The organism is Vibrio sp. R10-SF1-ISO8 (genome assembly GCF_059833805.1).
The window spans coordinates 980,418-1,038,088 of record NZ_JCBDHL010000021.1 but is presented as its reverse complement, the minus strand read 5'-3'; the positions used below and the strand labels follow the sequence as shown (position 1 = coordinate 1,038,088).

The window sequence follows — 57,671 nt, the reverse complement described above, 5'->3', positions numbered from 1 at the left end:
AACTTCATTAAAGAAAACATCAACGTCTACAGACTGAGGAGCACCGATACCATCACCTTCTGTCACCGTAACAACAATTTGGTGAGCGTTGGCAAGAGTTTCAAAATCATTCACAAATGAGGCTGCACCCGCATCAGTGAGGCTGATCACTCCCGTATCGGGATCAATCTGGAATATATCTGCACCTTCTCCGTCCTGAAGGTTGGTTGAAATACTATAGATTAAAACGTCATTATCAGGGTCTACGGCCTCAACTTGACCAATCGGACTGCCTGCTGCGGTATTTTCCTGCAAATCAAAGATGTAGGCGCCATCTTCAAATGCAAAAGTTGAAAACTGCTCATCTTCTCCACCGCCACCACCAGGAACAAAGTCGTCTGTCGCCACAAATTGTGGAAGATCATTGGTACCGTTAATTGTGACCGTGACACTTCCGACTGTGCCGTCAGTAGATGCAATAGGGAATACGTCAACGATAGAATCACCGATATTGAGTTCATCAAAAGCGCTGTTCGCTACATAGGTCCAATTACCATCGGCATCAATAGAAAAAGTACCGTTATCACCCGCGACACCGTCTTGAGGCAAGAAGGTTGGGACATCAGTTTCGGTTGCAACCACTGTACCTGTAATTACCCAAGGAACATCTGTCTCAAAGACGGTAACTGCATCATCTCCAACAAAAACCGCCTGAGCGACTAGATCAAGTAGTGCTAAACTTTGTGTTTGTGACAATCCTTGTGACTCTAACCCAGATGTATCAAACGATGTTTCTGCAATGGTCTCCGTCCCGATTCGTTCGATATCACCCGTACCAGTAGGGCTTGATCCGTTTTGTCCACCCGCGGCAGTTGCAAAATCTTCATTTTGAGTCGGGTCGACACCTTCTTCAATCTGCTCGATGATTGAAGCTATCTCATTGTCTAAGTTGAGGTCTAAGTTTTGATCGTCTCCGACAAGCTGCGCTTCTATTTGTGGTTCTGTCGCAGCTGTCGCACCTTGACCTAATACAACAATGACCTCACCTGGTCCGGGTACTTCACCCGGCACTAGCTCTCTTATTTCACCATTAATGTCAATTACTACTGTTGTACTAGCCAACATAAACGGTGTTAGACTTTTCGCATTCATAACCAATTTCCCACTTCAGCGTATAAGCCCCCCCACCCCCAATTTCAGGTGTTAAAACTTTCGCGTACTCCCACACCTTATAAAGCTAGACGCCGCACTATTGACATTCTAGTAAATAACAAAAAAGTCCATGCGAAAGTTTATAAGTTACTAATAAATAAACGGGGTAATTTCGCACAAAGATTCTCACTTTTGGAATACGTCAGCTAAGCTTTTGGTACTTACTGTAGGGGTGTCGTACTCCTACGATAATTGACTATTGACTTAGCGGATATTAAGGAGGCTCCCTTGAACCTGAAAAAGTCACTTATAGCTAGCTGTGTGGTTCTCGCGAGCTTTACTGCTTACTCGCAAACTCTGGAACAAGCAGTCGCCATCACACTCGCCACTAACCCCGAACTAAAAAGTACGTTCAATGAGTTTAAGAGTGCAGTGAAGCAAGCTGATGCATCGACTGGTGCATATCTGCCGAGTTTGGACTTGGATGCAGGTATAGGCTACGAGGGGATTGACCCTGCCAATTCGACAGGGAGAAACGATACAGACCTTACGAGAAAAGAAGCGACACTTAGCCTGACTCAATTGCTTTGGGACGGCAATGCGACGCTAAATGATATGGATAGAACCGCGGCTGATGCCGAATCTGTCCGCTACCAACTACTCGCTGACGCCTCTGATCTCGCACTGCAAGTCACTCAAGTCTATCTAGACGCGGTGAAGGCCACCGAAATTCTTGCTCTCTCGGAAAGCAACTTAGCCGTTCACAAAGAGATTTACCGCGATATTCAGCGACGAGCCCAATCAGGCATTGGTTCGACTGCTGATGTGTCACAAGTAGAGGCAAGGATTGCTAAGGCTCACGGTAATCTACTCGCTGCACAGAATAACTTGGTCGATACCCATACTCAGTTCACGCGTCTAGTCGGACAACAGCCATTGGGATTAATCTACCCAAGAGCGGATGAGACTAAACTGCCTCTCTCTTTGCAAGATGCCCTCGTTGATGCCTTCGAGAAACATCCTGTCATTAAAGTCTCGATGGTTGATGTGGACTCAGCGCGTTTTCAATACAAACAGTCAAAAGGAAACTATTACCCTACCTTCTCAATTGAAGCGAGTCAGACATGGCGAGATGATGCTGGTGGCGACAGAGGTCGCAGTGAAGAAACTCTAGCTATGCTTCGAATGCGCTACAACCTATACAATGGTGGCTCTGACAGTGACCTCTCGGAACGAGCCGCTTACCAACTCAATCAAGCGAAAGACTTACGTGATAACGCTTATCGCCAAGTTGAAGAAAGCCTTCGCTTGTCTTGGAGTGCATTAGACCTCACCTTGCAACAAAAGAACTTCCTCGCTGACCATGTAGATTCTGCCTCTGAAACTGTCATTGCCTACGAAAAACAATATCGAATTGGCCAACGAACCTTACTTGACTTGCTCAATACAGAAAACGAGTTGTTTGAAGCTAGGAAAGACTACTTAGACGCACACTATGCTGAACAATACGCCAAGTATCGCGTGATGAACGCAACTGGCAACCTACTCGATGCGCTGCTAGTAGATACGCCTGAAGAGTGGACTGAGCGAGTGGAGTATTAATATGAAAGTTAAACAGTTTATCCCATTTACCCTTATGGCTTTCATTCCTATTAGTACGGTGATCGCCGATGATGAGTATGACTACATCGAAACACCTGTTGCTAACCAAATCTCTGACCTTACCGATGATGACAGAGATGGTGTGGTCAATGCTCGTGATATCTGCCCTGGTACACCGACGGGCGCGCAGGTAGACAATGAAGGCTGTGGTGCAGCCCTGTTTGAAGAAGAGGAGCGCCAGCTTCGTATCTTATTTGCCAATGACTCTTATGAAATAAATCCTATTTTCTCAGATCAGATTCAAACAATGGCTGAGTTTTTAGAGCGCTATAAGTCGGCCTCAATTCAAATTCAGGGCTACGCGAGTAAAATCGGTACCCCTGAGTACAACTTAGAGCTATCAAAGAAACGCGCGCATGCAGTTGAAGACGAACTACTTTCCTATGGAACCGAACCTAGCAGAGTTACCATCGTTGGATATGGAGAAACAAGGCTTGAATCGGAGGGTGAAGATGAAACTTCACATGCATTAAACCGTCGTGTAACTGCAACGGTAGTAGGTTTGAAAGAAGAGGTGATCGAAGAGTGGACTATTTTTACCGTTATCGAAAAATAACTTATCCACTCGATACAAAAAGCGCCCGTTGTAGGGCGCTTTCTAATTACTGTTGTTTGGTCTTTAGTGCTGAGATTTGACCTGTGCGTTACTCTCAACACTTACGCTCTTCTTTGGCAGCGAGATATGCAGTAAGAAGTAACCTAGCAGGGCGGCTGTCGTCGAGCCCATCAAGATACCCAATCGAGCATAAGTATCAAACTCTGCGTTCACTTGACCGAAAGCCAGTGACGAGATGAAGATAGACATCGTAAAGCCGATACCACACAGGACGGATACTGCAAAGATATGACGGAAAGTAATACCTTCAGGCAGTTTAGCTACACCTGATTTCACAGCAAGCCAACTAAATGAGTAGATACCAAGCGGTTTACCAACCAATAGACCAAGCGCGATACCTAGAGGCAGCATCGAAGTCAAACCGTCCATCGACACGCCTTCTAACGAAATACCTGCGTTAGCGAATGCGAATAATGGAAGAATACCAAACGCTACGTATGGGTGTAGTGCGTGCTCCATATGCTTAAGTGGTGAATGCTCGCCTTTATTACCTTTTAAAGGAATTGCGAAACCAATAACCACGCCTGCTAACGTTGCGTGAACACCCGATTTCAATACTGCAAACCACAAGATCGCACCAACAATTATATACGGCGTGAGCTTAGTCACCTTCTTAGCGTTGAGCATGAACAGTGCCGCGGTCATCGCAAAGCCAACCGCCAATGCAGTAGTAGATAGGTCACCTGTATAGAACAGGGCAATAATAACGACTACACCTAAGTCATCAATAATCGCCAGAGCAAGTAAGAACACTTTCAGGCTCACAGGTACGCGCTTACCAAGAAGCGCCATGATACCCAATGCAAAAGCAATGTCAGTTGCAGCAGGAATTGCCCAACCTTGAACCGCTTGCGCGTCACCATAGTTGAACATCAAGTAAACCAACGCCGGCGCAACCATTCCGCCAACCGCAGCAATCGCTGGGAAGATAGCGGTTTCTTTTGATTTTAGAGCGCCTTCAAGTAGCTCACGCTTAACTTCAAGACCAATCAATAAGAAGAAGACTGCCATCAAACCATCGTTGATCCAGTGTGAAACCGACATACCAAACACATAAGTGTGTAAAAACCCTTGGTACGCATCGTTAAGAGAGGTGTTTGCGATTGTCATAGCGATTGCAGCAGCAATAACTAGTAGAATGCCTCCGGCAGATTCTAGTTTGAAAAAATCGCGAATAATATCACTCATGATATTGTCCTTATATTTATTATGTTAATAAGCGATTAACAATGAATACAGTTGAGTTTATAGAGTTGGCTACATCAGGAAAAATCGATTGTTTAGATTATATCTTTCGGTTTTTCCGATACACACTTTTAAAAGTTCACCTCATTTCTCTGTTTCATTATAGGCAAAGTATCGGAAATTCCACATAAAATACAAAAAGCCACTTCTCATCAGATAAGAAGTGGCTTTTATATCACAGAGCTCAACGCTCCTTTGACTCAATACCCAGTCAGTTGCATAAAACCTTGGGCGTTATGACTGCCTGTGGTAGTTATTGGTCCTTCCCAATATGGCAGCACAAACGGTAACCATAAGTTGTTGTTCATAGCTTGAGTTTCGAGACTGATCGACAAGTGAGGAATATTGATCATCCAACTCATTGGAATGATTTTACCATTTGCTAGTACTTCTTCTTTCAGCGGCAACACTTCGATATCTTCGTTATACAGGGTTACGACTTTCCCATCGTTGGTGGCTAACGTACCAAACACATAAGGCAGTTGGCTGTCGTGACGGTAACGGTTGATTGAAAGTGTGGTTTCATCATCCAAGTGGAACACAAACCAATCCCAGCCCTGTTGGTCTTCAGCAAGTAACCCGCTACCCCACTCTTTGCTCATCCATCCAGTGCCCTTAACATCAATCACATTATGGGGAGCTAGTTCTAACTGGCCTTCAACGGCTAGAAATGGTGCTGTTAAGTTATGTGAGGCAATAGGCAGTAAGTCATGTTTGACCACATACCCACGCTCTCTAGGAATTACAAATGGACCACGTGTTATCGCCTTTAAACGCACTTTAAACGTATCTGTCTGCGCGTCTAATAGTCCTGGAAACGGAGTACGGCCTAGTGAGCGCCAGAACCAATTGTCTATCCAGAGACGGAATGGCTTGGACGTCATTCCTGCCTGTCCAATTCCGCCACGAGCGACACGTTGCTCGCGCCATACTTTATCTTTATTGGAAACGACAACATGAGAAATAAAAAGTTGAGGGCTTAGCCAACCCGACATATTGCTATCGTTGGACGCTATTCTAAAGTAGCTCCACTGAATACCGTATTTTTCTCCATGTTGATCTTCAACATTAGCGAAAAAATGCCACCAGCCATGCTGATACTCATTGTGGAATGCAAAGTCACGTGGAATAACAACAGGATTATCGGGTAGAACAGGCTCAAACACCTGAGTCGGCTTAGAGACCAAAACTGAGCTAACTTCGCTTGTTCGCGCCACATTATTTTTGCTAGTGACGTTGTATTCATGCAGTGCGACTAGCGCAAACGCACCTAAAGCCAACGTGATGAACAACACCACAAGTATTCTTTTACTTCTGCTGCTCATCTATAGCGAATCTCTTAATGATTTCATCGGCGTGTTACGAACCATTCTTAACACTGGAATAGCACCTGCGACCATCAATGAAAGCATGGCTAAAGCGCCAGAATGTAGATATTCCGTCGGAATAAATTGAACCTCTAAGGTCCAACCAAAAGATTGTTTAATGACGATATCAACCACTAAGTTCGCTAGTGCTAATCCTAACGGCATGGCAATGAGCATCGCTATTGCTCCAAACACAAACAGCTGCAAACCGCCCATCAAAATCAACTCTCTTCCAGACATACCTAAGCAGCGCAGCAAAGAAATATGCTTTTGTCGTGAGACCTCACCAGCAACAGTCGCAAAGAAAATGCCAAACACGGCAATCACAAGCGTAATGTTACCTAGGGTATCTGCGATAGAGAAAGTGCGATCAAAAACTCTCATCGCCTGACTATGAATATGACTGTTGTCAAAAATTCGTTCGGCATCGAGCCTGAAGATAGTCTCTAGACGCCGTTTGAGACCAATCGGGTTTACACCGTCATTCAAGACAGCACCGAGGGCAACAGAGCCACTTCCAGCAAAGGCATAAAGCCAATTGCGATGGGACAACAAGACTTGATTGTACGGATTACCATAGTCGTAATAGACGCCTACAACCTGCCAACCGGAACCGAGTTTACCGGTTAAGTCGATGTAATCACCGGGGCGAATACCAAGTTTCAGGGCCATAGATTCACTGATCATCACCCCTTTTGAATGATGCAGATGATACCAATAGTTAGGAATACCCAATTTAACCGTCAGGGCATCAAGCTCCCCTTCTGATGCTCCAGTGCTGACGACTTGTAACGCACCTTTGTCGGTCGATATATCCTTTTCCCAGCGCCACCATACTGAGTCCACTTCCGGCTGTTTGGTTAGCCAAGTGCTCATGCGCGCCGCTGCACTATTATTTGGGTAGATGTATAAGTCCGCCGCTAATCGCTGAGTTAACCATTTATCCGTTGTATCTCGGAAGCTGCCAACCATAGTCTCTACACCAATATTGGCTGCCATTGCTAACATAAACGCCATGGTCGCAACGCCACGGTAACTCATGCTCGCCGCCGCGTCAGCAAAGAACCAACGTACCTTCACCCAACGCAAAGAGTAGGACAAGCTTTCAAACACTTTCCAGATAATATAAGGCGTAAAGAGCGCCACACTCAGCAGCATTAATGCAATAATTGCAAAGCCTGTCTCTTGAGTTTGCGGAGCTTGGTAAAGAGCAATCGCTGCCACGCAACATGCACAAGCAATCAGCGCTTGAATGGTAAACTCAGCGCCAGCAAATCGAACCAGAGATAATCGAGTCGTCAATCGGCTTGGTTGAGATCGTAGCAAGCGAACTAAAGGCCAAGCGCAAGCCACTATCGCTCCTGCTAACGAAAGATAAAAGCTATATAGGCTCGAACGCCAGTCCCAAGCTATCGACAACCCAATATTGGTATCATACAAGTCACCTAAGCTGGCAGATACCGTTGGTATCAGCTGATTAGCCAGTAACATGCCTAAAATATTGCCGCATAACCAACCAACAAAGACTAGTGCAAACAGTTCAAGCAGCAACGCCTGTGCTAACTGCCAACCCGACACTCCCATCTGCCTGAGGTTACCAACTAGAGGCTGACGCTGCGTAAGAGTCATCGACATGGCTTGATAGAAGATAAACAACCCGACTAAGAATGCCAGCATCCCCATTGCACTCAAGTTCAAATGGAACGCTTCTGTTAGTGATTCTAGTTCAGCACGAGAGCTTCGACTCAGCACCATGCCATTGGGCAACACAGACTTCAATCTGGCGATTTTCTCTCGGGGCATATCCGCACAAGCGATCACCGAAATTCCCGAGCTACGTTCGATCATCCTGAGTAAAGACATATCCGCGACAATACGTGTACCGTTCAATCGCCTTTCGGTATCAATACTAATAGGACCAAGAGCACTGCCATCGTTTAATCGGATAAAGTCGCCATTGTTCCATTTCATATGCAGCGCGAGATCAGAGCTGACCAGCACAGGGAATGGCGGCTTCATTAGTGCAAGAGAAGAAATGTCATCGAGCAAAGAGCCAGATTCAAACTCGATCATCGCAACAGGATCGATACCAACCAACATTAAGTCGGTTCCGTTGGCCGTCCTTATGCGTAAACTTTCAAATGGCGCACATTGGTGAAAGCCATCTCGGCGCAATTGAACATAGAAGCCTTGAGGGATCTTGTTTGCTGCGTGCTTGGGACGAATTCGGTAAGGAAGAGGATTAGAGAAGAGCTTTTCGCCATGTTCATAGCTCTGACGGGCATGGCTATTGATTGAGCTAACACCTACAAGAAGAGAAACACCTAAAGTAAGACCAAGCCAAACTAGAATGATTTGAAAAGGATAACGTCTGTAATGACCAAGTAGCGCTTTAACTACGGGCCATAACATGAAGCTGTCCTCCTTGTAGCCTTATTTTCCCTTCCATATGTTCCGCTACACGTTCACTGTGCGTTACTAAAAGTAGGGTACAATCGAGCTGTTTGGTCAACGTGGTTAGAAGGCGCATCACCGCTTCGGCGTTGCGTTCATCTAAGCTACCTGTTGGTTCGTCTGCCAATAGAATCTTTGGTTCCATGTATAGCGCACGTGCAATGGCTGCCCTTTGCTGCTGACCACCAGACACCTCTTCTGGATAGCGACCCAATAGAGGCATCAGATCAAGTGCAGAGAGAATTTGTCGCCAAAGCCCAGAATCTTCAGGAAGACCTTTGAGCTGCCGACAAAAGCGAATGTTGTCGGCAATATTTAGGGTAGGAAGAAGGTTAAACTGCTGAAAGATGAGACCAATATTGTTTCGACGATAGGCAGTACGTTTGGTTTCCGCGACTTCATGCATTGAGAACTTAGGGAACACAACCTCACCAGAGTCTACGGTATCTAAGCCGGCAATCAAGTTAAGCAAAGTACTCTTTCCAGAGCCACTCTCCCCCATTAACGCAATCTGTTCACCTTGCTTTAATGACAACTCAGCACCTTGTAAAACGGGGTGAAACTCACCGCCATCTACATAGCCCTTACATAGGTCTGTTAGTTGTAACATCTATACTCTCGAAAACCTTAAAAATAGGAATGTGAATCTACACTAAATCGGCGAATCAAGAAAGTATTTTGGATACTAGATCACAAGATATGCATCGAAACACTATAAACTTACGTTCAAAGTCTAATTTTCGATCAAATTTCGAATCCATTTACGCGTTTGCATGCGATAGAGAGACGCGAACCACTTAATGACCTCTTCAGTCAAAAACAGCACATAAATCCATTCAGGCTTCCAGCCTAACCCAATCGCAGCAAAAGCGGCTATAGGAATACCAACTAGCCATTGCGCGACAAGGTCTTGATATAAACAGAACTTGACGTCCCCCCCAGCTCGAAGTACGCCAACAATGGTCATCATAGGTACAGATCGAAGGATAATGCCGACACTCAGCACCAGCATGAATTTCTCCGACAGAGCTCGGGTTTCTGCAGTAAGCGCACTAAACGCATCTAAAACCAAACCTTGAACCAGATAAAGCACACCAGCTACGACAACGCCGACAAGGACACTAAGTATCGTTACCCCAATTGCTTGGTAATACACTTCATCGTATTTCTTAGCCCCAATTTGGTTGCCGACTAACACAGCGGCAGCGTTTGACATCCCAATCAACAAAGCCAGCGCGATCGACTCTACCGGCGACATCACTGACAATGCCGCCAAACCTTGTACGCCAGATTGCCCCATAATGGCATGGTAGGCGAATAAGCCACCTGACCAAGCAAGAAAGTTAAATGTGGTTGGGAGCGATAACTTCAAAAACTTGATGACGCGTGTCCACTCCAGCACATTGCGAATATCGTACAGACTAAACGCAAGCAGGTGCTTTTTGGCATACAAGTAGCCAAACAAGGTCACAACTTCTATTGCGCCACTTAACACAGTCGCAATAGCCGCCCCTTTAATACCCATGGCTGGCACACCCAACTTACCAAAAATGAATACCCAGTTAAGAAAGATGTTGGAGAGAATCCCGATGCCGCTGAAGAAGGTACTAAGGCCTGGTTTGTGCATCGCTCTTAGTCCGACCGCCATACTGGCAACGCACGCAACTGCAAACATACTTACTGAGGTGATCACTAAGTATTCAGCACCTAACTGAATCACTTCTGGATCATTGGTTGCTAAGCCCATCACCTGAGTTGGAAACAGAATAAACAGCAAAGCAGTTATTGCGGCAAAAACCATACATACGAGCCAAGTCAGCGCAGTACTTTCCCGTACCCCCTTGCGATCACTCGCTCCCCAATATTGGGCAGTAAGCAGAGCGCCTCCTGTAGTGACCCCAACCAGCATAATCGTAGTAACAAAAGTGGCACGAGCAGCAACACCAACCGCAGCGATTTCAGCTTCACCAAGCTGACCTAGCATCAATACGTCTACCAAGCTTCGGCTAGAAAACATGATACTTTGTAAAGTAATCGGCAGAGCTATCGCAATCAAGCGCCTAATGAAATCACCACGGGTATGGGTTAAGACTTGGGAAAGAGTTATCAATCGCGCACCTCAAAATGCAACAGTATGAAAAGAGAGAAAAAATGAGTCGACTATTATATGATCAGTCGGAATATGAAACCATAAAAACCACAGGGATTAGGGATGAAAAATGTGCTGGTTTTGGGTGCTTCTGGATACGTAGGCTCACAACTCCTATCTCAGCTATGTGATCGAGGCTATCATGTTACTGCGGCCGCTAGGCAGATTGACTACCTTAAAGCCCGTGTTGAGCCTCATCCAAACCTAACGCTACGCTATCTCGACCTTGCTGACGAGGCTGCAACTAAAGAATTGATCCCGCATTTCGACCTTATCTATTTTCTGGTCCACGGCATGGCGCATGGGCACGATTTCTTAAACTACGAAATTTCACTAGCCGAGAATTTTAACAATGCCCTAACCCAGAGCACCGTGAAGCATGTGATTTACCTAAGTGCGATTCAGCCGCAAACTGGTGATTCTAGCCACCTTAAAGCACGCCGAATGACAGGAGATATTATTCGCAAATCAGGCGTACCGATCACTGAGCTTCGAGCTGGGGTGATCATCGGCCCGGGTTCTGCGGCGTTTGAAATCATGCGTGACTTTGTTTACAACATGCCGATTCTCATTACACCAAAGTGGGTCGAATCCAAAGCAAATCCCATTGCGCTAGAAAACCTCAATCACTATTTGTTATCTGTTGCCGAAGAATCGCCAACACAACATCAGCTCTATGAAGTGGGCGGACCGGATACACTCAGCTATCGACAGCAGTTCCAAGTCATCGCGAATACAATCAAAAAGCCTATCTCAATTTGGCCTACTTCCCTGTTAACTCCTAAGATGGCTTCGCAATGGCTTGGCGTGGTGACTTCCGTCCCATCAAGTATCGGGGCCGCGTTATTGTCAGGGCTAGAGCATGATTTCATCGCTGATAACCAAGCCATTGATCGTAAATACCCCCAGCCTCTCATCACGTTCAACCAAATGGTTACAAACAGTATTGAGCAAGAAGGTAAATTTGTTCGAAGTAATGTTTGGGGCTTTGACCCTGCTGCCCTCTCTCGCTGGCAGCCGGGCTATGGGTATTATCCAAAACAGACTGGCGCCGAAATAGAAACCGAACTCTCTTCCGCTCAGCTATGGAAACTCGTCAAGCAAATAGGCAGTAGAAAAGAGGGATACTTCTTTGCTAATACTCTTTGGCGTACCCGAGAGTGGCTCGATATCTTCTTTGGTGGTGGAAAACCCATTAGACGCTCTCCTCCTGGTCCTGAGTTACAGGTTGGAGACCATATCGATTCTTGGAAAGTGATTCGATGTGAACAAAATCACTTCATCTCATTGCTGTTTGGTATGAAGGGCCCCGGTTTAGGCCGCTTAGAGTTTTTGATTGAGGATTTGGGAGAGAAAAGAAAACTAACCGTCACCGCGTGGTGGCACCCGCAAGGCTTTAGAGGTCTTTTGTACTGGTTTGCGATGATGCCAGCTCACCTTTTCATCTTTAAAGGCATGGTCAAAGCCATCGTTAAAAAAGCAAAAGAGCTTCCACAATAGAAGCTCTTGTCGATGCATTTTCTTAGGTATTTTACACCGTTAAACTGAGTGGTATCTCTGCTAATCGGTCGCCTCGGTTGGCTGGAAAGACTAAGTATTCACCGTGATATTTTACGTTGGATTTATAGTCCGTCACCTTATGAACCATAAAGCCGGCCGCAGACGCTTTCTCAACAAAATCAGCATGGTGACCACGCACAAACCAACTCATTGGTTTGATCATATCTTCACCATCAAAGCTGCTTTCACACTGCTCTGTACACATGGCAAGAGAATTTGGTCCCTCAGTAAAGATTTGCACTTTCCCGCAGCCAACCAGTTCTTCCGAGGTTGTTACTTCCCAACCCTGCTCTTCCATCATGTCGATGAAGTTATTGATCTCATAGTCTTTAACAATGCGATCTTCTTGGCCTTGAGGGAAAAACTGAGCATAAAACTTAGAAATACGCTGAAACGTCTGCATTAAGCCCGCATTGTTGCCCTTTGAGCGCCCCGTCTTCTGCCAACGGATTAAATCGTCCGCCACAACACGTGGAAACTGTTGTGACTTAATGGCTTTAGTAATCCAACGAACCAAATAGAGGTTGTTTGCTGTTGGCCCATTAGTGAGTTTGCCAGCTTTATGCTCATTGGTAATCTCTTCTAGAGCCTTATTCACTAATTTTTGTATTTCTACCGTATACTCAGACATTACGCCTTTCTTCCAAATATCCAATAACAAGCCGCAGAGATGACTGAGCATGCACTCATCACTGTAATCATCGGCCATGTTACACCGCCAGGCATCATTGCCACGACAGCACCAATAACTGAACCTGTACCAAAGCGCAGAGTTCCTGCCAACGAAGACGCGGTTCCCGCCATCGTTGGGTAGCCACTTAACAACAGTCCCATTGAGTTACTACCAATTGTCGATAATGTACCAATAAACATCACAACAAAAATAACCGTTCCCCATAGGCCCGCATCTAACAGCCAAGTAACAAACAAACCAATACCCGCAATGAGTTGAACAATCAGTCCAAAACGCAACATAGTATGTGAGCCGACCTTCTTAACCAGTCGCCCGTTGATGCTTGTCATTATGATCATCGCGACAATGTTCAAACCAAACAGATAACCGAACTGCTCTGGCCGCACACCATAAATATCAATGTAGACGAAGGAACCGGCCGTTAAAAAGGCAAACATCCCAGCAAACGAAAATGCTCCTGAAAAAATCAGCCCCATCGCCACAGGGTTTTTCGCCAGTTTGATATAATTACGTAACGTATTACGAATTCGAAATGGCTGCTTGTTCTCAGCGCTTAACGTTTCTGGAATCTTCCACAGCACTAAGCAAATAACGACAACAGAGAATGCTGCCAGAATCCAGAAAATCGCACGCCAACCGAACCACACCGCAACATATCCACCAATCATAGGGGCGATAAGTGGCGCGATGGTAATGACTAATGTGACGAACGACATCGCACGGGCAAAGTCTTCGCGGTCAAACATGTCTCGAACAACGGCTTGAATAATCACCGCAGCAGCAGCGCCTGCAAAGCCTTGCGCCGTTCGGACCCAAGTTAACGCTTCAATACCGGTTGTTGTGGCACTCACTACAGCTGCAAGCCCAAAGAAGAGCACTCCCAGAATTAAAACCGGACGACGACCATAACTATCGGCTAATGGCCCATGAATCAACTGACCTAACGCAAATCCAGCGGTATAAGCAGTTAACGTAATTTGCACCGCCCCTTCAGCAACACCAAGATCTCTGGCGATCGTTGGCATTGCAGGCAGGTACATATCAATAGCTAATGGGGTTAATGCACCAATGGCACCCAAAACAAGGAATAACAGAAAACTGATTTGTGGGGCCTTGGTTTGATCTAAGGTTCTCTCAGACATAAATCTCCTACTCGGTTGCGAATCAGATGCAGCTTCCGTGCTGCAACCAAACAGAATAAATGAGCACTAAAAGTGCTATGGACTGCTGCCTTTATGCAGTTAACAGACCTGAATTGAATCGATCTATATTCAATCAATTCTGTCTAAAAGACTAGTTCCTAGATGGAAATAAAGTATTTCCTCAATAAAGAATTAATTCCAAACAGAGTCAATTTCTTCTTGAGTTAAATAGCGATATTCACCCGGTTCTAAGGTTTCGCATAGCTCGATTTCACCAATGCGCTCACGGTGAAGATGCTCAACTTTATTGCCAAGTGCAGCAAACATACGCTTCACTTGGTGGTACTTACCTTCGGTGATGGTCAGTAACACTTCTTTCTCGTCTTCATCTACCACTTCTAACTTCGCAGGCAGGGTCAAACCTTTTTCATTTCTTAATTGAATACCTTCGGCAAACTTCTCTGCATAATCCGCTTGGAGCGGATCAACCAGCCACACTCGGTAAGTTTTCTCACACTTGTGTTTAGGCGAAGTGATTCGGTGCGACCATTGGCCATCATCAGTAATCAAAACAAGACCCGTAGTATCAACATCAAGGCGACCAGCAAAGTGCAAGTCTTCCATTTTGACTTCATCTAACAACATAAATGCCGTCTGGTTGAAACCATCTTCATGCGAACAAACAAAACCATCTGGCTTAAAAAGCATAATGTAGCGAGGGCCCGGCTTTTGAATCTCTCGGCCTTGCCATTCTACCGTGCACTCTTCAGTCACTTTAGTCGCGCCACTTTTCTGCACCACGTCATTGACGGTAACATCACCACTTTTAATGATTTTTGTTGCTTCTTTACGTGTTGCCCCAAGTGCATCACATAGATATTTATCTAAACGCATGAATACCTCATCTTTGCTAGGTGGGGTATTATAGTGCGACTAGACTAAATAGTTGAGCTATTTCACACATTTTATGTATACACTCCGTCCTTATCAGGCTGACTCCGTCAAAGCGGTCATTCATTATTTTCGAAAACACTCGTCACCCGCTGTGTTGGTACTCCCAACAGGCGCAGGTAAAAGCTTAGTTATCGCTGAGCTGGCTCGCTTGGCCAAAGGGCGTGTATTGGTGCTTGCTCATGTAAAGGAACTCGTCGAGCAAAACCATCAAAAATACGAAGGATACGGACTGAAAGGCTCGATATTTTCAGCGGGGTTAGGTCGTAAAGAAACCGACCAGCAAGTCGTTTTTGCTTCAGTGCAATCTGTCGTGCGCAACCTCGATCAGTTTAAAAACCAATTTTCACTTTTGGTCATCGACGAATGTCATCGAGTGCCCGACGACAAGAACACCAGCTACCAAAAAGTCATCAACCATTTGCGCGAGCAAAATGCAGGCATAAAAGTGCTTGGGCTCACTGCCACACCTTACCGTTTAGGCATGGGCTGGATTTACCAATACCACACACGCGGACTAGTTCGCAGTGAGGAACCACGCTTCTTCCGCGACTGCATATTTGAGCTGCCTATTCGCTACTTACTGGATGAAAAATTTCTTACTCCAGCACGCATGATGGATGCGCCCGTACTGAGCTATGACTTTTCTCAGCTCAAGCCCGCGAATACGGGTCGCTACAAAGAGTCGGAAATGGATATGGTGATTGATAAGGCGAAACGTGCAACACCACAAATCGTCGAGCAAATCATTCTTATGTCTACCGGTAAGCAAGGTATTATGATTTTTGCTGCGACTGTTCGCCATGCTCAAGAAATTTTCGGCCTGCTACCAGAAGGACAAACCGCCATCGTGATCGGCGATACGCCAACACCTGAACGTGATGCCATCATTCAAGACTTTAAAGAGCGCAAAATTAAATACCTTGTCAACGTATCAGTACTGACAACGGGCTTTGACGCGCCGCACGTTGATTTAATTGCCATATTACGACCAACCGAGTCGATTAGCCTTTATCAGCAAATTGTTGGACGCGGATTGCGTCTATCTCCGGGTAAAGAGGAATGTTTAGTTCTAGATTATGCAGGCAATAGCTACGATCTCTATCAGCCTGAAGTGGGTGATGCCAAACCCGATTCAGACAGCGAGATCATCACCATTCCCTGCCCTGCTTGCGGCTTCAACAACAACTTTTGGGGAAAGCTAGACAGTAACGGTTTTCTACTTGAACATTTTGGTCGCAAGTGCCAAGGGTTCTTTGAAGATGAAGAGACTGGCGAACGTGAACACTGCGATTACCGATTCAGAGCTAAGTATTGTGGAGAGTGTGGAGCCGACAACGATATCGCTGCGAGAATCTGCCATGAATGCGATGCCACTTTGGTTGACCCAGACAAGAAGCTTAAGGAGGCGTTAAACCTTAAAGACGCTCTTGTTTTTGAGTGCTTAGAAATGGCTTTAAGCGTTCACAAAGATGACAAAGGGAAAAGCAGCTTAAAAGTCTCTTACATTGGAGATAATCAGGCTCAAGTGAGTGAATTCTGGTCATTGACGACGAAGAATCAGAAACAACGCTTCAAGGATCAGTTTGTTCGCCCTCACCTAGCAGACAAACATAGGCCTTTTGAAGACGCTTCACCGACTAAAGTGGTGAATAATCAACACCGATTCCGTCCACCTCAATTTGTTATTGCAAGGAAGTCAGGACGATTCTGGAAAATGCGAGATAAGATTTTTGCTGACGAGTTAACCAACTAAGAGCTAATTCATTTGGTGTTCATCTATCAACACGTATACTGACTCACAGTAATTTCAAGAAGGTAAGATTATGTTGAAGCGTCCGTTAGTAAGTCTGACAGCCATATTGGCGTGCGTCTTTGTTTCATTTCCAACATTGGCTAAGAAGCATCATGATGAAGATGGACATGCGCTAGTTCAAGACGTGCATAAGCCTGGTACGCGAATCGAGTTCGAAGAAGACCAAGATGAGGTCTACGACGCTGTACAAAAAGGCTATGTTCGCCCATTTTCTGAAATGTTTGCGGCGGTAGAGCGTGACTTAAACGGTCGGATCATTCATGTCGAGCTTGAAGAAGATGATGATATTTGGGTCTATGAACTTAAATTGAACCACAATAACAATATCATCAAAGTTGAATACAACGCCGAAACCCTTGAAATGCTGCAAATTAAAGGCAGAAACATAAAAGAAGCACTAAAAAAATAGAAGATTGAAGCTTATGAAAATTCTTGTAGTGGAAGATGAACCGCGTCTAGGTGAACAAATTGTCGACATTTTGGAACAAACCGGTTGGGTTCCTGAACTGTCTCAAGACGGTATTGATGCGCTATACCGAGCGACTTCAGAAGAGTGGGATGCGATCGTGCTCGATCTAGGTCTGCCAAAACTCGACGGCCTAACGGTACTCAAAGGCATTCGAGACGAGAACATTAACACGCCAGTAGTGATTCTTAGCGCTCGTGACACCTTAACTCAACGCGTAGAAGGCTTAAACGCAGGCGCAGACGATTACCTAACCAAACCATTTGAAATGGTCGAGTTAATTGCCCGCATCCGAGCTCAACTTCGCCGCGCTTCTGGTAATGCCTCTCCTGTTATGCAAGTCGGTAATTTAAGTCTTGATACCCGCACTTCGAAAGTGATGTGGCAAGGCCAAGCGATTAGCCTGACAGCGTTGGAGTACAAAGTTGTCGCTTACTTTATGCATAACCCCGAGAAGGTCATTTCACGCACAGAATTGGTCGAGCATATTTACAAACAGGATTTTGACCGTGATTCAAACACTATCGAAGTGTTTATCGGTCGAATTCGCAAAAAGATCGCACCGAAAGTCATCAAAACAGTGAGAGGCTTGGGGTACCAGCTTAATGCCGAATAACAAACGCTCACTACTTAAAAGACTGAGTTTAAAAAGCCGCTTAGTTCTAGCGGCTGTAGTTTGGCTAACGGCTATGGTAATAGCGGTTGGCGTGAGTGTGCCTAACCAAGTCTTCAACTATATGGCTGACGACGCAAAGTCTCAGTTATCCATTTATATGGATGAGATTTCCGCAGCGATAGAAGCCGATGAATCTGGCAACATCACTCTGGCATCTAGCCTTTCCGATCCCCGCTTTAATCGCCCGTATAGCGGGTTATATTGGTCTGCGAAAACCGAGACAGATTTGCTTCGCTCACGCTCTTTGTGGGATCAACGCATCGAGAGCAAAAAGAACGGTAAAGAATTCGTTGGCGCTCGCGATGAAAAGCTCATCTACATAAAGACCAAGCTCTATTACCCAGATTATGATGGGCCGATTGAAGTTCTGATTGGTATTGATGAACAACCCATTGAAGATACTGTTCGCGATTTAATGAGTCAGCTGTGGATTATTCTCGCTCTACTCTACTTCGGTGTTTTGGCAGTAATCATGTTGCAAGTCCAATGGTCGCTAAGTCCACTCAACAAGATGCAAAAAGAGTTGAACCAGCTTCGCTCCGGAGATAAAACAAGCCTAGATGAAGAGTATCCGAAAGAGGTGGCTCCGGTCGTTTCCGATCTCAATGCTCTGGTTTTCCATTACCAAGAATTGCTTGAACGCGCTCGCCATCATGCAGGCAACCTTTCTCACGCGCTAAAAACCCCTTTGTCGGTGTTAAGAAATGAAATTGGTTCGCTCGATAAGGAGACACGAGACTATCTCTTGCCTCCGGTTCATCAAATCCAAAGCCAAATTGATTACCACTTAGGCCGTGCGCGAATGGCTGGCTCTAAAAATATTCTCTCTGTTCGCGCTAATCCTTCTGAGCGCGTAGATGCGATTTCGATGGCGTTTGACAAAGTATACGCCGAGCGAGGTGTTGCTTTGATTAATGAACTCGACTCAGACATCGAAGTTGCCGTCGATGCAACTGATCTAGACGAGATGGTGGGTAACTTGCTAGAGAATGCCTACAAGTGGTCTTGCAATATTATTCGTGTCCACTCTCAAGAAAATGAACCGGGCACCATTGAGATCATTATCGAGGATGACGGTCCCGGCATTGACGATGAAGATATTCAGCAAGCACTTAAGCGTGGTGTAAGATTAGACGAAACTACGCCAGGAACTGGCCTTGGACTGAATATCGTTAACGAAATGGCACACAGTTATCGCGGTAAGCTTGCGCTATCAAGAAGCTCGATGGGTGGATTAAAAGCCGTCCTTGCGTTTAATACATCGAACTAAGTCAATCTTGAGTCAGACCACAATGAAAGCGACGCAATCTGCGTCGCTTTTTAGTTGTTGAGAATGATTTAGAGTGATTCAGTACTGACTAAGGTTATCGAATTCGATAATAGACTGACGAATAAAAACTATGTCAGCTCTGTTAACAAATGAAAAACGTCCCTTTTACCTTATCGGCCTTATCATCGATTTTAAGCCTGCTGCTGTTACCCTCTCTTTCTTTTGCACAAGACGAGGAAAGCTCTGACGTTGAAGAGTCGCCTTTCACCGCTCAAACCAAACTTGGCTTTATCTATACAGAAAACACCAGCTCTTCTCTTTCTGTAAATTCAGCTTTGTACCTCAATTATCAACAAGAGTCTTGGCTACATAAGGCGTCATTTGAAAGCTACTATACTGACGCCGACAATGCCGATGATGGGGCAAATCGCTATACGGTCAATGCGGGTTCAACCTATGACTTTGCAGAGAAAACCTTCGTCCGTGGTGCTGGCCGATTTGAAAATGACTTGTATGGTACTTACCGTAAGCAGTGGATATTAATGAGCGGTATTGGTGTCTATTTGGTTAACAATGACATCGTAAAAACCTCAATATCTCTTGGTCCAGGTTATCGAATCACGCAAAGACAGCCGTTCGATTCTGAATACCCAGACCAAATGAATTATGAAGTCATTGCTTCTTCTACCCTCGATAGCTCTATTGTTTTCTCGGAGAGGCTTTCAATGGGCGCAACCTTTGACGTGGCACACGGTGAAGAGAACACCCATTACAACACTAAGGCATACATCAAGAATACCCTAATGGCGAACCTGTCTTTAGTTTTCGACGTTGAGTACATCTACAACACAACCGTTGCTGAAGACCAATCACCGGATGAAATCTACAGTACGATGAGCTTAAGCTATGATTTTTAACGCTTACTTAAGCCCTATACAAAAACAGCGCCACTAGGGCGCTGCTCTCTCTTAACTATGTTTATGACTCCAAATGTAAAGCCACTTTCTTGCCGACTAATATTGAGCCTTTATCACCAATATCGATAAGGTTCATTAGGCCATCAAACGAACCCGGTCTAACAAACAGTTGCTCAATCACCCCTCCTTTCGCTCCCTCTAGGTCAAGTGGGGTGTGCGTATCATGCATGAACAATATTCCGTCTGAGTCCATGCTGTACTGCCCTTTGCCTGAAAAACCAACTTGGCTTTGCGGTAACATTGCAAACACGCCATAAGTGTTGTTTTCATTTAATGTCAGTTCAAGTCTCATTGGCAAAGACGTAGAGAAGACAGTTGATGGCTCTTCAATATGAATGTGTGCCACCGTGCTACTGGTAAAATGCCTGTTTGGCTGATCACCAGTATTAAAGGCAATACCGACTCCAACGCCTAACCCCAATATCGCTGCGCCAAGGATAATTTCTTTATTCACAATTCACTACCCCACTTTGATTGCTGAAACTGACAGAACGACCCTGCTCATCAAGCATTAAGCTAAGCTCATCAAACTGATACACCGTTGGATTCTGGTAATAGATTCTTTCGCCATTGTTTGTTGGCTCATACCAGCACTGGTTATAAGTTTTAGCAACATACTGGCTAGAGATCAGTAGCTCTTTAGCTAGCATCGTCCCAAAGAAGCCAATCACAATCGCAGCAGCAAACACCGAAGCGGCTTTATAGCTGATTGACGAACCTACTTTTGGTGGGGAAAGCTTGCGCTGCTTATCAGTCTGCGGTGTTTTCTTCTGTTCGGTTGCCAATGGTTCATTCTGAGAAACTTTAACTTCAGAGAGGCATGTTATCTTTTTAACCGTACCGATAAATTCATAGCCCACGCCACGCTCTGTGCGGATGATTTCACCAGAGCGATCTTCTAAGCCGCGACGACAACTGGATATGGAGTGCAGCAAACTGCTGCTCTCCACGACAATACCGCGTTTATGCCAAACCTCTTCCATAAGTTCATGCTTGCTCAATACCTTTCCTTTATGAGTAAACATGTAGGTCAACAATGAAATCTCATTGATACCAATTGGGTGACGGATCTGGCTCTTAAGGCTTTGAATATAGCCGCCAGTGTCGTCAAGTATGTGAGTTCCGTTGATTAGCAGCATCGTCTTTACCCCTCTGTAGCTAGCTCAAAGCGTTTCGATTTTTCAGTCACTTTAGCGAACGCAACATACGCCATAGGCACAATGAATAACGAGAAGAAAGTCCCCACCGTTAAGCCACCAACCAAAACTAAGCCAATGTTGGTACGTCCTAATGAACCAGGGCCATCCGCCAATGCAAGTGGCAATGAACCAATAATCATCGTTAGTGAAGTCATTAGAATTGGGCGTAAGCGAGATTTCGCACTCATAAGAGCCGATGTCATCGCACTGTAGCCCTCTTTACGCTTAATGTTGGCAAACTCGACAATCAAAATACCGTGCTTAGTGACTAGACCTACCAAGGTCAACAAGCCAATCTTTGAATACAGGTTTAAGCTATGGCCAAACACACTTAATGTCAGTACTGCACCAACCAAACATAGAGGCACGGTAATTAAGATGATTAGCGGATCGACAAAGCTTTCAAACTGAGCCGCCAGAATCAAGAAGATGAACACCAGTGCCAAGCCAAATAGGACCTGCATTCCTGCTTCAGATTCATTGAGTTCTTTGACCACACCGTTATATTCGTAGTTTTGGCCCACTTTCAACAGTTTTGGCAACTCAGCATCGACGTACTCCTGAATATCACTTGCACTGAATCCTGGCATCAGATCAGCGGTGATTTCTGCTGCATCCTTACCACCATAAGTCTTAATGTTTGACTCCGCAGTGACAGGCTCAATCGAAACAAACTGTGACAATGGTAGTCTTTGACCCGAGTCAGAGCTTACGTACAGCTTATCTAGAACTTTGAAATCACCTAATGCCTGACGGTTTACCTGCACCTGAATTGGGTATGTAAAACCATCTTCTGCCTGTAAATCTGCTGCTTTTACAGAACCAAGGAAGGTAGAAATAGCGCTAGTGACATTGCCGTAGTCTACTCCTGACAGCACAATTGCATTGCGATCAATGGAGAGGTCAAAACGTAGCTGATCTCGGTGTGTCGAGTTGTCTACATTCGAAAGACCTTCATAGTTTTCTAGCAGCTCTACTACTTTTTCTGCGGTATCAGATAACGCATCTAAATCACGGTTAACTGTGGTCAATTCAAGAACGAGATTGCTTGCTACATCTAGGTTATCCGCAGAGCGCACAGAGAAAGAAGTTGAATAGGCTGAAACCGTTTCACCCGCTTTAGCCATCATCTCTTGAATAATCTCATCAGCACTTTGGTCACGCTCTTCCCAAGATTTAAGTAGAACATGGTTGGTTGGCGCTGACTCGATATAAGCTAGGTTTGCTTCAATCGCATCACTGTCTTTGAACACATTGTTTATCTGTTCGGCATTTTCCAGATCATAGAGACGACCTGCGCCCGCCGGACCATGAGACGTGACCTCAATAAAGCCTGTATCTTCTGTCGGTAAAAGGACTTTTGGCATAAACCATACAGCAACACACGACAAAACAATTAGAGCAGCAGTTCCACCTAGCACCATACCCGGACGTTTGAACCAAGCATTAAGATACAGCATGTACTTTTCAGTCATCGCATCTAACTTAGTTTCAACCCACTGGAACCACTTTGGTGACGTTGTCACTGACTTAAGCATGTACGCGCTCATCATCGGAGATAGAGTCAGCGCAACAAAGCCTGAGATAATCACAGATGCAGCAAGCGTATAAGCAAACTGCCTGAACAGATCTGCGGTTAAGCCAGACATTAAACCAATTGGAAGATAAACCACCGCAAGTGTTAACGTCATTGCGATAACTGGGAATACGATCTCTTTACAGCTCTTCAGCGCTGCTTGAAACGGGGAAGATCCCTCTTCAATGTGACGGTAACAGTTTTCTACAACAACAATCGCATCGTCGACAACTAAGCCGATTGCAAGGATGATCGCGAGAATGGTTAGTACATTAATGCTGAAACCAAGCATTGCCATAACCGCAAACACGCCGATCACACATACTGGAATGGTAATCAGAGGAATCGCCGCTACACGCAGCGAGCCAAGGAACAGCACGACAATTGCGGAAACCAATACAATGGCCTCAACTAAAGTCATAAAACCTTGGTCGATCGCTTCTTCAATAAAGTCGGCCTGATTATAGACCATCTTCATCTCGATACCTTCCGGTATCTGCATCGTTTCCATCGCCGCTTTGACGCGGTTCGCCACTGTCACTGGGTTTTCAGTCTTAAGCGGTAATACTTGCAGAGACATCGCCATATCGCCATCGACGTTAAGCATACTTGGCTCTAGGCTTTCTTCACCCATTTGGATATCCGCAATGTCGCTAACACGAATGATCTTTCCGCTATCGACACGCAGTACAAGGTCGCGAACATCTTCAATGGTAGTGACTTGATTGACTGGGTTAATGGAGAAGTCACGCACCTCGCCTTTAATCGTACCAGCAGTAAAAGTTGCGTTATAGGTGCTTAGCGTTCCAACCACATCGGATGCACTGACATTCAATGCTGCCATGCGCTCAGGCTGCAACCACACTCGAATTGCACGACTCGAGCCTCCATAAGGCCCCCATACTCCACCAACACCTAGAACATTCTTGAACTGTGGCGAGATTTGCTGATTGATGAAGTCAAACATCTCTTGTTTGTCCATCGAGCCATTGTTGACAAATGTAATGATGTTACTTGGCATTGAAGTATCAGATGAGTCATCTGTTACCGTTGGTTTGTCTGTCATCGCAGGCGGAAAATCAGAGATACCATCCACTTTGCTACGCAGGTTGTTCATCAAACTCGCATATTCAACATCACTAATGCCGTCTTCAAATTGAATCTTTAACGAACAACTTCCCTCTTGGCAGTCGGTTGTCATCGTTTTGATTTTGTCTAACCCAGTAACGGCAGTAATGAGTTCTTCCGCTACGTTTTGTGACATAAACTCAGCGCTCGCTCCCGTAATTGAAGCGCTCACCGTGGCAGAAGCCGTTTGACGCTCAGGAAAGTACTGAATAGACAGTTTCTGGTAAGAGACGATACCAAGTAACACAATCGCGATACTTAGCACCGAAGCGAGTACCGGATGCTTGATACATATTTCAGGCAGCTTCATTCGTTACCTCCGTCGACTTGTCCGATTTAGGCTCGGCGATTTTGCTTGCTTCTTTGTTAGGCGTTTCAGCAACTGGCTTTACCTGCTGTTCTTTTTTCTCAGGCTTAGCCGGTAAGGTTCTCGCTGGCAAAGTTACGGGAGACTTGGTTTGCTGAATAGCCACTTGTACATCTTGATGTAAGTTTTGACGGCCAGTGACAACAACACGCTCTCCAGCATTTAATCCAGACACGATCACAACGTAGCCGTCATTGGTGTTTTGCCCTAGCTCAACTGAACGCTTGGTTGCTTTGTTGTTTTCGATCACCCAAACAAATCGCTGATCACCTGACGTATCTACAGCTGTTTGCGAAACTACTACGTCATCTGACGCATCTCCGATACTTTGTGAAACCTTTGCAAACATTCCCGGTACCAGTTTGTTATCACTGTTATCTAAGTGCGCATGGACCTCGACTCGACCTGAGTTCTCGTCAACTAAAGGGGCAATGTAGTCGACCGTGCCAGTAAACTCTGTTTCACCATAAGCATCCACTTTCACCGACACTTGCTGACCAAGTTGCGCTTTGCCGACTTCTGCCTGAGAAATTGAGTAATGCACTTCAACCGGATCAAGCTTGATAAGGCTAACCAAAGCGGTCGCAGCCTCAACACGGCTGCCAACTGAATGAGTAAAGTTGGTGAGTTGCCCGTCAAATGGCGCAACAAGTTGGTAGTTTTGTAGGTCAGTTTTCTTTTGTCTGAAATCTGCTTTTGCCAAACTTGCTTGCTGCTTTAACTCTTCAACATCTTGAGCTGACATTGAGTCTGGTTGTTTCTTTAACAAAGCTAATACACGAGCAAGTTTTGATTCAGCGAGCGCCAATGAGCTTTCTGCTTTATCTAATTCAGCTTTCGCTTGCGAGTCATCAAGTTGAGCAATGAGCTCCCCTTTCTTAACCACATCGCCGTCATTGAAGTTGAGTTGCTTTAATTTTTCGCCAGCACTAAATGTTAATGCTGCGGAGTCTGTCGCTTTCAGCTTACCGACTTCTTCAATACTAGAAGCGGTCATTTGTTGCTTCGCGATCTCGACGGTAACAGGGACACTTTCCATAGTCTCTGCAAAAGCAGTTGAACCGATAATAGTGGTGCCAATACAGAAAATAGACAGGGATAAAGTCTTAGTATTTTTCATAGTGCGACTCTGATTGATGGAAGTTGTCGCTTGTTATACCTAAGATTTTTCTGACAAAGTTATCGTTTTGTCAGCCAGAGAATGATTAATCCTTAACGAACCTTAAGAAAAATCAAACCTTTGATTTTAAAAAAGTTTTATAGACAAAAACGCCGTAGTAACTTGCAAAGTACTACGGCGATTTAAATCTGATTAATGACGTTATTCAGCGCGCTTTGAAAACAAGTATGAGTACCTAGGAGCGACCAAAATCATCTGCTTCTGGGAGTAGGGAATCATTTTAAGCTCTTCTAACGAATGCATCCCACGCTGTGAAAACATCGTTTCCAACAGTGAGACTTTTTGCGAAGAAGGCAGGACTTGTTCAGATGTAGTTGGCATTAGTGAAAGCCCATAGCGGGTAAAGTGGTATTCTCCCGCCGAGTTAAAGCCGACATCTCCCTCCGTCAAAAAGAACATCTCGTATTGACCAGAGCGTTTGAGATTAATTGCCGACTTCATCTTAATGATGTGAGTATCGTCATCCGATTTAACCAGTAAACTGGTATCACTTTGCAACGCTTGAGCGATAGTTGGCGAGTTTACTACGCCAGCCAACACGCCAATAAACAAACCCGAAGCAATACTGGCCGCTAGAATTTTGTTATTCACAATCCACCTCCACTTCAGAAGGAATAAAGCTGATTGAATTCCCCTCTTGATCGACCAAGATAGTTTGGTTCTCAGAAGTAAAAGCGCGAACGTTGTTCATTACTAGTGACTTCTCACTACCAGGTTGAGGGATAACACAGCCAACATATCGGCTCTCTTGATAATCAGCCTCTACCCATGGCGTGCTCAACCAACTATAAGCCGTAAAACCGACTGCCGCACTAAGTGTAAAGGCAATGAGGTAAGCGGTATTATTGCGCTTAAGCTGCTTTGGTTCGCTGGGGCTAAACGCTCGGGTAATAATCGGAGAACCGATTTCTTGCGGTTGGTAGCTTTCTACATGACCATTAAACTGATAGCCGACACCACGAACTGTGGTAATGATTTCACCACCGCGGTCCTCTAGTGCTTTACGACAAGTCGATACTGCATGGAGCAAGCTGCTTTCTTCTACCACCACGCCTTTCTTGTACCATACTTCATCGAGAAGCTGAGCCTTTGAGAGTGGCTTATGGGGATGCTCAATCATAAACTGCAACAGAGCAACTTCGTTGCTGCCAAGCGCCACTTTGATACCACTGTCTCGCTCTTCTAGCGTCCCCGTTAAAGCGTTAAGAATGTATTTATTGTTTATCAACAACATAGGTAATAATCTGAATTATTTATATTATTACCTTAACCATATCTTAAAATTCATAAAATGGAAGAGCCCGGCGTAATGCTGGGCTCTTTTGTTTAATTGGGGTACCTAATTTATATCCGAATAAACTTTATTGACCTTATCCCAAGGGATGGGCTTTAAAGAAACGCCTGCCTCTTCGGCACGTTCAGCAATTCTCTCGCTATAATTCGCTTCATAAATTGCAGCATTATTGCCAAAAGTATCTGCTTCAAGCTCAGCATCTGGTGCCAACTCAGTTATATACTTATACTCTCCACAACCTCGCAACCACAATTTAGTATTTCCATTGGGCAGAAATCCAAAAATCATGTCTGTTCGATAACAATCTCTAACAACGCCATCCCATCTGGTATAAGTTTCTTTGGTACTCATCATCTTCTTAATGTCCGATGACAAATCCCACTTGGTAGCAAAAAACCTCTGATTTGAAATAGAAGCCCAATAGATATAGACGCTGTCAGGTAGTGTCTTAGTCCCTGCTACCTGACCAATTTTGGCGACCGGTGTACCGAGAACTAACCCGAAACCATCATAGTCATCCACGTCTTGCCTACTCAATTCACTCCTACGCATAAAATGCATGTCATTATGAACATAAGATGTCCAGTCAGCAGTGTTATTAATGCCATAGGCTTGGGTCACTTTCGCAGGATACAAAGAAGACATCGCATAACCAATACGCCATTTAGGCATGTCTTCAGGAACACTTGGTACTTTCGCAAACGCATAGGAAAGTATTGGAGCTATGAATAGCAACATTGCAATAAAGTTAGACATAAAAGACATTCAATTCCAAACACCTTCATCTTTCGCATATCAGTTTAACTCGGTGATTTCGTATTTGGAGTATACCTTGTTAACTTTGTCCCAAGGGATTGGGTCCAAAATCACGCCTGCTTTTTTTGCTCTTTCAGTGATTCTCGCGCTATAGTTAGCTTTGTAAATTTCGGCATTGTTACCACGCGAGTCTGCTTCAAGCTCAGCATCTGGCATTAGTTCTGTTACGTATTTATACTCGCCGCAGCCATCTAACCAAACCTTAGTGTTTCCATTAGGTAAGAATCCAAAAACAATGTCATTTTGATAGCAGTCTAGGATCGCGCCATCCCATGTGGTCATTTTCCGTTTTGTAACCATCGCTGCTTTGACCTCTTTAGTTAAGTCAAATTTAGTCACAAAGAATCTTGTATTGCTTATCGATGCCCAATATACAAATACGCTGTCTGGCAGTGTTTTCGTACCAGCAACCTGTCTTTTCATAGTTACTGGAGTTCCTAAAACGAGACTATAGCCGTCGTAATCAGGTAACTTTTTCTTCAATTTACTTAGCTCGGTTCTTGTCATAAAGTGCATATCGTTATGAACAAATGACGTCCAATCTTGCTCTTCATTCACCCCATAAGCTTCGGTAATTTTCGCAGGATATAATGAAGACATGGCATAGCCGATACGCCATTTGGGCATGTCTTCTGGAACGCTAGGAACTTTTGCAAATGCATGGGAAAGTGTTGGAGCTATAAATAGCAGCATTGCAATCAACTTAGACATAAAAGACATTACAATTCCAAACACCTTCATCTTTCGCCGATCAGTTTAATTCGGTGATTTCGTAGTTGGAATAAACCTTATTAACTTTATTCCATGGGATAGGGTCCAAAGTCACACCTGCTTCTTCAGCTCTTTTTTGTATTCTTCCTAGGTAAGAACGTTGTTTGTAATCCTCAACCCCAAACCCATGGATATCTTTATCCATTACTATTTCAGGCGCTAATTCTTGTATGTGTATTAAGTCTCCGCAACCTTTTAAAAAGATTTCAGCATTCCCATTAGGTTTTAGCCCAAATACAAATTCAGTTCGGTAACATGAATCAAATACAAATCCGTCCCCTCTTGTGTAGCTTACCTTCGCTGAGCTCAATCTCTTTACATCATCTGTGAGCGTGTACTTAGTTGTAAAGAATTGAGTATTAGCTAGTGATACCCAATTAATTACAATGCTATCAGGTAATTGGTTTGTACCTGCTACTTGCCTTCCCCAGACTGTAGTGAAGTTATCAATAGGTAAACCATATCCATCATACTCTGGAATCCACTTACGCACAGAAGAAAGCCTGCTCGTACTCATTGTCGTAATCATATTGTGGATTGGTGAAGTCCAGTCCTGTCCTTCATTTATACCATATGCTTGGGTTATACTAACCGGATAAAATGTCGGCATAGAAACTCTGATAGACCAGTTTTTGTCGGGAGTTGAATGAACATTGTTACTGCACGATGCTACAAATATGCTCAGTACACTCAATAGTACCTTTGTCTTTTTCACTTTATTCCCCTTGCGATACCTCATAGCTAGCTCTTTTATACGCATTTAACTTTTCGTCAAATAAAGGTTTAAAAGCAAAGCTATCATCTGATGAGTGATGGACTAGATTTAGTGACATGAACTCTCTCTTTATTTTGTCATTCGAAAGCAGCTTTTCAATGGCGTCATTATCTCCATTCAATGCTAGGTTAAGAGCTTTCTCATTTAACTCTTTAAAGCCTGAACATTCTCCTAAATCTTCTACTGTATAGTGAGAGTTATCATTCCAAATGTACTCACTTTCATCAGAGAATGGAACGTTATTGAAGCTAGCTAAGCCATACATTAAGCGCAAATACAGTCGAGAAAGCTCACCTTTTACTCTACGCTTTATATAAACACTACCAATAGCAATATTTTGGGAGCCGTTCATTTTCCTATAATCAAAATCTGGAATAAAGTAATCTGTTTTGTTCCAACCAGTTCTTTGGTCTATTTCGATAAACTCTTGGAGTTTTCTCTCAATATAGTCTGTTACTCGCTTCTTTTCGTAGCTTGACGAATAAGTACGACTGATACGCTTAATTCGCTTCATTTCTAGCTCTGGCAACAAGAAGCTATTGTTTTTATATGAAAGCGTCGATTGGTACCCACCACCTATATCTGAATGGGCTCCCGGGAGAACAAACTCAACAAAGTTATCGTGCTTGTTTATGTGATTCAAGCTGAAGTTATAACGACACTCTAGTGTTGGATCGGCTGTAAGATGAACAGCTTTCAAAACACGAGATGTATCTAACCACAATCGTACATCCCCACTATCTTGGTGAGTTGAAAAATCTATGTCTATCAAAGTATCTGAATCCAACGATACCAAATGGACGATTGAAGCTACCGTATCAAAAAGGCCAGCAAAAGTTACGACACAACTAGCTTTTTGTGGGTCACTTTCAGACCAGTCAAAATATTCTGGTAATACAAAGCCCGACGACTTAACTGCTCCTTGAATGCTGTTTGAAAGTTCGTTTTTTTCACCATCTAAAGCTATGTTAATGAAATGCCTCGCAGCAGCAGCACCCCGACTAAAACCAAACACATCGAGTTCCAGTTTATCGAAACCATCTACGTTTTCAGGAAATGTAGAAAAGACATCTTGTTCTAGTGTTTGCGTCAGGTTCTTAATACCTGTAGTTACTTTAGCAATCACACCATAGTCACCAATGCCAGTCCCTTGTCCAAGTAAAGACTCATCTGCGGGCGCAATTGTTGTTTCATTACCTGTGCCTATACCAGTTATGTACTCAGCGTGATGGTATATTTTACTATCGGCAGAAAACTCGTACTTCTTGTATAAATCAAATAGCTTCTGCACATTGGTTATTTCATTTGTCGCGCTACCTTCTACGGTTTCAGTTTCACCGTCATTCCCAGTAAACAATTTAACCAAGAAATTCTCTTCTTCTGGAAAAGAAAAACACTCATCAGACAATTCTGTAACAGGTACGTTGTTTTTTCGATACCCCCTTTTTTCGGAGATTGCTTGACAATCTGCATCGTATATTTGACGCCACTTAGGTTGATATTTCTCTAGCTGCTTCTTACCCCATTGAGCGCTGTAAGTATTATTGCCTGTTCCATCAAAGAACATCCCTACGCGTAGAGTAATAAAATTGAAGCCTTTTACTTTAAGTACATAACTCTTATCTGCGACGAGTTTAAATGTATCGGCTTTTCCTTGTTGATGACGTGTCGGTAATGTTTGTTCTTCAGTCAGTTCAGTTAGATCACCCGCTGTAACCTCAAAGAAAATAGGTTTGGAATCTTTATGTCCTTGGTATTCATCGGCAAAGTCTTTAGTAGGATTACCTTCTGAGTTTGGCTTGCGCTCCTTCCCTTGAGATTCGATTAACCAAGACTTACTGTCTAGTTTCAGTGTGACTTCACCTGGGCAGATATCTTCTACAAGGATTGGGGAGTCACCCAAAGTAATTGGGTACTCATTGCAAGCGCCATCAATGAGAACACCACTAACGCCTTGGAACGGATTGTTAAATTCATCCCTTACTTGTATTTCAATCCAGTGTGTTTTCTTCTCACATGGTACGCAGTAAGGGCTAGCTCCTGTGGCGCTGCTCATACCCAACTCTCCTTAATGGCTTCTAGCTCTTTTAATTCTTCAAATGTTAAGTGGAAAGGATTAGAAAACTCTGAAATGTGTGTGCCTGTAATTTTGGCCAGTTCAACCATTGCACCGTACTCTAACTTTTCAATTTTAAAGCCAGCATCTATCCCTTTTTGTAGTGCTCCGATTAGGACAACTGATGGGGTATCTAGCTTTTCCATTAGTTGTGGAAACAGCTCCCACCATCTTCTTTCTATCGCATGGGCGTGGGCTTTAATGTTGTATAGCTCCGCTAGATGATGAGGCTGAATTTTCCACCAAGCTTCGCTTTGCGGCTTAAAGTCTGGTTTAGGTGGATTTGAAAACATTCTGATTTCATCGTCAAAAAAGGCAATTTCACTGATGTTACCCATAAAACTTGCCAACTCTCCCTCGTCCATAGCTTTAAGCATTGGTAGGACAACTTTTGAGTCGTAAAAACGAAATAGAACTTCTTCACCTTCGAGAGATGCCGTGAGCAAACTTTGTAGATGTTCTACAACTTCCTCGAATTTATGTTCACTTCGAATGCCAATGCCTTTATTAATTGTTTCTTCTTGTAGTGACAGCACTTCTTCTGTCACAGGGATAAGCCATGGTGATAAATCTTTAACAGAATTAAACATCTCGCCTTCAAAAAGAGGTCTCGAATCTTCAAAACCAAACCCGAACTCCTTTACGGCTTCTGTGTGGGTTTTACTATCAGCTAACCAGAACGCCGCCCCTTCATCTTGAGTAATAAACCAGTCCTTCAACATCAGGCATCTCCTGCCAAAGGACAAGGTTTGACTGCAGGGACATTGGCTTCTTCTGCTTTCAGTAGCGCTTGGTAACTTACAGCTTTTGATACTTCAGGTGCTTGAGGAGACTCCACATCTATTGGTAATTCAGCAAGCTGTCCTGCGTAGTCGCTGCCACTGCCCGCACTACCGCCGCCATTTAGATTTATGGCAGGACCAACGAGGTGAACACCACCTCCATCAACTTTGACGAAACTTCCGCCAGCTTTTAGGGTGATTTCAGCTCCTGCTTCGACCACTATTTTCGCGCCACTCTTCAAGGTAATTTCGCGCCCTACATCTGCACTGAAGAGTGTACCGATTTGTTGATGGGAGCTACTTTCAACGACTTCACTCGTTGTACCTTTTATCTGGGTTCGACTTTCTCCTTCCGTCGTAGAATGGGCACTACCTAAAACCTGTTTGAACCGATCATTTTCGACTATAGAGTGCTGGTCATGGTGGATGTGAGTCGTCGAATCATTTTTTACTTCAGCATTAAAATCTTTTTGTGCGTGCAAATAGATCTGTTCTTTGTCTACTTGATCTTCAAAACTTAATTCGTTGAAACCTGAGCCCTGATAGGATTCGCTGCGTATTACTGTTTTGGTTTTGTTTTCAGGAAGCCCGTACGGCAGTGTATTATTCGCATTGTAGGAACGACCAGTCACAATTGGTTGGTCTGGATCACCGTTCAGGAAAGAGACTATCACTTCTTGCCCTACTCTCGGCAGCGCCATCATTCCGTACTGCGAACCTGCCCACCCCTGAGAAACCCTTACCCAACAAGAACTGTGTTCGTCTCCGTTAGAATACCGATCCCATGGAAAATGTAGCTTAACCCTACCATGTTCGTCACAGTAGATTTCTTCACCTTCAGGGCCTACTACAATTGCAATTGAAGAACCATCAACAGTTGGTTTGTTTTGTGGTTTTGATTGCCAAGTGCATTTAGCGGGAACGAGGACAAGTTCATTGTGATAGGTTGTCGCACCATTGCCCCCCTCTTCTTCTAGAGCTTGAGGCTGGGTACCACGTAGTTTGATGGAAACTACCTGCCAGTCCTTTGTTATTTCATCATCAATGTGCTCTTCTATCGAGAAACACAATCCGGCTTGTAGAACTAGTGCATTGGATTTCGCGGTTGCGGAATGCGCATTGCGGCGCAAATAATCCATCCTTGTCTGACTGATCAGTTCACCCACTACATCTTCTTTGTAGCGCCCAGGAGAATCAAAATACTCATAGTGCTCTGTGTTTTGGTACTCTTGTTCTACCCCTAACTTCTTTTGCATCAATCGATAGGAAGGTTTCTTAAAGCTGTAATCGCTCAGCTCAACTCGACTCACTTCTACGCGTTTAGTTTCTAGCAAACTTGATATACACGGCTCATCATTCGCTCCACCGGCTAAAGCGTTATAAGGCAGTGCAGTTTCCAGTTTTGGTAGAGATTCACTCGTATCTGAGAAAACTACTGTGTGCTTACCTTGCTCATGATAGAAGCTATAAATAATCCCTTCTTCTGCTAGCAATCGATTGATAAACGCAAGGTCTGTTTCACGATACTGCACGCAAAACTCACGTTGCGGATACTGATTCTTTAGCGAAAAGGAGTAGTCATTGATACCCATTTCCTGAAGAAGAATAGAGACGATCTCAGGGCAAGTTTGATGTTGGAAGATTCGGCTGTTGTGCCTTAGCGATAGGCGCTCTAATGAGGGGACAAGAGTTAAAGAGTAAAACGTATGGTGATGACCTGTATCTCCTACCGTAAACTCTCTTACCACACCATGTAAGATTCGCTCCAACACACCATTACGGAAGAGCTTTAACTGCACATTTTTGTCGACAATGTCATTTTCACTAAGATCATGACGACGACTAGCAAGATTAATCTCATAGCGGTAGCCAATACACAACTCTTGGTCATCAGATGAAAGCGATTCGCAACCGTTAAATTCGTGGACGACTAGCGACTCATCTTCAAGCCCGTCAATCTCAATTAGGTAGTTCAGTGTTGGCATTTCGCTTCCTTTGCTTAACTCGCAGACTCTTGAGTTTATTTCGTGAATCTACGCGTTATCGCAAAGTTAATGCCAAAACTTTTCTACCTAAAACCCCTATGTTTATTGAATCGAGCTAACATCACCAAGCAAACTTTTGCTCAGCATTAGGCAGCATTTTACTTGTAGGCAATAATTATATTTCTGACCGAGAAGCTCGCTCACTCTTAATCACCAGTACTCGGCCATCGGTGTAATAATCATGCTCGCCATCTAAAATGGTTGGTGGATGATAAGCGGCCATGTCTATAGATACATTCGCAGGCGCACTGAGTACTTGTTCAGCAAGCTTGTCTCGCTCATGGTCTACATTAGGATCGATACTGTGCAGAATCGTAACAATACCTGAATATGGTGTTATCTGAAGACCATCATCGTAGCTTAGCGCACCCAACCATAGATTTTGATTTGTATTTGAATCCACACCAGCCTGCCACCAGCGGATATGACTGCGTTTTAGCAAGTTGCCTGGTAGCTGAAACGCTAACTCTTGCGGCACGCCATTCCAGAACAAATCAGAGACTGGTGGAGTATTTAGCTTAAGCAACTCTATATAATCACTTATCTCTAAATCATTTCTAGAGAAGGTTTTATTTTCAATCCAACCTAAATCGGCCATTAAAGCCCTTGGATGTTCACCTACGTAAGCAACATTAATAGCCTGAGCGTCAAACACCGCTGATTTGCCCGGATACGCCTTCAGAGGCAGTTCGCCTATTGTGACAAACTCATTCCCCTTTTCAGACACACTCACTTTATTCGCAAAGTCGTCGGAATAGAAAAAGAAATGGGCATAGTTAGCGTACAAAACCGATGCCAACAAGAACGCAGTGAACTTGGTAAACACTAAACGCCAGCGTAATTTCCTACCGATAAGATAGAAGCCGACACTCGCACCTACAGCGATTAAGATAGCCTTATGTTCAACTAAGAATATTTTAGCTTCGTTGAGTATTGGGAAGTTATCTATTCCATAACCAAGTAAATAGCCCCAAGCAACAAACTGACCAACCCCAAGAAACAAACCAATGGTGGAATACAGGCTAAATCGAGCCCAACTGATTTTTTGCGAGCCTGCAATAAACGGCACAACCCAGGCGATGGGCCCAAGCAAACGCGCAAACGCCAACACATAGTTACCCTTTTTGGCCATCAAGTGACGACATCGCGCAATTGGGCGGCGTGTTTTAGATTGCCACCGAATCAGTTTTCTCTGAGCGGGAATACCTAACCTTCGACCAATAAAGTAACTCACTTGATCGCCGATAAAACCACCCAGTAAAACCGCAAACACTCCGGTAATAATGCCTTGCTGGAGTTGATACCCCGCAGCGAGCAAGAACGGCTCGCCAGGTACAAACAAATTGGGGCCAATCAACGCATCTAGCAAGGCCCCGACAAATAAGCTGAATCCTTCAAACATATTGAGTTACTCAGTTATTGTTGCTCTTTGTAGTGACCAAACTTGTATTCCATTTCGTTGTTACGCATTTCTCCAAAGAAGAAACGTCGCACATTTGCTTTCAGGTAGGTCGCTCCCATTTTGAAGGCGCCTTCTTCATCTAAACGTCTAGGATCAAACCCAAACGTCAACGGCAAGAAGCGGAATCGCCATGTTTTGCTCGCGCGTTTCACATAGTCGCAATCTTCACAAAGTACGATTTGTTCATCGAAGCCGTTCAACTGTTGATGTACGCGCTTGGATGAGAAAATGCACGCACCGACCGCAGTAGGAAAGACAAACTGAGTGACGAATAAACCCAAGTTGAACATGCCGTAGCCAAGCTTATGTACCAGTGCGAGATCTTTTGCACCCATGTATACGCCCGCCACTTCAAGCTGCTTTTCTTCTAACTGGCTTAATGCGTTAGCTAGAAAATTAGGTGATAATTGAACATCGGCATCAAGAAACAATAGGCGTTCGTGCTTCGCCAATTTTGCTCCTGTGTTGCGCCCTAAGCTAACACCTCTTGTTTCCATTTTATGGATAGTAAGAGCTGGTAATGACGCCTCATACGCGGTAGCAACATCACGCGTTGCGTCATCACTGTTTGAATCGACAAGGATCACTTCAAACTCCTTATGAGTCTGCTTACTAAGATCTTCCATTAGTCGACCGATGCGCTTCTCTTCGTTTAGCGTAATAACTACAATGCTTACTGGTCCCATAGTGTGTTCCTCTCTCAATGAATAACGTTGTTTTGTTAACTTGAGATACAGAATAAGGCCGCAAGGCTTAACCAATAGTGAGGGTTCTATTCAGATTCGGTTCATTCGATACGAACGCAATTTGAACCTTAGTTTTGACCCTGCTGAATCAATCTTAACCGATTGATTATAATTGCCCTTAAAATCGCTGATTTAGATGATTTTGAGTTGCTAGAAAACACATAGAGTGATAGTATCCGCGCTCGCTTGAAGAGTTACTACCAATTTCTTTTCAGCGTTTAGCACACTTAACAAGGTCGCATTGTTAGTGTGATTATGAAAATCTATTATTTTTTGAGAGTAATACTATGAAATTTGAAGCAGTAGTACGTACTGAACTAGGTAAAGGTGCGAGCCGCCGCCTACGTCACGCTGGTAAATTCCCTGCAGTTGTATACGGCGGTGAAGAAGCAGCAGTATCTATCGTTCTTAACCACGACGACGTTGTTAACCAAATGGACAAGCCTGAGTTCTACGAAGGTATCGTTCTAGTGATCGACGGCGCTGAAGTTAAAGTTAAGCCACAAGACGTTCAACGTCACGCTTACAAGCCAAAAGTTGAGCACATGGACTTCATCCGCATCTAATTCCCTACCAAGGAATTAATTCGGATTAAATCCAGCCTTTTGCATAAAGATTATCGGCCTTACCATCCGAGACATCTTAAAATTCGAAACCCCGATGCTACCAACATCGGGGTTTCACCGTTTTTGAGCCTTCAAAAACGCTCTCAATTCTCTTCAACTTACTGAAACTTAGCCACTTTACCTGAACCCACTATAACCACATCATTTCTGGGTGGATTAAGTGTGGACGAAAGGTGGACTTATACAGTAGTTTCTCTCTCAACTATCTTAGACCCATTTTTGCCACGGCTCAAATAGCTATCCAACTCCCCTACTTTATTCTTTAACTCTAGAACATACCTGAAAGTACCTCAAAGAGCCTCTGACAACCTTCCAAGTAAACCCTACATTAGTGATATACTTTCTATCAAATCGCTTACTAGTGAGGCTACAGAAATGGATAAGAAGACTTTTTCCGAGCAAGAACTACTCGAAGGATTAAATGCTCATACTGCGCATGCTGATGAATTGGCGGAGCTGGTTGAGGAAGAGATGGATTTAGATGAAGTCAAAGAAGAAGGCAGCCACGAGTAAAGCACTCATTCGCAGCTGCTTATCTTTAAATTGACCTAAGGGACTAACTCATCTTTGGACATAAATGAGTTGCAGATTTTATTACATTAGAACATATCTAATTACTAGGAGTATCGAAGAACACCTATATTAAGACGTTCTTCAATATGCAAGCTTTAAGTATGGAAGCTTTTCTCTCCGCTCCCTAAAAGAGCTCTCCGTCTATCAGTACAAAATTAATTAAGATGAATTTTTAGTTACCATTCTGGCTCCTGAGTATTTGAACAACTACTTTAATAGCAGCATTCAGATTAAGGAGACTGTTATGCTTAAGCACAAATTCGTTGCCTTGGTAGGACTTACTACCTGTTGTTACACGTCATTTTCATTAGCGAAAGATCAGATCAGTGTCGTAGGCTCGTCTACAGTCTACCCTTTTGCTACCGTCGTTGCCGAACGCTTCGGTAAATCATCTAATTTCTCGGTTCCTAAAATAGAATCCACCGGTTCAGGTGGTGGTCTGAAGTTGTTTTGCTCAGGAGTGGGGAAAAATACCCCCGATATCACCAATGCTTCGCGCAAAATAAAGTCCTCAGAGATCGAGCTGTGTAAGCAAAATGGTGTCGAAGAAATCATCGAGGTTAAAATCGGCTATGACGGTATCGCGTTTGCAAACTCGGTTGAGTCGCCTCTGATGAATGTATCGATTAAAGAAATTTATATGGCGTTGGCAAAAGTACTGCCGGACGATAACGGTGAACTTAAGCCAAATCCATACACAACATGGAAAAGCATAAATAGCAGCTTGCCAGACACGAAAATAGAAGTGCTCGGTCCTCCTCCAACTTCAGGGACTCGCGATGCGTTTGTTGAACTCGTCATGGAAGCTGGTTGTGACACCAACCCAATTATGAAAGCACTGAGCAAATCAGATAAAACTAAGTACAAAGCCTCTTGTCACGGAATTAGAGAGGATGGTGCTTTCGTCGAAGCTGGTGAAAACGACAATCTGATTGTTCAGAAGCTATCAAGTAATCCTGATGCCTATGGTATTTTTGGTTTCAGCTTTCTTGATCAGAACCAAGACAAGGTTCAAGGAGCCAAAATTAATGGTGTTGCCCCGACATTCGACGCCATTGGCGACGGTTCATACCCAGTTTCACGTTCACTTTTCTTTTACGTCAAAAAAGCGCACGTCGGTGTCATCCCTGGTATCGCGCAATACGTCAGCGCCTTCACAAGTGAAGACGCCATTGGACCTGAAGGTTACTTGACCGATAGAGGCCTGATCCCGCTGCCAATCAATGAATGGCAGCAAGTCCGTGACGATGCCGAGAACCTAAAACCAAATTTGTAATACTATGTACTTGCTCTCGGCAATTGTACTCTGCGCTGCATTGAGTTTCTTTATCGCTCGTTCAAAGTCACTTAATGCAGCTCAACACCTCGGTGGTATTCGTCATCTTCATTCGCTGCCTAACTATTACGGGTGGTTTGCAATGTGGATGACAGTACTGCCTGTAGGTTGTTTTGTTCTGTTCTGGAACGTTGTCGAACCCAGGTTAATCCAACACTTAGCATTGGAATACTTTACTCACTTAATGCCGCTCTCAGAGATAGGGACAACGAAAGAGCTCCTCTACGCGCGGATCACCGCAAACGACGCCGTGAATCAAACCTCTCTTCCCTATCAATCCCAACTGGCGCAAACTCAAGGCTATTACGCTCATCTGGTGACATTAAGTCAATCGATATACACAGGCTTAATTTTTCTTCTCCTTGCCGCCTCTGCAAGCCTGGCCATCTACAAAATTAAGGCCAGCTTTAGAGCTCGCCACTATGTAGAAAAAACCGTCACAACCTTACTGGCTGGCAGCTCGACTGTTGCGATATTGACCACTCTTGGCATCGTACTCTCTGTCTTGTATGAATCACTGCTTTTTTTCTCCCAGATCCCGATAAGTGAGTTTCTGTTTGGCACCCACTGGTCACCGCAAATTGCGATTCGTTCAGACCAACAAGGCGCAAGCGGTTCTTTTGGTGCGATTCCATTGTTTGCAGGCACCTTGCTTATCACAGTGATAGCCATGACTGTCGCAGCGCCAATTGGTTTATGTAGTGCGATCTATTTGGCCGAATATGCCCCAGACAGAGTCAGAGCCACAATAAAGCCGTTAATGGAAGTGTTGGCTGGCATACCCACTGTGGTTTACGGTTTTTTTGCCGCCCTGTTTCTCGCGCCGAACATTCGCTTTATAGCCGAGTCTCTCGGCAGCCAGTCTGCTTCTTCTGAAAGTGCCCTTGCGGCCGGAACCGTTATGGGCGTGATGATCATCCCGTTTGTTTCCTCTCTATCTGATGATGTGATAAGGGCTGTTCCACAAAGCATTCGAGACGCCTCACTGGCGATGGGGGCAACCCGCTCTGAAACGATCAAGAAAGTGGTATTACCTGCTGCTCTACCGGGTATTGTTGGCGGGCTTTTACTCGCAGTGTCAAGAGCCATCGGCGAAACCATGATCGTCGTCATGGCCGCGGGTCTGGCGGCTAACTTAACCGCAAATCCTTTGGAGTCTGTGACCACAATTACCGTACAGATCGTAACCTTGCTTGTTGGTGATCAGGAGTTTGACAGTGTAAAAACATTAGCGGCGTTTGCCTTAGGCCTCACATTGTTTTTGGTCACCTTGTGTTTAAACATCGTTGCTTTGCGCATCGTGAAAAGGTATCGAGAACAATATGAATGATCCGCTTTTATCACTTGCGCAAAACAAAAATGCCAAGGTTCGTCAATCATTGATAAAGCGCAAAAAATCCGAGCGTCGCTTTCAGTGTTACGGAATACTGTCAATTATATCAGCGGTCTCTTTTCTCGCCATCCTGTTTGTCGCCATCGTCACAGCAGGTCTTGGGGCTTTCACAATCACCGAGATCAAGATGAGCTATGTGATCAATGATAAGACGCAGTCTGACTCCCCCACCAAACTCATTAGAGACAGACTTAAGGCAGATTTTAGTTCGGTTGAGAGTCGCTCAGAGCGACGCAAGTTGTATCAGCTACTGTCGCCGGAATCTGAATACATCCTGCAATCCGCCATTGAGCAGCAGGCCTCCTCATCTGGCCGCATCACAATTTGGTTACCCGCTGGCGATGCGGTGAACCAATTCTATAAGAATCAGAATAATTCGAACCTCTCTGATTTAGAGCAATCCTGGATCAGGAAACTCGCTCAACAACAGCGAATCAGAACCAGCTTTAACAAGTTCTTCTTTAGCAATGGCGATAGTCGAAACCCTGAAGTTGCGGGTATCGCCGGTGCATTTATGGGATCTGCCTTCACCATTATCACCGCGTTACTACTGAGTTTCCCCATCGGCGTTGGGGCGGCGATTTATCTTGAAGAGTTTGCCCCAAAGAACAAGGTGACAGACATTATAGAGATCAACATTAACAATCTGGCTGCCGTTCCTTCGATCGTTTTTGGCCTGCTCGGTTTAGCCATTTTCCTGAATGTTTTAGGTTTACCGCGCTCTACTCCTTTGGTTGGTGGCTTAGTGCTTACTCTGATGACATTGCCGACAATCATCATTTCCAGTCGAGCGTCTTTAAAGTCGGTTCCCCCGTCGATACGAGACGGTGCTATGGCAATGGGAGCCTCTAACACTCAAGTGGTTTTCCACCATGTGGTACCGCTTGCCCTGCCTGGAATGTTAACCGGCTCAATCATCGGTATGGCGCAAGCGCTCGGTGAAACAGCGCCGCTATTAATGATAGGTATGGTGGCGTTCATCGTCGACATACCCCAAGGATTTCTCGACGCTGCCACCGCTCTGCCTGTGCAAATTTTTCTCTGGTCTGAAAACCCAGAACGCGGGTTCGCAGAGTTAACGTCAGCGGCCATCATGGTACTGCTGTTCTTTTTGTTTCTGATTAATGGCATCGCGTTATATCTGAGGCGAAAGTTAGAAAGGAGATGGTGATGAGAGACGTAAATACATTGGGGCCCTTTACCTCAGAGATAAAAAAGACAGCGCCAGATGAGAGACTCCAGTCGCAACACAATCGCTCAAGCCTAGGGGTCTATCAATCGCAAAACGCGAGCATGACGACCAAAGATCTTAGTGTTTATTACTCTGGCGTTCAGGCTTTATTTGATGTGAATTTAGACCTAGGCCGCAATGAGGTTCTTGCGTTAGTTGGCCCGTCAGGTTGTGGTAAATCGACCTTCTTACGCTGCTTAAATCGCATGAACGACTCCATACCACATTGTCAGGTTATCGGTGATATGACCCTCGACGGCCAAGATGTCTTTTTCTTGGAGCCTGAAGAGCTTCGTGCTCGGGTCGGGATGGTGTTTCAAAAACCTAACCCTTTTCCCAAATCAATCTATGAAAACATCTGTTACGGGCCCAAACTCCACGGTCTGGTTGAATCCAAGTTGGAGCTTGATCATATTGTCGAAAGCTCGCTCAGAAAGGCCGGGCTGTGGAATGAGGTGTGTTCGAGACTAGACTCACCCGCAACCGGACTATCTGGTGGGCAACAACAGCGATTATGTATTGCCAGAGCGATTTCGATCAGCCCTGAAGTCATTTTAATGGATGAACCATGCTCAGCTTTAGACCCAATTGCGACCGCCCATATTGAAAAACTGATACATGAACTGAGAGAAAGTTTTTCGATTGCCATTGTGACCCATTCAATGCAACAAGCCAGACGTGTTTCTCAGCGAACAGCCTACTTTCATTTGGGCAAATTGGTTGAAGTCAATCCAACTGAACAGATTTTCACTCAACCGGAGCATGAACTGACCAGAGGATACCTTCAGGGTCAATTCGGTTGAAACTCTGCATTAGTATTTAAAGGAAACGTCGATGAATCAGAAGATACTATTTATATGTAGACATAACGCAGGACGCAGTGTTATCGCCGAGTCGTTGGCCAAACAGTATTTGCCTTCACAGTTTGCCGTCGCGAGTGGCGGCTCTCACCCAACCGGTTCTATCAACCCTGTGGTTAAACACTTTCTGCAAAACAAAAGTCTCCCGGTTCCACACAATTACGCGCATTCTTGGGAAGAAAGGACGGCATTTCTGCCAGACATAGTGATTACCCTTTGTGATTCTTTACACAATGAACCGACGCCTTTGTGGTTATCTGGGGGGATTAGAGTTCACTGGCAGGCTGACGCTTTTCCCCAGCAAGGCGACGAACAGCAACTTTCCGCCCATTGTGATCTACTCTATGAATCCCTGCAGCGAAGAATCATTGCGATGAGCGGCATACTTCAACAAGCGGATCTCAATGATCAAGACCTCAAGGATGAGCTTGCAAAGCTCAACGCGATGTAAGCCGTTTAGATACCTCACTCATTCTGATTTCATCAGTCTGAATACCTGTCACACGGATGTCATAAGATGGATTTATCGTTAGAGTCATCATGGTTAAATAGGGACACTTATTTGCAGACCAACAGCTATGTTACGTTAGAAGATAAAGCCAAGCGGAAGTGTATTTTTCAACTACCTAGCTACCTTCGCTCGTACCCTAACTTTGATCATGTCTGTACTGTTCAACCCAATGGAACCAAACTGTTTAAGCCATTTGGAGGTGTTATCTCACTCGATGCCATACTTGGTCGTAAATTGCCGAGACTTGGTTTTGTCCAAGTGGTTAACCTGATTGGCTTGCATCGCGCAGACAACCTGTTGTTTATGACCCCGCAAAACCACAGCGTTGTTGGTTACGAGATGGGCGAAAAATACTACATCGTTTTGCACCATGAGCAACCAATTCTCCGCCAAATGATTGTCAATTAAATCAAACCTACAGCAATAAAACTGTCACATCCTGTCGCTAAAGTACCCCGCGTTATCCTCCGCAGCACCGAATAGAACCTATGAAACGGAAAGCACTTGAAAAAGATCAACAGATCATTCAACTAATGCAAAAACAAGGACTGATAAAGAAGGAAGCCCAAGAGTTAATAAAGGATAATATCTACCGCTTATGCAAAAGTGATGTCACTAAAATCAATAACTACGCACAGCACTTTGGAATGACGGCGAAAGAGAAGCTGATTGATGAAATCCTCGAATTGCGTCGTGAATCACTTCTGGGAAAATACCAACGACTGGCCGATGAGATAGATCCAGCTTAGGGCTCTGTTCCTTGTCACACTATTTTAGCGAGTTACTTTTTGTTATCGGCGAATTACAGCGCCAGCACTTTCATTATCAAATGCATCCTGTTTCATCCGAAAATGCAAGCCAGTGCAAAACATTTTGTTACAGAACTATTGCATAAACTGTTACCATTCTGAGGTCAATTCCAATGCAAGGATGCTGGTCGATGGTTCGCTTTACACTCAGTGATAAAACGCTACTGGATTCTGATAGCCCCGAATATTTTTGGATAAGCTGGATGCTCAGTGAAGGCTACTCTGCCTATAAAATAAAAAACAGCGTCATGAAAGCCTTTGGCGGTGATGAAAGAATTGCCCAGACCATGTTAGATGTGGTCAAAGGCACACAATCTAAATTCGACTTGATCCAACTCGTTCAACAAAACAACGTTGAAGTGGAGTAATTTCTGTTGTTTCATCAAAGCGACATCTGAGCACGTTAGCATTAACGTGGGTTGTGAATCAAGTGACGCGCTGTTTACAGTCCATGTTAAACTCCATTCTAGTTTTGCACCTCTTAGTGAGGTGCATTTTTTTGTCTAAAGAATTAGCTTAAGCGCGGCGCTCTAGCTCAAACACATTATCATCGGATTTGCGTTCGATCAGTTTAGAGACTAGCTGCTGAGCTGGCATAGGCTTCGTCAGGTAATAACCTTGCCCGGTTAAACACCCCATCTGGTAAAGATCCGACTGTTGCTGAGCGGTCTCAACTCCTTCTGCTACAACGGATACCCCCAATTCATTGCCAAGCTGGACTATGTTCTTTAAGAGCACCAAGGATTTGTTACTGGTTGAATAGTTCATAACAAAGCTGCGATCAATTTTGAGCGTTTCGAACTCGAAATCTTTAAGATATGAGAGAGAGGAAAAACCTGTCCCAAAGTCATCCAGAGCAATGCGAACGCCAAGTGACTTAAGCTCAGCAAACAATCTCTGCGCTACTTCTACATTCTCAACCATTACCGTTTCAGTGATCTCAATTTCTATCTTTTCGGTCGGTACACGCGAAGATAATATAGTGCCTTTGAGTGCGTCGTAAAACTCAGGGTGTTTTAGGCTGCGAGCCGAGATGTTAATGCCCATCACTCCGAAATCGATACCCTGCTCAAGCCACTTCGTCTGTTGCTCGAGGGCTTTTTGGGTAACCAACAAATCAAGTAAGCGAATTTGTCCTGTCGATTCTGCCACCGGAATAAAATCATTCGGGTATAGCAAGCCTTTGTGCGGATGCCTCCAGCGCACAAGCGCCTCGACACCTTCAATTTCTTCGTTGCTTAAGTTCCACTTGGGTAAATAGTGCAGCTCCAGCTGATCTTGCTCAATCGCCACGTCAAGGGCATTTTCGGTTTCTTTTTGTGACAGCGCGATACGGTTAAGCTCTTTGGAATAGAACTGGAAGTTGTTTTTGCCCATAGACTTCGCATGGTACATCGCGTTGTCCGCATATCGAATCAAGGTGTCTTGAGTGCTGCTGTCTTCTGGGTAGATAGAGACACCAATGCTGGCTGAAATCTGAACGCTATGACTGTCTAACTGGAAATGACTGGACAGCGACTCAATCAGGTTTGAAGCAATACGATTAGCCACACTGATAGCCGAGCTAACATCATTTAAATGCCCTAGAACAACCACAAACTCATCACCACTAAAACGAGCAGAAAGGTCAGTCACACGAATACAATGGTTCATGCGCTTAGCAACCCCTTTTAATAACTGATCGCCAATCTCATGACCGTATTGGTCATTCACATCCTTAAAATGGTCAAGGTCGATAAACAATAATGCAAAAGACTTTTTAGATCGCTCGGCATTGAGGATCGATTGATTGAGCCGATCAAGGAAAAGCGTTCGATTTGGTAGATTGGTTAAAGGGTCAAAGTAAGCACGGTTATGCAGTAAAGCGTTTTTCTCTTCGATAGCGTTGTTGGCGTCAGTTAAAGACTGCAGCAAGGTATCTCTGTTTTGTTCATATTTGTGCTGAATACGGATTGAGTATGCAGCAATGATAATCACAGCGATGATCAAAGCAATACTGGTGCGGGTGTAAGTCTCAATACCAGATTCATAGCTGGCCTTAATCACACGCTGTATTTCATCGGCCTTACTCGCAAACTCTAGAAACTGCTCATCCCTGCGTACAGAGTTCACGTTGCTGATACGATCCGACTGAACATGTTGATAGTGAGTCTCAACATTGGCCTTAAATTCAGCTAATAGCTCACGAAGAGAAATCAATTGGCTGCGTATCTCCTCATCCTCGACAGCCAAGTAACTTCCCATGATGCTTTCGCCACCTTCAAGCAACGCAACAACGTGCCAATCGGCAATTTCAAGGTAATACCATACCTCTTGGATTGACTGTGCCGTGTCGCCCGACATGATTTCATCAAACCAAAGATATGCCAGTGTGCCATTGATTTTTATCTCCGCCGCCGCTTCAGCAAAAGGAGATTTATCACGAAGCAAATAGTTCGCTTGTGTAACCAATGCAGAGGTAGAGATAATGACTAATAAAGCCAAAAAGGAGGTAAACACGAACTTACGTTTCATAACAGTTGCAATTGGATTGTGTTCTTTCAATAGTTTTTCGGTATCTTTGGCTTAACCTAGCCAAGTTTTATTGCAAACCGATGAATGATTACTAGATTAAAACTTATGCAGTAGTTATTAATGAACATTAAATGAAACTAGCGCTGCTCCATTGTTTATAAACAACAAAAAAACTATATTCTCCGAGTCAAAACAATCATCGTTCGCGTTTAACTAACGCTTTTGCATCATGAATAAACACGTCATTAAGATCTTAACGAACTATTTCTGGTTGGTATTTTTTCTCTCCGCCGGTCATGCGATAGCTAAAGACTTGATTAAGATTGAAGGCTCTAGCACGGTCTATCCAATTACTAAACAATCCGCCCAACAATATATGCTAGCAGAAGGCAGCCGAACCCACGTTGTGATCGGCATTACGGGCACTGGTGGAGGGTTTAGAAAATTTTGCCGTGGGCGAACCGACATCTCTAACGCCTCACGCCCTATCAAAGCAAGTGAATTAGAGTTGTGTAAAGCCAATGGTATCGAGTTTATCGAGCTGCCCATCGCTCTCGATGCAATTACCGTAGTCGTAAATAGAAACAACCACTGGCTCGACGCTATGCCTATCAGCCAACTGGCGAAAATTTGGCAAGCCTCATCAGAGCAGAAGATTCAACTATGGAGTGAAGTCCACACAACCTACCCTTCAAATCCGCTTATACTGCATGGGCCAGGTGCTGATTCTGGTACTTACGACTACTTTGTTAATATGGTTTTAAATAAGGTAGACAGCCGACAAGACTACATTGCTAATGAAGATGACAATGCAATGGCAGCGGAAGTGGCGGCAGATACAAATGCCATGGCCTATCTTGGTTACTCCTACTACCAACAAAATCAAGATAAGCTCAAAGCAGTCGCGATAACCAATACTCACGGAACACCGATAAAACCAAGTGTAGAGAATGTCATCAGTGGTCAATATAGTGACCTTTCACGACCACTCTTCCTTTACGTCAACAAAGCCGCGATCTCGAAAAGAGCAAGTGTTCGCCGTTTCCTTTCCCATACCTTTCATCCAAGAAATATTGAGCGCTCAGTAAGTACCGCGGGTTATATTCCTTTATCTGAGAAAATGTATAGCCAAGCGCGCAATATCATTGCCGAGGGGATTACAGGCTCAAGGTTTACCAGCGACGACACAACAACTAACTTCGAGCAGTTCCTTCAACAAAACTAGCATTGTTCAATTTAATGTGAGCAAGGCTGACTGATGATGTTGTGTAATATCGCATCGAAAACTCCCTTCCATTTAATCCCAACGTCATCGTTGCCAAGCACGACATGCATACAAGCGACTTTGCGTTCAGGATGCACAGAGACAATCGGGGACAAAAACAATTTCGATGAGAAAAATTCTTTTAAATCCTTAAACGTTATATAAGCCGTCATTCTGGCTAACTGACCTCTTTATTACCTAACAGTACTGCTGCAACCATCAAAAAAATACCTGACACTCTATCCAACTGATGCTTCATATTTCCATAAAGTCTATGTGCTATCGACTCTGCAAACTTGCCGTAGAAGCACAGGAATACGCAGTCCATTATTAAGTAAGTAGAACTCAAAACCACAAACTGCATCAACAACCCCGATTCAGGGTTGATAAATTGAGGGAATAAGGCTGCAAAGAAAACCACAGCTTTCGGATTGGCAGCTGATGTTATAAAACCTTGCCAATAAAGAGAGGACTTAGAGCGTTGTTGTCCTTGTTGCTCAATGGTGTTAGAGGGATTAGATAACAATAATTTCATGCCTAGATAAAACAAATACGCTACACCACCCCATTTTACAGCGGTAAAAAAATGTTGTGAATTTGCAATAACGGTGGTTAAACCAAGTGCTGCAATGACCATCTGAAAAAAGTTCGCCGTCAAGTCACCAATCGCGGTATAGATTGATCGTCGAAATCCACTACCCATACTATTCGATAACATAAGCAGTTGACTTGGTCCTGGTGTACTCATTAACACCAACACAGTCACAACATAAGTAAACCAGACATCGATATCCATATTTATTTCCTTTGAAACGGAGCTTATCAGGCAGAAAGGCTAACCTTCTCAACGAATAATTCATCTGACTGACTCAGAGTAGAAATTTGGGCCTACATGAAAACCATTATAAAACAACTCAGTAATGAACAAGTTTAGGTAATAGTGACACAAACCGAGAGTTATTCCACTTTTCGTCCTTTTGGGCATCTCAAATGGTGATTTTGATTAGTGAAAGTACTGCAATTTCTGCTCACATTTATAGTACGAGACGTAAGTGCTAAACACGCAATGGGGCAAGAACAAGTTAGGAAAACTCGGATAAACAGCTAAAAATGTTCTGACTGTGAACATTTTGCTCCTCCGAAAAAGAAAAAAGTGTTCTAACCTAGAACACTTTTTAGATCGGTTGTTGGGATCTAACCTCTAATTCAACGGCCTAGATAAACCGCTGTCACTTCCTCTCGGCCATGCCCTAGCTCTTCGCTTATGATCATTCTGGCTTCATAGTCACGCTGCTTGTCTGCACCACTCAACCCTTTCGTTGACGGGCCTCCCGCAGCAGGAGCGCTATTACCCGTCAACTCAAGGTATCGCTGGTGCGCATACGCATGTCTCAGGCCATGTGCACGATCGAGCCCCATCTTGATACACGCCCGTTCGTATCTACCTAGATGAGTTTTATACGTGTCCTCTCTAGGTATTAGTGAGCCATCCCCCACCCACTTTTTTATCAAATCGATGAGTTCACGCTGCGCTTGAGTTCTGATTGGTACGGTTCGGGGTCTAGCGCCTTTCGTTTTAGTCAGGACTAAGTGATCACCTTTGTCTGAAAAGCGCAGTATTATCTTCATGCACTCTTCTCGGCGAAGGCCAAAGGCGGCCTGTAATCTGAAGCTTGCTTCTAAATAGCGGTTATTGAGCCTAGATAATTGCTCATTTGATATGTGGCGGGATCGATTGATGTTTGTTACGTAGTGACGTTTTTCTATACCGAGAGAAGCATTGTTAGCAGGTATAAGCCCCGGCTTACCAATTTTTTCTGATAGCCATCTTAGGTGAGACATTCGGTTTTTGATTGTACCAGCCGACAAGCCTTGCGATTGCCAGTGAGTTAATAACTTTACTATGTGTCGACGGCCAAAATTCTTTAGCTCTAAATTTCGTACGTTGAGCTCTTTTAGTTGACTGTCCACCAGCTTGAGCACTTTCTTTCGCTCCGCTTGAGTTGCTTTTGATCCATCTGGGTTTCGGTGTAGTAAACGGGTAATTTGGAAATAGAAATTAGTAGCCATGCGCTAACCCTCTTCTTGATAAATGAAAAATAAAGAGCCGTGTGTTGTCGGCTCTTTCTCTTGTCATTCGAAGGTTCTTATTTCACGGGGGCAGTAGTTAGGTATCAATGCGATTTAAGATTAGTGTTGTTACTCCCGTTCATTTCGACAGAACGCCTATCACTTCTATGAAGTAATTAGGTAATGGAGTGAGACTACTGTGCGGTCAGAAATTCCGAACAATTGAATGACTGTAAGCCATGTGCAATTGCTTAATCCCCAGAAGCCCGTTGGGCTGGTGAGATAAGAATGCGCTGGTAATTAATTGGTTTCTTTTACAAGTAGGCTATGCAGCAATGGCTGCGTATTTATTTCCATTTCATTGTGTGCGATGAGTGTTGAGTATTCAAATTTAGTGACGCTCTCAGCGCCAGTTTGGGTTCGGCGTCATTCGCTGATAATTCTGAGAATCCGCTCGGAAGGTAGGAATGGCGGGCGCTGTCCGTCCTGTCACTCCATGTTTGGAGTGACAGGACTAGCTCACAATTAAGTCAAATACAAAAGGCCGAATAATTCGATAACGTAAACAGTAGATGTCTCGCACAACATGAGTTGTCTCGAAGGTTTAAAACATAGCGACTTTTAAGGATTCAACCATTGTTTATTGCTAAGCTAGGCTCGTATCAATTATTAAAATAAGAGCTCCATAAGAGAAGTGTGAAAAAGCCAATTGCTGTTGCAATTGGCTTAGTATGAAACAGTCAGAATTTTCTAAGCAGCTTATCGATCGAGACTGTTAATTCGGAAAATATTTCTTCAAGAAACCCAAAACATGCGGGACGTACTTATCGGTATCAAAGACTGGGGCACTGTGCCCAACACCTTCTTCAATGAACAGTTGATTAGGTACCCTGTATTCATCCAGCTTTGCTTTTAATATCTCACTTTGAGATAAAGGCACTCGCTTATCCAAAGTGCCGTGCAGTTGGATGTATGGGGGCGTGCTCTCGTTTACATAGGTCGTCGTTGATGCTTGCTTGGCAATCTCTGGAACAAGGCTAGGGATATCCCCTAAGAAGCGAGATACTGACGACTTCTTGCTGGTTTTCTTGCCCCCCTTATTGCCTAACTCAAGTAAATCAGTAGGACCGAAAAAACTCACCACAGCAGAAACCTTATATTTCGGCGGTTCATAGAAATCCACTTGGTTGTATGCTGAGTTAGTTGCGCCGATAAAACCCGCCAAATGGCCGCCCGCTGAGCGTCCCATCATCACGAGATGATCCGCTTTGATACCGAGCTTTTCAGCATTATCGTGCAGATAGTTCAGTGCATCATTGATGTCTTGAACAGGCTTAGGAAAGGTCGCCTCCCCACTCAAGCGATAATCAACCGACGCTAACGCATAGCCCTCATTCAATACCGATTGGAGTAATAATGGGTTCTTTTCTGGGATTGCATCTTTGCTCCCACGTTTCCATGCGCCACCATGCACCCAAACCAAGAGCGGGTATTGCGTATTTGCTTCAGCCGAGGGTGTATAAAGATCGAGCTTAATCTCTCTTTCACCTACGGTTTTGAACAAGATGTCTTTCTCTACATTGAACTCCCCTGCGAAACAGGCAAAAGGAATGAGTAATAGAGAGGCCATTGCAGACTTAATTTTCGTATTCATAGTTTTATTCTTCGCCTAAAAAGGTAACTCGATCAGAAAGTCGCTTCAGCCGCTAACCAGTAACGTCGGCCATCTTCAATGTAACCAAACTCTTCCTCTGTGGTTTGTTCATCGAACAGGTTGTAAACCGCTGCCATTAACTTCACATTGTTAGTGACACGCCAGTTCGCACCAAGGTCCACGTAAGTAATAGAAGGCGCTAATGTTCTTGTACTATCGCTCGTAATGTTGTTTTTCTCTTCGCCTTGATAGTTCACACGCACCCATGAAACAACATCGTCACGCACTACCCAATCACCGTTAATCGAGATCAGATTTTCAGGTGCTTGAACAAGTGGCAAGCCATCATCTTCGTCACTGGTGCTCTTTTCACTGCGAGTATAAGTGTAGGTTGCACTTAGTGTGATCGATTCGGTAATGCCCTTAGATACTGAGCTTTCCGCACCATAGCTAATCGCATCATCAATATTGATATAAGTGCGGTCACAGCGCCTACTATCTGTACAAGTTGGGTCGACAAATTCACTTTCTATTTTGTTTTTGAAATCGCTGTAAAACAGAGTAACGTTTGCAGAAAGATCTCTATCATCGACGTAATATAACCCCATCTCCGTGTTGACTGAGGTCTCTGGCGTTAACTCTGGATTTCCATAAATTGCGCAACGGCCTCGACAGCTTTCTTGAACCCAGTCTTCGTCCATTTCTGTCAGGCTAGGAGCACGATAGCCGGTAGATACACCCCCTTTTAGTGTCCAGCTTGGATCAATGGACCAAACCCCGTAGACTCTTGGGCTAATCTGCCCATCAAAGATCTCATTGTCGTCGTAACGTAAACCAAGAGTGAGAGCGAATGTATCCGTCAGATACCATTCATCTTCAGCAAATAGTGCCCATTGTTGGTTTTTAGAAGTAAGCGATAAACTATTGTCTGTTAGATCCTTTTGCTCAAATGATGCACCCAGTGTTAGATAATGAGCATCAATAGGCAGGCCTAGCTGAGTATTGATTTGGCTATTTTTGACCTCTTTCTCTGCACCAATATTTTTGACTGTTTCCGTGCTAATAAATGAAGTGCTCGTCCCCCATGCGTAATCACCATCGTGACCGAGACCAACAGATTGACGCTCATATTCTCGCTCGGCGACTTGAGATTCTCGCACCACTGATTTGTCTAGGGTCGTCACTCGCTTTTGGTTGTGATTGGTAAATTCTAGCGTGAAAGTATCATCCGTCGTTGGAGTGAGGTAGACAGACGCTCGGTAGTTATCGAGCGTTTTACCCGCATAACCGCCTTCTATTTCATCTTCTTTTCTTTCCTGATATAGGCCAGTTACAGAAGCACTCAATAGACCATCGACAATTGGGCCCGCAAGGTATAATTGTCCTTGATGGCTGTTCCCTGATTTTGAGTTTTCTTGAAGCGTCATTTCAGTTCGCAAACTGCCGTGCCACTGTTGATAGTCTTTTCGAGTAATGATGTTAATCACACCACCTAATGCATCTGAGCCATACAAAGTCGACATAGGGCCACGGACGACTTCGATGCGTTCAATCGCACTCAGTGGCGGTAGCCAATCTTGTTCGGTAAATGTACTACCGTTGGTTTGGGTTTCTCGGCCAGACTGCTTTCTGCCATCGACAAGAATTGCTGTATATTGGGCAGGCATACCTCGGATTGAGATGTCCTGTCCATCACCACCACCCGTCACTGTGACTCCAGGGATGTCAGTTAGGGCATCGGTAAGGTCTTTATAAGAGCGGTTTTCAAGTTGTTCTCGAGTGAGAACACTAATTGTTGCGGGCGCTTCTGTAACCAGTTGTTCGTAGCCTGATGCCGTAACAACCATGGTCTCCATGGTCGTTGTATTGTTGTTATCTGAAGCGGAAAGTTGGTTACTCGCAATGCTTGCCATAGGTACAGCAAGAAAAGCACAAGCGACGGATGTAGACAGTAGAGTATGTGAGAAAATAGGTTTCATATTGAGCTAATTTAGAATGTAATTGCATTTAATAACTATTCTCAATTAAACCCGATTCAAACAATCACTGACAAGATAATCTCTATCGTAAAAACAGAATATCACTATCCATAATACGAATAGTTAAGATTAGATTATCCGCCTAAAGCATTTAAGATAAGGTATCTTTGCCAACATAAAGCTGCTTAAAGATGTCACGTACCCACTCACACATCGGGTCATCGTTAAAGCGTTTATGCCAATATAGATAGACCTCTTGGAAGTCCAACTGCAACTCAGCGGGGACTTCACGTACGATTAAGCGAGGATCTTGGCAGGCTGCTTCAGCAAATGGCGTCGGCAGATGAAAAATAATATCCGTTTCCGCAGCGATGCTGGGGGCAGAACTAAAATTGCTTAGCTGAACTGGCGCTGACAAGCGTTGTTTTTTGTTCGCTAACCCGAGCTCTTGGTACTTATGTTCAAAAGACAGCCGTTTCTCACCTTGCAAAGAAACTTGTCCAAAATCGAAATCAGCGAGTTTTTCGGGGGTAAGCTCTTGGTCAGCCAATGGGTGTTCGCGGTTCATTAACAAGCGGAATGTGCGCTTAGCAACGACCATTCGGTAGATATTTTGCTCTGAACTTGGCGGCTGGTGAGAAGACAGGGCGAAATGAACATCCCCTGCCACTAAGGCATCAAAATGACGTTTTGGTGCTGAATCCAAGCTGACCGTAAGATTCGGAGCTTGTTGTCGAATCTTGGCAATCACCTTAGGCATTAAAGTATTTATCTGCGGAAGAAGCCCATAAACCTTGACCGTGCTCGTGACGGTGCTTGGGTCAAAAGAGTCTTTGTGGGCAAGTTTCTCTAAACTTGTAATGACATTGTTGATGTCATGCTTTACCGACTCCGCTTTGGGCGTCAGCTCATATCCGTATTTCTTGCGTACCAACAATTCGTCATCAAAAAAAACTCGCATTTTTTGCAATGCTCGACTTACTGCTGACTGACTCATGTTTAAAGCCATAGCAGTATTCGATACATGCTTTTCTTCCAGAAGGTGCTTTAAAACAAACAGTAAATTCAAATCAATTTGAGACAAGTTCATGTAAATACGGCCCACAAAGCTTCAGTAAGTGGAATAGTACATAAACTTTGAGAGATTATGGTAAGTGTTTTTGTAGTGGCATCGTCAATTTGGCCACCTGACTAGAAGTGCTAAGAGGCATTACAGTCCAGCATTTAAACTCGAAGCTGCCCAACTAGTCACTTAGCAAAGCTACACTGTGATTGAAGCTGCTAATTTGAATGGCTTTCCATGTATTGTTTGAGTGACTCCTTATCTAAAGGCTTACTGAAGAGGTAACCCCGAAACAAGTCACAGCCATATTTTTCGAGCAGTAGTTTCTGTTCCTTTGTTTCCACACCTTCTGCTACGACTCTCCTAACAATCCGGACTTTTTGAATCTACTAACCAACTTTTGGCCCCACCTCAATCGCTGGCACCTGATTCCAGCAAATATCATTCTCTCTTGTATAGATCTTCGTTGTATCAGCATTAGCATGGGCCATTCGCTCAGTTGCGCTTAGACCCTGCTCCTCAATCATTCTGGCCGATAAGCCTCGAATCTCGTGATAGGTTGGTCGAAGAGATTTCTTAAGGTGATCGTATAGGCCCAAAGAGTCCCTTACTTTGCTGAACTCTTTGCTTATATTGTGGTGGTGAACCTGATAAAGATGGTCAGTTTCCTTAGAGATGCCTCGCTGTAATTGGCGAGGCTTTCTATGCACCACGTAAGGGCAGTGAAGCCTTGAGGTTTTAGACAGATCAACAATGTCTTTTATCGCCTGAGTGACAGGAATCGCTACCGCAGATGTCTCTGACTTTTGGACTTTCTGGCGGTGAATATAAAGCGTTCCGTAAATGGGTAGGCCGTCAATGTAATCCACCCTACCCTCTGGATTCCAATGGATGCCACATACGCCTTCTCTAGGCTTCTTAATTCGATAACGCAATCGGTAGATTTCTCGCACAGCATGAGTCGTCTCTAGGGTTAAAGACATTGCGACTTTCAAGAATAGTGGTGCTGCTTCATAGATCTGGAGATAACTTTCGTAATCTAAGTTGTGACGTGCTTTGGTGTAATCCTCTTTAGATAAACGTCGCTGTTTCTTGTTAAGAACAAAGTTACTATCTATCGCACTCTCATCAGCCAAATAGGAAAATATCTTTTTCAGATTGCTGATTTTTCCATTTAGCTGTCGATTATTAAGTTCGGCATAGTATTTACCAATGTGCTCATTGATATGCTGTAACTTCAGCGATTTTGTTAAGCACTTTCCCATATGCTCTTCTAACCTTTCGCAGTCACGTTCTAAGTTTCTAAATACATCTTTAGAGAGCTTCTCTTCCGCTTTGACACGGGCCAACACGACAGGAAGCCAATCTTTTAATGGCTTATTAAACTTATCTCTACGCCCTTTGGAGATAGCTCTTTGAAATTGGGTTGGCTCATTGAGATCGAAGTCTTGCGTCAGATCCGGCCTATTCTGCATGTTATAAACATACGCCGCTTGAATTGCCTCTTGCTCAGTTGTGCCACTAGGGAAAAGTCGTTTAACACCTTCAACTGTTGTAAAGCGAAAACGAAGCTCTCCCCTGTGGCTCATTCGCACAAGAAATGCTGGGTAGTGAGCCGTTTCTTTACTTCTTGCTCGACCTACCATTACGACTCCAGAAATCTGACTAGTTCTGAAATTCGATCGGCTGGGTTGCCTATATCCTCATCTATACAGACAAGGTATCGCCCCGTTGGGGTTCGAGTACCGCCCAGCTTGCCAATTTTTATCCAATTAATGATCGTGGCGTTGCACATACCAGAACCAGGATAAAACTCATCAATGTACTGACTCGGTCTTAAGTATCGGATTGCCATGTTCTTCTCCTCACATTTCAAATAATGAAAATTGCTTAAGAAAAACTATGCATGAAATTTTCGGTAAGATTTGTTTTGAGCGGCAATTGGCCACAAAAGCAAATGAAGAGGAGATGAGTAAAGTGGCCGATATCAGTCGCTATAGGGTGGACTTATACAGTAGTAGCAAATATACAACCAATTGATTTTTATACCTTTACTAATTCGAGTATTTTCGCATTTCAGACGTCAATTTAAGATACGAAGTGCTTTATAAAGTAATGAAAACATTAAAAATCAATACCCTACAATTGTGCTTACTACCAACATCGGGGTTTCACCGTTTTTTGAGCCCTCAAAAACGCTCTCAATTCTCTTCAACTGTCTGAAGCTAATCACTTTCCCTAGTAAAACCCTTTAGATGAATAGCCTCTGAGGCTTGAGAAGGTAGTGTTTGGCTGTGCGATACAAGACTCGCTTCTATCACACAGCAGGTTTTGATACTTAGTGCCAAAATGGATTCGGCAACGATAGGGATTACTTCGATGTGCAGTCACCGAAGTGAGCGACAACGTCACTGCTACTTAGTCGATATCTGATATAGCACCGTATCAACCACTAAGGTTGAGGTTATATAGTCAGAGGGATCAGCTCAAGACCGAGTACACCACTGATACTCATCACGACCAGTAAAGACACCTTAAACACTGATTTCGACCAATGGACGTAATTGCGTTCGTCGATTGGACGAAACGTTACTCTTGTCCACATCAAACACACCAAGGCAGAGACCGCCAAGTACTCGTATCCGGCGGATCCGAGTAGGAACAAAGCGAGCGAAACTAATCCAAACGCCACCACGTAAGCTTTCATATGGCGCTGAGCTTTATAGATACCAGCTTGCAGTGGCAAAACAGGTATGTTGGCATCGCGATAGTCCTGCATACGAAACATGGCAATTGCATAAGAGTGCGGCATTTGCCACAAGCAAAACATTGTAAACAGCAGCATCGCTTCAAGGCTGATGTAGTTGGTCACAGCCAAATAGCCGACCAGTGGAGGCACTGCCCCCGACAAGCTGCCAACCAAAGTGCCATATACGGATGTTCGCTTGTACCACATGGTGTAGAAGAACACATAGAACACATAACCCAGTAGCACCACCACCGCCGCTAATGGGTTTGCAAGCTGATAAAGCAACACCGTACCACTGAGTAACAGGGCTAGCGCGTAGACAAACGCCACATCAATATTGATGGTACCTTTAACCAGATCACGTTGCTGAGTTCGCGCCATCTTCTGGTCAATATCTCGATCAAATATGTTGTTCACTACGCAGCCGGACGCAATAACCAGCCCAACACCCAACAGTGTTACTGCTAGTAGCACAAAGCTGGCAGGCTCAGTTTTAGCGGCTAGGAAGAACCCAGCCGCGACCGAAATTAAGTTCCCGACAATGATGCCAGGCTTGGTAATGGAGATATAACGTTTCAGCATACCCATGCCTACAACTTCATGTTG

53 protein-coding genes (3 of these 53 running past the window's edge) are annotated in these 57,671 nt (G+C 44.2%); 19 read left to right on the top strand and 34 right to left on the bottom strand.

Annotated elements, in window-relative coordinates; all coding sequences use genetic code 11:
- Positions 1-1,131, bottom strand: partial view of a VCBS domain-containing protein gene (locus AC6R00_RS22825; RefSeq protein ID WP_500642058.1) — the start only. Its footprint begins 4,659 nt before the window's first position; the window shows 1,131 of its 5,790 coding nt (coding positions 1-1,131); the start codon lies at positions 1,129-1,131; its stop codon lies off the left edge, out of view.
- Between the two features lie 288 nt (positions 1,132-1,419).
- Here AC6R00_RS22825 and AC6R00_RS22820 point away from each other — a divergent pair, with 288 nt between their 5' ends.
- Positions 1,420-2,733 (top strand): TolC family outer membrane protein, encoded by a 1,314-nt coding sequence (locus tag AC6R00_RS22820; protein ID WP_500642057.1) that lies wholly within the window; start codon positions 1,420-1,422, stop codon positions 2,731-2,733.
- Between the two features lie 34 nt (positions 2,734-2,767).
- Complete coding sequence (locus AC6R00_RS22815; RefSeq protein WP_500642233.1) at positions 2,768-3,349, top strand: OmpA family protein; 582 nt, start codon at positions 2,768-2,770, stop codon at positions 3,347-3,349.
- Between the two features lie 63 nt (positions 3,350-3,412).
- Here AC6R00_RS22815 and nhaA read toward each other — a convergent pair whose 3' ends face one another.
- The 5 genes from nhaA to AC6R00_RS22790 all read right to left on the bottom strand — a co-directional run bounded on the left by nhaA (position 3,413) and on the right by AC6R00_RS22790 (position 10,585).
- Entirely contained in the window at positions 3,413-4,597 is a 1,185-nt protein-coding gene (gene nhaA / locus AC6R00_RS22810; protein WP_500642056.1) for a Na+/H+ antiporter NhaA, read from the bottom strand.
- A 257-nt stretch (positions 4,598-4,854) separates the two neighbouring features.
- On the bottom strand, positions 4,855-5,979 hold the full coding sequence (locus tag AC6R00_RS22805; RefSeq protein ID WP_500642055.1) for a lipocalin-like domain-containing protein: 1,125 nt from the start codon (positions 5,977-5,979) through the stop codon (positions 4,855-4,857).
- Positions 5,980-8,433, bottom strand: coding sequence for an ABC transporter permease (locus AC6R00_RS22800; RefSeq protein ID WP_500642054.1), 2,454 nt, complete (start codon positions 8,431-8,433; stop codon positions 5,980-5,982).
- Entirely contained in the window at positions 8,414-9,085 is a 672-nt protein-coding gene (locus AC6R00_RS22795) for an ABC transporter ATP-binding protein (RefSeq protein ID WP_500642053.1), read from the bottom strand. Before AC6R00_RS22795 ends, AC6R00_RS22800 begins: the two co-directional genes overlap by 20 nt.
- Before the next feature lie 123 nt (positions 9,086-9,208).
- The gene (locus AC6R00_RS22790) at positions 9,209-10,585 is read right to left on the bottom strand and encodes an MATE family efflux transporter (RefSeq protein WP_500642052.1); all 1,377 of its coding nucleotides are present in this window, start codon (positions 10,583-10,585) and stop codon (positions 9,209-9,211) included.
- Between the two features lie 102 nt (positions 10,586-10,687).
- On the opposite strand from AC6R00_RS22790, the gene AC6R00_RS22785 reads away from it, so the two are divergent.
- Positions 10,688-12,124, top strand: a complete 1,437-nt coding sequence (locus tag AC6R00_RS22785) for a DUF2867 domain-containing protein (protein ID WP_500642051.1) — start codon at positions 10,688-10,690, stop codon at positions 12,122-12,124.
- Positions 12,125-12,155: 31 nt separating this feature from the next.
- On the opposite strand, the gene AC6R00_RS22780 is transcribed toward AC6R00_RS22785, so the two are convergent.
- The 3 genes from AC6R00_RS22780 to rsuA all read right to left on the bottom strand — a co-directional run bounded on the left by AC6R00_RS22780 (position 12,156) and on the right by rsuA (position 14,914).
- A complete protein-coding gene (locus AC6R00_RS22780) occupies positions 12,156-12,815 on the bottom strand; it encodes a DUF2913 family protein (RefSeq protein WP_500642050.1) in 660 nt (219 codons plus the stop codon).
- Positions 12,815-14,020, bottom strand: coding sequence for a Bcr/CflA family multidrug efflux MFS transporter (locus tag AC6R00_RS22775; protein ID WP_500642049.1), 1,206 nt, complete (start codon positions 14,018-14,020; stop codon positions 12,815-12,817). The genes AC6R00_RS22780 and AC6R00_RS22775 overlap by 1 nt, the downstream gene beginning before the upstream one ends.
- Positions 14,021-14,212: 192 nt before the next feature.
- The gene (gene rsuA, locus AC6R00_RS22770; protein ID WP_171321597.1) at positions 14,213-14,914 is read right to left on the bottom strand and encodes a 16S rRNA pseudouridine(516) synthase RsuA; all 702 of its coding nucleotides are present in this window, start codon (positions 14,912-14,914) and stop codon (positions 14,213-14,215) included.
- Between the two features lie 73 nt (positions 14,915-14,987).
- Here rsuA and radD point away from each other — a divergent pair, with 73 nt between their 5' ends.
- The 5 genes from radD to AC6R00_RS22745 all read left to right on the top strand — a co-directional run bounded on the left by radD (position 14,988) and on the right by AC6R00_RS22745 (position 20,116).
- Positions 14,988-16,727, top strand: a complete 1,740-nt coding sequence (radD, locus tag AC6R00_RS22765; RefSeq protein ID WP_500642048.1) for a DNA repair helicase RadD — start codon at positions 14,988-14,990, stop codon at positions 16,725-16,727.
- A 70-nt stretch (positions 16,728-16,797) separates the two neighbouring features.
- Positions 16,798-17,196 (top strand): PepSY domain-containing protein, encoded by a 399-nt coding sequence (locus AC6R00_RS22760; RefSeq protein WP_500642047.1) that lies wholly within the window; start codon positions 16,798-16,800, stop codon positions 17,194-17,196.
- Positions 17,197-17,209: 13 nt separating this feature from the next.
- Positions 17,210-17,869, top strand: a complete 660-nt coding sequence (locus tag AC6R00_RS22755) for a response regulator transcription factor (RefSeq protein ID WP_004748768.1) — start codon at positions 17,210-17,212, stop codon at positions 17,867-17,869.
- Positions 17,859-19,199 (top strand): ATP-binding protein, encoded by a 1,341-nt coding sequence (locus AC6R00_RS22750; protein ID WP_500642046.1) that lies wholly within the window; start codon positions 17,859-17,861, stop codon positions 19,197-19,199. The genes AC6R00_RS22755 and AC6R00_RS22750 overlap by 11 nt, the downstream gene beginning before the upstream one ends.
- Before the next feature lie 149 nt (positions 19,200-19,348).
- On the top strand, positions 19,349-20,116 hold the full coding sequence (locus AC6R00_RS22745) for a DUF481 domain-containing protein (RefSeq protein WP_500642045.1): 768 nt from the start codon (positions 19,349-19,351) through the stop codon (positions 20,114-20,116).
- A gap of 61 nt (positions 20,117-20,177) precedes the next feature.
- Here the strand turns inward: AC6R00_RS22745 and AC6R00_RS22740 are convergent, their stop codons facing one another.
- The 14 genes from AC6R00_RS22740 to AC6R00_RS22675 form a co-directional block, all read right to left on the bottom strand.
- Positions 20,178-20,630 carry a hypothetical protein gene (locus tag AC6R00_RS22740; RefSeq protein WP_004748771.1) on the bottom strand — a complete coding sequence of 151 codons (453 nt, stop codon included), beginning with the start codon at positions 20,628-20,630 and terminating at the stop codon, positions 20,178-20,180.
- Positions 20,623-21,315, bottom strand: coding sequence for a winged helix-turn-helix domain-containing protein (locus AC6R00_RS22735; RefSeq protein ID WP_500642044.1), 693 nt, complete (start codon positions 21,313-21,315; stop codon positions 20,623-20,625). Before AC6R00_RS22735 ends, AC6R00_RS22740 begins: the two co-directional genes overlap by 8 nt.
- Positions 21,316-21,320: 5 nt before the next feature.
- A complete protein-coding gene (locus tag AC6R00_RS22730) occupies positions 21,321-24,389 on the bottom strand; it encodes an efflux RND transporter permease subunit (RefSeq protein ID WP_500642043.1) in 3,069 nt (1,022 codons plus the stop codon).
- A complete protein-coding gene (locus tag AC6R00_RS22725; RefSeq protein WP_500642042.1) occupies positions 24,376-25,566 on the bottom strand; it encodes an efflux RND transporter periplasmic adaptor subunit in 1,191 nt (396 codons plus the stop codon). The genes AC6R00_RS22730 and AC6R00_RS22725 overlap by 14 nt, the downstream gene beginning before the upstream one ends.
- Before the next feature lie 201 nt (positions 25,567-25,767).
- A complete protein-coding gene (locus tag AC6R00_RS22720; RefSeq protein WP_500642041.1) occupies positions 25,768-26,217 on the bottom strand; it encodes a hypothetical protein in 450 nt (149 codons plus the stop codon).
- Positions 26,210-26,860, bottom strand: a complete 651-nt coding sequence (locus tag AC6R00_RS22715) for a winged helix-turn-helix domain-containing protein (protein WP_500642040.1) — start codon at positions 26,858-26,860, stop codon at positions 26,210-26,212. Before AC6R00_RS22715 ends, AC6R00_RS22720 begins: the two co-directional genes overlap by 8 nt.
- 105 nt (positions 26,861-26,965) lie before the next feature.
- A complete protein-coding gene (locus tag AC6R00_RS22710; RefSeq protein WP_500642039.1) occupies positions 26,966-27,676 on the bottom strand; it encodes a DUF2931 family protein in 711 nt (236 codons plus the stop codon).
- A gap of 39 nt (positions 27,677-27,715) precedes the next feature.
- On the bottom strand, positions 27,716-28,456 hold the full coding sequence (locus tag AC6R00_RS22705) for a DUF2931 family protein (protein WP_500642038.1): 741 nt from the start codon (positions 28,454-28,456) through the stop codon (positions 27,716-27,718).
- A gap of 31 nt (positions 28,457-28,487) precedes the next feature.
- Complete coding sequence (locus tag AC6R00_RS22700; protein WP_500642037.1) at positions 28,488-29,222, bottom strand: DUF2931 family protein; 735 nt, start codon at positions 29,220-29,222, stop codon at positions 28,488-28,490.
- Position 29,223: 1 nt separating this feature from the next.
- Positions 29,224-31,338 (bottom strand): phospholipase effector Tle1 domain-containing protein, encoded by a 2,115-nt coding sequence (locus AC6R00_RS22695; protein ID WP_500642232.1) that lies wholly within the window; start codon positions 31,336-31,338, stop codon positions 29,224-29,226.
- Positions 31,335-32,120: a DUF4123 domain-containing protein gene (locus AC6R00_RS22690; RefSeq protein ID WP_500642036.1), complete on the bottom strand. Its 786-nt coding sequence runs from the start codon at positions 32,118-32,120 to the stop codon at positions 31,335-31,337. The genes AC6R00_RS22695 and AC6R00_RS22690 overlap by 4 nt, the downstream gene beginning before the upstream one ends.
- Entirely contained in the window at positions 32,120-34,165 is a 2,046-nt protein-coding gene (locus tag AC6R00_RS22685; RefSeq protein ID WP_500642035.1) for a type VI secretion system Vgr family protein, read from the bottom strand. Before AC6R00_RS22685 ends, AC6R00_RS22690 begins: the two co-directional genes overlap by 1 nt.
- 175 nt (positions 34,166-34,340) lie before the next feature.
- On the bottom strand, positions 34,341-35,627 hold the full coding sequence (locus AC6R00_RS22680) for an LssY C-terminal domain-containing protein (protein WP_500642034.1): 1,287 nt from the start codon (positions 35,625-35,627) through the stop codon (positions 34,341-34,343).
- A gap of 14 nt (positions 35,628-35,641) precedes the next feature.
- A complete protein-coding gene (locus AC6R00_RS22675; protein WP_500642033.1) occupies positions 35,642-36,373 on the bottom strand; it encodes a glycosyltransferase family 2 protein in 732 nt (243 codons plus the stop codon).
- Positions 36,374-36,720: 347 nt separating this feature from the next.
- On the opposite strand from AC6R00_RS22675, the gene rplY reads away from it, so the two are divergent.
- From rplY to AC6R00_RS22625, 10 genes are all read left to right on the top strand, one after another.
- A complete protein-coding gene (gene rplY, locus AC6R00_RS22670) occupies positions 36,721-36,999 on the top strand; it encodes a 50S ribosomal protein L25 (RefSeq protein WP_004746191.1) in 279 nt (92 codons plus the stop codon).
- Positions 37,000-37,434: 435 nt separating this feature from the next.
- Complete coding sequence (locus tag AC6R00_RS22665; RefSeq protein WP_500642032.1) at positions 37,435-37,572, top strand: hypothetical protein; 138 nt, start codon at positions 37,435-37,437, stop codon at positions 37,570-37,572.
- A gap of 304 nt (positions 37,573-37,876) precedes the next feature.
- A complete protein-coding gene (locus AC6R00_RS22660) occupies positions 37,877-38,908 on the top strand; it encodes a PstS family phosphate ABC transporter substrate-binding protein (RefSeq protein WP_500642031.1) in 1,032 nt (343 codons plus the stop codon).
- 4 nt (positions 38,909-38,912) lie between these two features.
- Entirely contained in the window at positions 38,913-40,298 is a 1,386-nt protein-coding gene (gene pstC, locus AC6R00_RS22655; RefSeq protein ID WP_500642030.1) for a phosphate ABC transporter permease subunit PstC, read from the top strand.
- Complete coding sequence (gene pstA / locus AC6R00_RS22650; RefSeq protein ID WP_500642029.1) at positions 40,291-41,532, top strand: phosphate ABC transporter permease PstA; 1,242 nt, start codon at positions 40,291-40,293, stop codon at positions 41,530-41,532. The genes pstC and pstA overlap by 8 nt, the downstream gene beginning before the upstream one ends.
- Before the next feature lie 122 nt (positions 41,533-41,654).
- Positions 41,655-42,395: a phosphate ABC transporter ATP-binding protein PstB gene (pstB, locus tag AC6R00_RS22645; protein WP_500642231.1), complete on the top strand. Its 741-nt coding sequence runs from the start codon at positions 41,655-41,657 to the stop codon at positions 42,393-42,395.
- Positions 42,396-42,426: 31 nt separating this feature from the next.
- A complete protein-coding gene (locus AC6R00_RS22640) occupies positions 42,427-42,903 on the top strand; it encodes an arsenate reductase/protein-tyrosine-phosphatase family protein (RefSeq protein ID WP_172848856.1) in 477 nt (158 codons plus the stop codon).
- A 66-nt stretch (positions 42,904-42,969) separates the two neighbouring features.
- Positions 42,970-43,371 (top strand): hypothetical protein, encoded by a 402-nt coding sequence (locus AC6R00_RS22635; protein WP_172848857.1) that lies wholly within the window; start codon positions 42,970-42,972, stop codon positions 43,369-43,371.
- An 80-nt stretch (positions 43,372-43,451) separates the two neighbouring features.
- Positions 43,452-43,712, top strand: a complete 261-nt coding sequence (locus tag AC6R00_RS22630; RefSeq protein WP_500642028.1) for a hypothetical protein — start codon at positions 43,452-43,454, stop codon at positions 43,710-43,712.
- 191 nt (positions 43,713-43,903) lie between these two features.
- A complete protein-coding gene (locus tag AC6R00_RS22625) occupies positions 43,904-44,140 on the top strand; it encodes a hypothetical protein (protein ID WP_500642027.1) in 237 nt (78 codons plus the stop codon).
- 148 nt (positions 44,141-44,288) lie between these two features.
- Here the strand turns inward: AC6R00_RS22625 and AC6R00_RS22620 are convergent, their stop codons facing one another.
- Positions 44,289-46,286, bottom strand: a complete 1,998-nt coding sequence (locus AC6R00_RS22620) for a putative bifunctional diguanylate cyclase/phosphodiesterase (protein ID WP_500642026.1) — start codon at positions 46,284-46,286, stop codon at positions 44,289-44,291.
- 229 nt (positions 46,287-46,515) lie between these two features.
- Between AC6R00_RS22620 and AC6R00_RS22615 the strand changes: the two genes are divergently transcribed.
- Positions 46,516-47,511, top strand: coding sequence for a PstS family phosphate ABC transporter substrate-binding protein (locus tag AC6R00_RS22615; protein WP_500642025.1), 996 nt, complete (start codon positions 46,516-46,518; stop codon positions 47,509-47,511).
- A 217-nt stretch (positions 47,512-47,728) separates the two neighbouring features.
- Here AC6R00_RS22615 and AC6R00_RS22610 read toward each other — a convergent pair whose 3' ends face one another.
- Positions 47,729-48,346, bottom strand: coding sequence for a LysE family translocator (locus tag AC6R00_RS22610; RefSeq protein ID WP_172848862.1), 618 nt, complete (start codon positions 48,344-48,346; stop codon positions 47,729-47,731).
- Between the two features lie 410 nt (positions 48,347-48,756).
- On the bottom strand, positions 48,757-49,620 hold the full coding sequence (locus AC6R00_RS22605) for a phage integrase N-terminal domain-containing protein (protein ID WP_500642024.1): 864 nt from the start codon (positions 49,618-49,620) through the stop codon (positions 48,757-48,759).
- A gap of 775 nt (positions 49,621-50,395) precedes the next feature.
- Entirely contained in the window at positions 50,396-51,274 is an 879-nt protein-coding gene (locus AC6R00_RS22600; protein ID WP_500642023.1) for an alpha/beta hydrolase fold domain-containing protein, read from the bottom strand.
- A gap of 32 nt (positions 51,275-51,306) precedes the next feature.
- The gene (locus AC6R00_RS22595; RefSeq protein ID WP_500642022.1) at positions 51,307-53,253 is read right to left on the bottom strand and encodes a TonB-dependent receptor domain-containing protein; all 1,947 of its coding nucleotides are present in this window, start codon (positions 53,251-53,253) and stop codon (positions 51,307-51,309) included.
- 151 nt (positions 53,254-53,404) lie between these two features.
- Positions 53,405-54,343 (bottom strand): LysR family transcriptional regulator, encoded by a 939-nt coding sequence (locus AC6R00_RS22590; RefSeq protein WP_457867456.1) that lies wholly within the window; start codon positions 54,341-54,343, stop codon positions 53,405-53,407.
- A gap of 191 nt (positions 54,344-54,534) precedes the next feature.
- A complete protein-coding gene (locus tag AC6R00_RS22585; RefSeq protein ID WP_500642230.1) occupies positions 54,535-54,687 on the bottom strand; it encodes an EAL domain-containing protein in 153 nt (50 codons plus the stop codon).
- A gap of 18 nt (positions 54,688-54,705) precedes the next feature.
- On the bottom strand, positions 54,706-55,962 hold the full coding sequence (locus AC6R00_RS22580) for a site-specific integrase (RefSeq protein WP_500642021.1): 1,257 nt from the start codon (positions 55,960-55,962) through the stop codon (positions 54,706-54,708).
- Complete coding sequence (locus tag AC6R00_RS22575) at positions 55,962-56,171, bottom strand: MerR family transcriptional regulator (RefSeq protein ID WP_500642020.1); 210 nt, start codon at positions 56,169-56,171, stop codon at positions 55,962-55,964. Before AC6R00_RS22575 ends, AC6R00_RS22580 begins: the two co-directional genes overlap by 1 nt.
- Before the next feature lie 609 nt (positions 56,172-56,780).
- Positions 56,781-57,671: the 3' portion of a heme o synthase gene (gene cyoE / locus AC6R00_RS22570; protein ID WP_500642019.1), read on the bottom strand. The gene runs 24 nt beyond the window's last position; only the last 891 of its 915 coding nucleotides appear in the window; its start codon lies off the right edge, out of view — the gene reads right to left on this strand; it ends in the stop codon at positions 56,781-56,783.
- Positions 57,656-57,671, bottom strand: partial view of a cytochrome o ubiquinol oxidase subunit IV gene (cyoD, locus tag AC6R00_RS22565; protein WP_500642018.1) — the end only. Its footprint extends 296 nt past the window's final position; the window shows 16 of its 312 coding nt (coding positions 297-312); its start codon lies beyond the right edge, outside the window; its stop codon occupies positions 57,656-57,658. Before cyoD ends, cyoE begins: the two co-directional genes overlap by 40 nt.

Bases quoted from the DNA above. Each gene is read 5' to 3' on its own strand.
- AC6R00_RS22815 (WP_500642233.1), top strand. From the start codon at position 2,768: ATGGCTTTCATTCCTATTAGTACGGTGATCGCCGATGATGAGTATGAC.
- nhaA (WP_500642056.1), bottom strand. From the start codon at position 4,597: ATGAGTGATATTATTCGCGATTTTTTCAAACTAGAATCTGCCGGAGGC.
- AC6R00_RS22805 (WP_500642055.1), bottom strand. From the start codon at position 5,979: ATGAGCAGCAGAAGTAAAAGAATACTTGTGGTGTTGTTCATCACGTTG.
- AC6R00_RS22800 (WP_500642054.1), bottom strand. From the start codon at position 8,433: ATGTTATGGCCCGTAGTTAAAGCGCTACTTGGTCATTACAGACGTTAT.
- AC6R00_RS22795 (WP_500642053.1), bottom strand. From the start codon at position 9,085: ATGTTACAACTAACAGACCTATGTAAGGGCTATGTAGATGGCGGTGAG.
- AC6R00_RS22785 (WP_500642051.1), top strand. From the start codon at position 10,688: ATGAAAAATGTGCTGGTTTTGGGTGCTTCTGGATACGTAGGCTCACAA.
- AC6R00_RS22780 (WP_500642050.1), bottom strand. From the start codon at position 12,815: ATGTCTGAGTATACGGTAGAAATACAAAAATTAGTGAATAAGGCTCTA.
- AC6R00_RS22775 (WP_500642049.1), bottom strand. From the start codon at position 14,020: ATGTCTGAGAGAACCTTAGATCAAACCAAGGCCCCACAAATCAGTTTT.
- rsuA (WP_171321597.1), bottom strand. From the start codon at position 14,914: ATGCGTTTAGATAAATATCTATGTGATGCACTTGGGGCAACACGTAAA.
- radD (WP_500642048.1), top strand. From the start codon at position 14,988: ATGTATACACTCCGTCCTTATCAGGCTGACTCCGTCAAAGCGGTCATT.
- AC6R00_RS22760 (WP_500642047.1), top strand. From the start codon at position 16,798: ATGTTGAAGCGTCCGTTAGTAAGTCTGACAGCCATATTGGCGTGCGTC.
- AC6R00_RS22755 (WP_004748768.1), top strand. From the start codon at position 17,210: ATGAAAATTCTTGTAGTGGAAGATGAACCGCGTCTAGGTGAACAAATT.
- AC6R00_RS22750 (WP_500642046.1), top strand. From the start codon at position 17,859: ATGCCGAATAACAAACGCTCACTACTTAAAAGACTGAGTTTAAAAAGC.
- AC6R00_RS22745 (WP_500642045.1), top strand. From the start codon at position 19,349: ATGAAAAACGTCCCTTTTACCTTATCGGCCTTATCATCGATTTTAAGC.
- AC6R00_RS22735 (WP_500642044.1), bottom strand. From the start codon at position 21,315: ATGCTGCTAATCAACGGAACTCACATACTTGACGACACTGGCGGCTAT.
- AC6R00_RS22730 (WP_500642043.1), bottom strand. From the start codon at position 24,389: ATGAAGCTGCCTGAAATATGTATCAAGCATCCGGTACTCGCTTCGGTG.
- AC6R00_RS22725 (WP_500642042.1), bottom strand. From the start codon at position 25,566: ATGAAAAATACTAAGACTTTATCCCTGTCTATTTTCTGTATTGGCACC.
- AC6R00_RS22715 (WP_500642040.1), bottom strand. From the start codon at position 26,860: ATGTTGTTGATAAACAATAAATACATTCTTAACGCTTTAACGGGGACG.
- AC6R00_RS22710 (WP_500642039.1), bottom strand. From the start codon at position 27,676: ATGTCTAACTTTATTGCAATGTTGCTATTCATAGCTCCAATACTTTCC.
- AC6R00_RS22705 (WP_500642038.1), bottom strand. From the start codon at position 28,456: ATGTCTTTTATGTCTAAGTTGATTGCAATGCTGCTATTTATAGCTCCA.
- AC6R00_RS22695 (WP_500642232.1), bottom strand. From the start codon at position 31,338: ATGAGCAGCGCCACAGGAGCTAGCCCTTACTGCGTACCATGTGAGAAG.
- AC6R00_RS22690 (WP_500642036.1), bottom strand. From the start codon at position 32,120: ATGTTGAAGGACTGGTTTATTACTCAAGATGAAGGGGCGGCGTTCTGG.
- AC6R00_RS22685 (WP_500642035.1), bottom strand. From the start codon at position 34,165: ATGCCAACACTGAACTACCTAATTGAGATTGACGGGCTTGAAGATGAG.
- AC6R00_RS22680 (WP_500642034.1), bottom strand. From the start codon at position 35,627: ATGTTTGAAGGATTCAGCTTATTTGTCGGGGCCTTGCTAGATGCGTTG.
- AC6R00_RS22675 (WP_500642033.1), bottom strand. From the start codon at position 36,373: ATGGGACCAGTAAGCATTGTAGTTATTACGCTAAACGAAGAGAAGCGC.
- rplY (WP_004746191.1), top strand. From the start codon at position 36,721: ATGAAATTTGAAGCAGTAGTACGTACTGAACTAGGTAAAGGTGCGAGC.
- AC6R00_RS22665 (WP_500642032.1), top strand. From the start codon at position 37,435: ATGGATAAGAAGACTTTTTCCGAGCAAGAACTACTCGAAGGATTAAAT.
- AC6R00_RS22660 (WP_500642031.1), top strand. From the start codon at position 37,877: ATGCTTAAGCACAAATTCGTTGCCTTGGTAGGACTTACTACCTGTTGT.
- pstC (WP_500642030.1), top strand. From the start codon at position 38,913: ATGTACTTGCTCTCGGCAATTGTACTCTGCGCTGCATTGAGTTTCTTT.
- pstA (WP_500642029.1), top strand. From the start codon at position 40,291: ATGAATGATCCGCTTTTATCACTTGCGCAAAACAAAAATGCCAAGGTT.
- pstB (WP_500642231.1), top strand. From the start codon at position 41,655: ATGACGACCAAAGATCTTAGTGTTTATTACTCTGGCGTTCAGGCTTTA.
- AC6R00_RS22640 (WP_172848856.1), top strand. From the start codon at position 42,427: ATGAATCAGAAGATACTATTTATATGTAGACATAACGCAGGACGCAGT.
- AC6R00_RS22635 (WP_172848857.1), top strand. From the start codon at position 42,970: ATGGATTTATCGTTAGAGTCATCATGGTTAAATAGGGACACTTATTTG.
- AC6R00_RS22630 (WP_500642028.1), top strand. From the start codon at position 43,452: ATGAAACGGAAAGCACTTGAAAAAGATCAACAGATCATTCAACTAATG.
- AC6R00_RS22625 (WP_500642027.1), top strand. From the start codon at position 43,904: ATGGTTCGCTTTACACTCAGTGATAAAACGCTACTGGATTCTGATAGC.
- AC6R00_RS22620 (WP_500642026.1), bottom strand. From the start codon at position 46,286: ATGAAACGTAAGTTCGTGTTTACCTCCTTTTTGGCTTTATTAGTCATT.
- AC6R00_RS22615 (WP_500642025.1), top strand. From the start codon at position 46,516: ATGAATAAACACGTCATTAAGATCTTAACGAACTATTTCTGGTTGGTA.
- AC6R00_RS22610 (WP_172848862.1), bottom strand. From the start codon at position 48,346: ATGGATATCGATGTCTGGTTTACTTATGTTGTGACTGTGTTGGTGTTA.
- AC6R00_RS22605 (WP_500642024.1), bottom strand. From the start codon at position 49,620: ATGGCTACTAATTTCTATTTCCAAATTACCCGTTTACTACACCGAAAC.
- AC6R00_RS22600 (WP_500642023.1), bottom strand. From the start codon at position 51,274: ATGAATACGAAAATTAAGTCTGCAATGGCCTCTCTATTACTCATTCCT.
- AC6R00_RS22595 (WP_500642022.1), bottom strand. From the start codon at position 53,253: ATGAAACCTATTTTCTCACATACTCTACTGTCTACATCCGTCGCTTGT.
- AC6R00_RS22590 (WP_457867456.1), bottom strand. From the start codon at position 54,343: ATGAACTTGTCTCAAATTGATTTGAATTTACTGTTTGTTTTAAAGCAC.
- AC6R00_RS22580 (WP_500642021.1), bottom strand. From the start codon at position 55,962: ATGGTAGGTCGAGCAAGAAGTAAAGAAACGGCTCACTACCCAGCATTT.
- AC6R00_RS22575 (WP_500642020.1), bottom strand. From the start codon at position 56,171: ATGGCAATCCGATACTTAAGACCGAGTCAGTACATTGATGAGTTTTAT.